The sequence below is a fragment of the Kocuria atrinae genome (assembly GCF_039531425.1).
Lineage (GTDB): Bacteria > Actinomycetota > Actinomycetes > Actinomycetales > Micrococcaceae > Kocuria > Kocuria atrinae.
Window position 1 is genome coordinate 210,408 of record NZ_BAAAQA010000002.1, and the last position, 50,269, is coordinate 260,676.

General features: G+C 63.8%; 42 protein-coding genes and 3 tRNA genes. 32 read left to right on the forward strand and 13 right to left on the reverse strand.

Translation table 11 applies throughout. From position 1 onward, the window contains the following. Window positions 1-72: 72 nt before the first annotated feature. The 4 genes from ABD283_RS01580 to aceE all read right to left on the reverse strand — a co-directional run bounded on the left by ABD283_RS01580 (window position 73) and on the right by aceE (window position 6,310). Window positions 73-1,140 carry a beta-ketoacyl-ACP synthase III gene (locus tag ABD283_RS01580; protein ID WP_344223307.1) on the reverse strand — a complete coding sequence of 356 codons (1,068 nt, stop codon included), beginning with the start codon at window positions 1,138-1,140 and terminating at the stop codon, window positions 73-75. A 63-nt stretch (window positions 1,141-1,203) separates the two neighbouring features. Continuing rightward, on the reverse strand, window positions 1,204-2,115 hold the full coding sequence (locus ABD283_RS01585) for an ACP S-malonyltransferase (RefSeq protein ID WP_344223369.1): 912 nt from the start codon (window positions 2,113-2,115) through the stop codon (window positions 1,204-1,206). A 90-nt stretch (window positions 2,116-2,205) separates the two neighbouring features. After that, a complete protein-coding gene (locus ABD283_RS01590; protein ID WP_344223309.1) occupies window positions 2,206-3,441 on the reverse strand; it encodes a PucR family transcriptional regulator in 1,236 nt (411 codons plus the stop codon). A 130-nt stretch (window positions 3,442-3,571) separates the two neighbouring features. Beyond that, the gene (aceE, locus tag ABD283_RS01595; protein ID WP_344223310.1) at window positions 3,572-6,310 is read right to left on the reverse strand and encodes a pyruvate dehydrogenase (acetyl-transferring), homodimeric type; all 2,739 of its coding nucleotides are present in this window, start codon (window positions 6,308-6,310) and stop codon (window positions 3,572-3,574) included. A 333-nt stretch (window positions 6,311-6,643) separates the two neighbouring features. Here aceE and ABD283_RS01600 point away from each other — a divergent pair, with 333 nt between their 5' ends. From ABD283_RS01600 to ABD283_RS01610, 3 genes are read left to right on the forward strand one after another with little or no spacing between them, the layout of a single operon-like run. Beyond that, complete coding sequence (locus ABD283_RS01600; protein ID WP_344223311.1) at window positions 6,644-7,060, forward strand: DUF3052 domain-containing protein; 417 nt, start codon at window positions 6,644-6,646, stop codon at window positions 7,058-7,060. Between the two features lie 43 nt (window positions 7,061-7,103). Further along, a complete protein-coding gene (locus ABD283_RS01605; RefSeq protein WP_344223313.1) occupies window positions 7,104-7,565 on the forward strand; it encodes a peroxiredoxin in 462 nt (153 codons plus the stop codon). Beyond that, window positions 7,565-8,479: a Sir2 family NAD-dependent protein deacetylase gene (locus ABD283_RS01610; protein ID WP_344223314.1), complete on the forward strand. Its 915-nt coding sequence runs from the start codon at window positions 7,565-7,567 to the stop codon at window positions 8,477-8,479. Before ABD283_RS01605 ends, ABD283_RS01610 begins: the two co-directional genes overlap by 1 nt. Window positions 8,480-8,571: 92 nt before the next feature. Here ABD283_RS01610 and ppgK read toward each other — a convergent pair whose 3' ends face one another. Both ppgK and map read right to left on the reverse strand, forming a co-directional pair. Continuing rightward, window positions 8,572-9,411 carry a polyphosphate--glucose phosphotransferase gene (gene ppgK, locus ABD283_RS01615; RefSeq protein ID WP_344223315.1) on the reverse strand — a complete coding sequence of 280 codons (840 nt, stop codon included), beginning with the start codon at window positions 9,409-9,411 and terminating at the stop codon, window positions 8,572-8,574. Between the two features lie 72 nt (window positions 9,412-9,483). Beyond that, window positions 9,484-10,380: a type I methionyl aminopeptidase gene (gene map / locus ABD283_RS01620; RefSeq protein WP_344223316.1), complete on the reverse strand. Its 897-nt coding sequence runs from the start codon at window positions 10,378-10,380 to the stop codon at window positions 9,484-9,486. Between the two features lie 189 nt (window positions 10,381-10,569). Between map and ABD283_RS01625 the strand changes: the two genes are divergently transcribed. After that, the gene (locus ABD283_RS01625) at window positions 10,570-10,746 is read left to right on the forward strand and encodes an SPOR domain-containing protein (RefSeq protein ID WP_344223317.1); all 177 of its coding nucleotides are present in this window, start codon (window positions 10,570-10,572) and stop codon (window positions 10,744-10,746) included. Between the two features lie 69 nt (window positions 10,747-10,815). On the opposite strand, the gene panB is transcribed toward ABD283_RS01625, so the two are convergent. Further along, window positions 10,816-11,670 carry a 3-methyl-2-oxobutanoate hydroxymethyltransferase gene (gene panB / locus ABD283_RS01630; RefSeq protein WP_344223318.1) on the reverse strand — a complete coding sequence of 285 codons (855 nt, stop codon included), beginning with the start codon at window positions 11,668-11,670 and terminating at the stop codon, window positions 10,816-10,818. Between the two features lie 166 nt (window positions 11,671-11,836). Here panB and glnA point away from each other — a divergent pair, with 166 nt between their 5' ends. Next, window positions 11,837-13,180: a type I glutamate--ammonia ligase gene (glnA, locus tag ABD283_RS01635; protein WP_344223319.1), complete on the forward strand. Its 1,344-nt coding sequence runs from the start codon at window positions 11,837-11,839 to the stop codon at window positions 13,178-13,180. A gap of 11 nt (window positions 13,181-13,191) precedes the next feature. Next, on the forward strand, window positions 13,192-16,263 hold the full coding sequence (locus ABD283_RS01640) for a bifunctional [glutamine synthetase] adenylyltransferase/[glutamine synthetase]-adenylyl-L-tyrosine phosphorylase (protein WP_344223370.1): 3,072 nt from the start codon (window positions 13,192-13,194) through the stop codon (window positions 16,261-16,263). Between the two features lie 152 nt (window positions 16,264-16,415). Here ABD283_RS01640 and ABD283_RS01645 read toward each other — a convergent pair. Next, window positions 16,416-16,491, reverse strand: a tRNA-Arg gene (locus tag ABD283_RS01645). 298 nt (window positions 16,492-16,789) lie between these two features. Here ABD283_RS01645 and ABD283_RS01650 point away from each other — a divergent pair. Both ABD283_RS01650 and ettA read left to right on the forward strand, forming a co-directional pair. Continuing rightward, window positions 16,790-17,401: a single-stranded DNA-binding protein gene (locus ABD283_RS01650; RefSeq protein WP_344223320.1), complete on the forward strand. Its 612-nt coding sequence runs from the start codon at window positions 16,790-16,792 to the stop codon at window positions 17,399-17,401. 147 nt (window positions 17,402-17,548) lie between these two features. Beyond that, window positions 17,549-19,231 carry an energy-dependent translational throttle protein EttA gene (ettA, locus tag ABD283_RS01655; protein ID WP_344223321.1) on the forward strand — a complete coding sequence of 561 codons (1,683 nt, stop codon included), beginning with the start codon at window positions 17,549-17,551 and terminating at the stop codon, window positions 19,229-19,231. 81 nt (window positions 19,232-19,312) lie between these two features. Here the strand turns inward: ettA and ABD283_RS01660 are convergent, their stop codons facing one another. Continuing rightward, window positions 19,313-20,209, reverse strand: coding sequence for an acyl-CoA thioesterase (locus ABD283_RS01660; protein WP_344223322.1), 897 nt, complete (start codon window positions 20,207-20,209; stop codon window positions 19,313-19,315). 71 nt (window positions 20,210-20,280) lie between these two features. On the opposite strand from ABD283_RS01660, the gene ABD283_RS01665 reads away from it, so the two are divergent. Both ABD283_RS01665 and ABD283_RS01670 read left to right on the forward strand, forming a co-directional pair. Continuing rightward, a complete protein-coding gene (locus ABD283_RS01665) occupies window positions 20,281-20,721 on the forward strand; it encodes an acyl-CoA thioesterase (protein WP_344223323.1) in 441 nt (146 codons plus the stop codon). Beyond that, complete coding sequence (locus tag ABD283_RS01670) at window positions 20,718-21,431, forward strand: DUF8185 domain-containing protein (RefSeq protein ID WP_344223324.1); 714 nt, start codon at window positions 20,718-20,720, stop codon at window positions 21,429-21,431. The genes ABD283_RS01665 and ABD283_RS01670 overlap by 4 nt, the downstream gene beginning before the upstream one ends. Before the next feature lie 83 nt (window positions 21,432-21,514). Here the strand turns inward: ABD283_RS01670 and ABD283_RS01675 are convergent, their stop codons facing one another. Further along, window positions 21,515-21,925 (reverse strand): globin, encoded by a 411-nt coding sequence (locus ABD283_RS01675; RefSeq protein WP_344223371.1) that lies wholly within the window; start codon window positions 21,923-21,925, stop codon window positions 21,515-21,517. Window positions 21,926-22,047: 122 nt separating this feature from the next. Beyond that, window positions 22,048-24,621 carry an aminopeptidase N gene (gene pepN / locus ABD283_RS01680; RefSeq protein WP_344223326.1) on the reverse strand — a complete coding sequence of 858 codons (2,574 nt, stop codon included), beginning with the start codon at window positions 24,619-24,621 and terminating at the stop codon, window positions 22,048-22,050. Between the two features lie 226 nt (window positions 24,622-24,847). On the opposite strand from pepN, the gene ABD283_RS01685 reads away from it, so the two are divergent. Both ABD283_RS01685 and ABD283_RS01690 read left to right on the forward strand, forming a co-directional pair. Further along, a complete protein-coding gene (locus ABD283_RS01685; RefSeq protein ID WP_344223327.1) occupies window positions 24,848-25,360 on the forward strand; it encodes a ribose-5-phosphate isomerase in 513 nt (170 codons plus the stop codon). 2 nt (window positions 25,361-25,362) lie between these two features. Further along, a complete protein-coding gene (locus ABD283_RS01690) occupies window positions 25,363-26,286 on the forward strand; it encodes an Fpg/Nei family DNA glycosylase (RefSeq protein ID WP_344223328.1) in 924 nt (307 codons plus the stop codon). Window positions 26,287-26,526: 240 nt separating this feature from the next. Here ABD283_RS01690 and ABD283_RS01695 read toward each other — a convergent pair. Further along, window positions 26,527-26,597, reverse strand: a tRNA-Gly gene (locus ABD283_RS01695). 182 nt (window positions 26,598-26,779) lie between these two features. Between ABD283_RS01695 and ABD283_RS01700 the strand changes: the two genes are divergently transcribed. From ABD283_RS01700 to ABD283_RS01725, 6 genes are all read left to right on the forward strand, one after another. Further along, window positions 26,780-26,852 (forward strand) — tRNA-Pro (locus ABD283_RS01700). Between the two features lie 109 nt (window positions 26,853-26,961). Further along, window positions 26,962-28,311, forward strand: coding sequence for a trigger factor (gene tig, locus ABD283_RS01705; RefSeq protein ID WP_344223329.1), 1,350 nt, complete (start codon window positions 26,962-26,964; stop codon window positions 28,309-28,311). A gap of 290 nt (window positions 28,312-28,601) precedes the next feature. After that, the gene (locus ABD283_RS01710) at window positions 28,602-29,204 is read left to right on the forward strand and encodes an ATP-dependent Clp protease proteolytic subunit (RefSeq protein WP_344223372.1); all 603 of its coding nucleotides are present in this window, start codon (window positions 28,602-28,604) and stop codon (window positions 29,202-29,204) included. Between the two features lie 47 nt (window positions 29,205-29,251). Beyond that, a complete protein-coding gene (locus ABD283_RS01715; protein ID WP_344223330.1) occupies window positions 29,252-29,911 on the forward strand; it encodes an ATP-dependent Clp protease proteolytic subunit in 660 nt (219 codons plus the stop codon). Between the two features lie 148 nt (window positions 29,912-30,059). After that, the gene (gene clpX, locus ABD283_RS01720) at window positions 30,060-31,355 is read left to right on the forward strand and encodes an ATP-dependent Clp protease ATP-binding subunit ClpX (RefSeq protein ID WP_344223331.1); all 1,296 of its coding nucleotides are present in this window, start codon (window positions 30,060-30,062) and stop codon (window positions 31,353-31,355) included. Window positions 31,356-31,406: 51 nt separating this feature from the next. After that, complete coding sequence (locus ABD283_RS01725) at window positions 31,407-32,009, forward strand: mycothiol-dependent nitroreductase Rv2466c family protein (protein WP_344223332.1); 603 nt, start codon at window positions 31,407-31,409, stop codon at window positions 32,007-32,009. A 224-nt stretch (window positions 32,010-32,233) separates the two neighbouring features. On the opposite strand, the gene valS is transcribed toward ABD283_RS01725, so the two are convergent. Continuing rightward, window positions 32,234-34,885 (reverse strand): valine--tRNA ligase, encoded by a 2,652-nt coding sequence (gene valS, locus ABD283_RS01730; RefSeq protein WP_344223333.1) that lies wholly within the window; start codon window positions 34,883-34,885, stop codon window positions 32,234-32,236. A 50-nt stretch (window positions 34,886-34,935) separates the two neighbouring features. Here valS and ABD283_RS01735 point away from each other — a divergent pair, with 50 nt between their 5' ends. The 14 genes from ABD283_RS01735 (at window position 34,936) to ndk (ending at window position 50,230) form a co-directional block, all read left to right on the forward strand. Beyond that, entirely contained in the window at window positions 34,936-35,304 is a 369-nt protein-coding gene (locus ABD283_RS01735) for a DUF488 domain-containing protein (protein ID WP_344223334.1), read from the forward strand. 64 nt (window positions 35,305-35,368) lie between these two features. After that, window positions 35,369-36,169, forward strand: coding sequence for an SDR family oxidoreductase (locus ABD283_RS01740; protein ID WP_344223335.1), 801 nt, complete (start codon window positions 35,369-35,371; stop codon window positions 36,167-36,169). A 129-nt stretch (window positions 36,170-36,298) separates the two neighbouring features. Beyond that, window positions 36,299-37,369 carry an iron-siderophore ABC transporter substrate-binding protein gene (locus ABD283_RS01745; protein WP_344223336.1) on the forward strand — a complete coding sequence of 357 codons (1,071 nt, stop codon included), beginning with the start codon at window positions 36,299-36,301 and terminating at the stop codon, window positions 37,367-37,369. Between the two features lie 2 nt (window positions 37,370-37,371). Continuing rightward, a complete protein-coding gene (locus tag ABD283_RS01750) occupies window positions 37,372-38,433 on the forward strand; it encodes a FecCD family ABC transporter permease (protein WP_344223337.1) in 1,062 nt (353 codons plus the stop codon). Beyond that, window positions 38,430-39,497 (forward strand): FecCD family ABC transporter permease, encoded by a 1,068-nt coding sequence (locus ABD283_RS01755; RefSeq protein WP_344223338.1) that lies wholly within the window; start codon window positions 38,430-38,432, stop codon window positions 39,495-39,497. Before ABD283_RS01750 ends, ABD283_RS01755 begins: the two co-directional genes overlap by 4 nt. Continuing rightward, window positions 39,494-40,447, forward strand: coding sequence for an ABC transporter ATP-binding protein (locus ABD283_RS01760; RefSeq protein ID WP_344223339.1), 954 nt, complete (start codon window positions 39,494-39,496; stop codon window positions 40,445-40,447). Before ABD283_RS01755 ends, ABD283_RS01760 begins: the two co-directional genes overlap by 4 nt. Next, window positions 40,440-41,489, forward strand: a complete 1,050-nt coding sequence (locus tag ABD283_RS01765; protein ID WP_344223340.1) for a siderophore-interacting protein — start codon at window positions 40,440-40,442, stop codon at window positions 41,487-41,489. The genes ABD283_RS01760 and ABD283_RS01765 overlap by 8 nt, the downstream gene beginning before the upstream one ends. 59 nt (window positions 41,490-41,548) lie before the next feature. Next, window positions 41,549-43,006, forward strand: coding sequence for a sensor histidine kinase (locus tag ABD283_RS01770; protein ID WP_344223341.1), 1,458 nt, complete (start codon window positions 41,549-41,551; stop codon window positions 43,004-43,006). Between the two features lies 1 nt (window position 43,007). Next, complete coding sequence (locus ABD283_RS01775) at window positions 43,008-43,703, forward strand: response regulator transcription factor (protein ID WP_344223342.1); 696 nt, start codon at window positions 43,008-43,010, stop codon at window positions 43,701-43,703. An 86-nt stretch (window positions 43,704-43,789) separates the two neighbouring features. Then, window positions 43,790-44,296: a hypothetical protein gene (locus ABD283_RS01780; RefSeq protein ID WP_344223343.1), complete on the forward strand. Its 507-nt coding sequence runs from the start codon at window positions 43,790-43,792 to the stop codon at window positions 44,294-44,296. Between the two features lie 287 nt (window positions 44,297-44,583). Beyond that, a complete protein-coding gene (gene ileS, locus ABD283_RS01785) occupies window positions 44,584-47,892 on the forward strand; it encodes an isoleucine--tRNA ligase (RefSeq protein ID WP_344223344.1) in 3,309 nt (1,102 codons plus the stop codon). After that, complete coding sequence (locus ABD283_RS01790) at window positions 47,892-49,262, forward strand: bifunctional folylpolyglutamate synthase/dihydrofolate synthase (RefSeq protein ID WP_344223345.1); 1,371 nt, start codon at window positions 47,892-47,894, stop codon at window positions 49,260-49,262. Before ileS ends, ABD283_RS01790 begins: the two co-directional genes overlap by 1 nt. Before the next feature lie 30 nt (window positions 49,263-49,292). Then, a complete protein-coding gene (locus tag ABD283_RS01795; protein WP_344223346.1) occupies window positions 49,293-49,742 on the forward strand; it encodes a DUF4233 domain-containing protein in 450 nt (149 codons plus the stop codon). 74 nt (window positions 49,743-49,816) lie between these two features. Next, complete coding sequence (ndk, locus tag ABD283_RS01800; RefSeq protein ID WP_344223348.1) at window positions 49,817-50,230, forward strand: nucleoside-diphosphate kinase; 414 nt, start codon at window positions 49,817-49,819, stop codon at window positions 50,228-50,230. The last annotated feature ends 39 nt before the right edge of the window (window positions 50,231-50,269 follow it).

A 50,269-nucleotide genomic window follows, 5' to 3' on the forward strand; every position in this document is an offset into this window, starting at 1 on the left:
GTGCCGAAACTTCCGGAACGATCCGAGAACATAAGGTGTGCGGTCTTACCCTACGACACCTGACTGGCGGGTTCAGGGCAGTAACACCACTTGCGCGCCGTAAACCAACCCTGCTCCGAAACCGATCTGCAGCGAGGGTTTTCCGGACAGTTCCGGGTGTTCCGCGAGCAGGCGATGAGTGGCCAACGGGATGGACGCGGCGGAGGTGTTGCCCGCGTCTGCAATGTCACGCGCGATGATGACCGACTCGGGCAGTTTGAGCACCTTGGCCATCTGATCGATGATGCGCATGTTGGCCTGGTGGGGCACGAAAGCGGCCAATTCCTCCGGAGCCAGACCGGCGGCGTCGAGCGCTTCCTGGGCGACACGTGCGCCTTCCCAGGAAGCCCAACGGAATACGGTCTGACCGTCCTGGCGCAGCGTGGGCCACATGGTGGCATCTGGGCGCATCTCGCCGGTCTCGGGGTCGGCGAGGTCCTTGGAGAATGAGCGTTCGCCGCCCTGCTCCACCGTCAGGATGTCCGTGAGCGGGTGGGTCATGCGAATCGCATCCCACTTGGAACCGTCCGAGCCCCAGACTGAGGGGCCAATGCCGGGCTCGTCCGAAGGACCGATCACCGCAGCGCCGGCGCCGTCGCCGAGCAAGAAGGAAATTGAACGCTCACCGTTGTCGATGACATCGGAGAGTTTCTCAGCGCCGATCACCAGAACGTTGGTGGCCGCACCGGAGCGCACCAGTGCATCCGCCTGGGCAATGCCGTAGCAGTAGCCGGCGCAGGCAGCGGAGACGTCGTAGGCGGCCGCCGGTGTCGCACCGATGCGGTCGGCAAGCTTGGCCGCCAGAGAAGGCGTCATGTACGGGAAAGTGACGGTCGAGACGATAATCGTGCTCAACTGCTCGCCGGTCAGCCCGGCGTTCTCCAACGCTTCACGAGCGGCGTGCTCGGCCATCTCCAACACAGAGACGTCCTTGGGCGCGCGTTTGCGGGTGTGAATGCCGGTGCGCTTGACGATCCACTCGTCCGAGGACTCGATCCACTGACACACGTCGTCATTGGTGACCGTCACGGAAGGACGGTAGGCACCCATCCCCAAGATCTTGGAATGGGCGTTCGGGATGTTCTGCTTAATGGTCGCCACGAGAGGCTGACTCCTTACCTGGTGCGAATCCGTTGCGTGCTGCGCGAAGGCGAGGCACCGTTGTTAGCTCAGAATACTCCGGACCGCATCCAGATCCGCGGGCTCGTTCACCGCGCTTGCCTGGGCAGCTTTCAACCCGCGCTTGGCCAAGCCGGCCAAAGTGCCCGCCGGCGGCAGCTCGATGAGCCGATCCACATCCAACTCGGCCATGGTGTCCATGCAGGCATCCCACCGAACGGGACGGCACACCTGCTCCACCAGAGATTCGACCACCGCGGTTCCGGAAGTAATGACCGAACCGTCGAAATTGGTCAGAAGCTTGTGTTCGGGATCCTGCGGGGATAACTGCGGTGCCAATTCACGCAGGGGATCCAAAGCGGGGGCCATGTGCTCGGTGTGGAACGCTCCGGCGACCTTGAGCGGAATCACCTTGGCACGGGCAGGGGGGTTCTCCTTGAGCACCTCCAGCTGCTCGAGGGTGCCCGCGGCCACCACCTGGCCGCCTCCGTTGGCATTGGCGGGGGAGGTGCCAGCGGCTGCGATGGCTGCGGCGACGTCGTCGGCCTTGCCGCCCAGGACCGCGGCCATGCCCGTGGGGGTTGCCGCGGCGGCCTTGGCCATTTCCGTGGCGCGAACGCGCACGAAACGCATGGCGTCGGCTTCGCTGAGCACGCCGGAGAGGGCTGCCGCGGTGATCTCGCCGACGGAATGACCCGCGAACACGATGTCGTCGCGGCTCTTCCACGAGTCAGCCAGCAAACGCCCGGCCACAAGGCCAGCGGCGACAATCAGGGGCTGCGCGATGGCTGTGTCCTTGATCGTTTCCTCATCGGCCTCGGTGCCGTAATGGGCAAGATCGAGCCCGGCGGCCTCGGACAACTGCGCCACATGCTCTGGCACACCGTCCACGGTCAGCCATTCGCGGAGGAAACCTGGTTTCTGGGAGCCCTGACCCGGGCAAACTACGGCTATCACCATCCCATTCCACCAAATCGTGAGCGGATCGGGGGTGTCCTGGGCCACCAAGTGGAGTGTGAGGCTTTGTGCGACTCCTACAAACCCACGTTATTGGGGCGAGTTCAAGCGTCCCGCAACCATCGCGCAGTGCAGTACGAAAGCGTCCCTGGGGATCAGCGGATCCCACCCCGTAATGTCGCAGACCCTGCGGAGCCGGTAGCGCACGGTGTTGGCGTGAACGAATAGTTCGCGGGAGGTCGCCTCGAGCGAATTGCCCACGCTGAAATACGTGCTGAGCGTGTCCACCAGACCGGTCGAGGAGTTGGAGAGCGGGGCCCACACGGCATCGACCATGGCGGTCAGCGCAAGCGGATCACCCGACATGGCGCGTTCGGGCCACAAATCTTCCGAATCGACCGGTCTCGGGGCCTGAGGCCACGCCGACGTCGTTCGGAACCCTGCCGAGGCACGGTCGGCCGAGTACTTGGCGTCAAATACTGTGTCGACAGCGGGGCCATACACCACGGGACCGTCGCCGAACACGGACGCGAGCTTGGTCAGGGCACGGCGAGGATCATTGACGCCACCCAGAACAAGCACCAGCCGGTCGGTCTGGATCGACACGAGACACTCGGTGGCGTATCTGGTGGCGGAGCGGCGGATCTTGTCCACGCTGCCAGGGCCGGTGGTTGCCGGTGCGGTTCCCACCATGACCGTGACTTGACCCTGATCCGTCCACCCGAGAGCTGCCACGCGTGAGCGAATGGAATCCGAACGGTCACCTCGGAGGATCCCGTCCACCACCAAGGATTCGAGTCGGGCGTCCCACGAACCCCGATTCTCGGCGGCCTTCGCGTAGACATCGGCAGCGGCGAACGCCACTTCACGGGAGAACCGCAGCACCGCTTCGCGCAGCGCACTTTCATCGCTGGATTGCGCGAGTTCCGGGACTTTTTCCTCCACCACGTCCACCACGATGCGCAGCACCTGTAACGCGTTCTGCAAAGAGATGGAACGCGTGAGTTCCGTGGGCGCTTGCTTGAATACTTCGGTGAGCACCCAGACCGGTTCCTGGGGGTCCTCGTACCACCGCACGAAGGATGAGATTCCGCGCTGCGCCAGCAACCCGAGCTCGGAGCGCTCGTCGGCCCGCAACTGGGAGAACCACGGCAGAGAGGTGCTCAACCGCTGCACCGCCACGGTGGATACCTGGCCGAGATTCGCCTTGAGATTGTCGAGCGTGCGCGGGTGGGGGCTTCCGGCTGGTCGATTACGCAGTGGCCACGTCACTCGGCGTGAGGAGCGCTGTTTTGCGGACGAAGTGCCTTTGGAATCGGAAGCCATGGAACGAGGTTAGTGCATCGAAAACGCCGATGCCCGTCCACGAAAAACGTGAACGGGCATCGGCGTTCATCCGTTGGTTGCGGTCACCTGGAAAGTAGCTCCGGTGACTCTCACCTCACGGTTGGTGGGATCAGGCGTCTCCGCCGGCATTACCGGACGTTCCGGCGTTGGGGTCGAGCAGGTCGTACTTGTCGATCGCCTGCGCCGGGGCGGACCAGTCCACCTCGCCACGCTTGGCCAGCATCTCCAGGGTGCGCACCACCATGGAGTGGGCATCAATCTTGAAGAAGCGACGTGCGCCGGCGCGGGTGTCCGAGAATCCGAACCCGTCCGCACCCAGCGACGCCCAGTCGTTGGGCACGTACTGACGGATCATGTCCGGCAGGTCTGACGTGAAGTCGCTCGTGGCCACCACCGGGCCGGTGGCACCGGCCAAAGCCTGTGCCACATACGGGGTGCGGGCACCCTCGTTCGGGTTCAGGAAAGCTTCTTCCTCGGCAGCCTGAGCGTCACGCCGCAGGTTGATCCACGAGGTCACCGACCACACGTCGGCCGAAACACCCCAGTCCTCCGCGAGGATCTTCTGCGCTTCGATGGCCCACGGGACGCCCACGCCGGAGGCGAGCAACTGGGCGCGGGGGCCCTCGTTCTCGGCCGGCTTGAGCAAGTAGATGCCCTTGATGATGCCCTCGACGTCCACATTCTCCGGCTCTGCCGGCTGGTGGATAGGCTCGTTGTACACCGTGAGGTAGTACATGACGTTGTGGTCCTCGTCACCCGTGCCGTACATCTGCTCGATACCGCGCTTCACGATGTGCGCGATCTCGTAGCCGTAGGCGGGGTCGTAATGGATCACGGCGGGGTTGGTGGCCGCGAGCATCGGGGAGTGACCGTCCATGTGCTGCAGACCCTCGCCGGTCAGCGTAGTGCGGCCTGCGGTGGCGCCAATGACGAAACCGCGTGCCAGCTGGTCCGCTGCCGCCCAGAAGATGTCACCGGTGCGCTGGAACCCGAACATCGAGTAGAAGATGTAGACCGGGATCATGGCCTCACCGTGGGTGGCGTAGGAGGTGCCGGCCGCGATGAACGCGGCCGTGGCGCCGTCCTCGTTGATGCCCGGGTGCAGCAGGACGCCCTGCTCGGACTCCTTGTACGCGAGCATCAGTTCGCGGTCCACGGAGAGGTAGTTCTGCCCGTTGGGGTTGTAGATCTTGGCGGTCGGGAAGAACGAATCCATGCCAAAGGTTCGGGCCTCGTCGGGGACGATCGGCACGATGCGCTGACCGAAGTCCTTCTCCCGCATCAGGTCCTTCAAGATGCGCACGAAGGCCATGGTGGTCGCGGCCAGCTGCTTGCCGGAGCCCTTCTTCGCGGACTTGAACGCCTTGTCCGTGGGGAGGGTGATCTCCTTCTGCTCGTGCGGGCGGTCCGGGGTGAAGCCGCCCAGTTCCTTACGCCGCTCGAGCATGTACTTGATCTCCGGCGAATCGGCACCCGGGTGGTAGTACGGTGCGCCGTACAGGTCCTTTTCGAGCTCTTCATCGCTGATCGGGATACGCATGCGGTCGCGGAAGACCTTCAGGTCGTCCAGGGTCAGCTTCTTCATCTGGTGCGTGGCGTTACGAGCCTCGAAGTGGGAACCCAGGCCATAGCCCTTAATGGCCTGGGCGAGGATCACCGTGGGCTGACCCTTGTGCTCGAGCGCAGCCTTGTATGCGGCATACACCTTGTTGTAGTCGTGCGCGCCGCGTTTGAGGTTCCAGATCTCGTCGTCACTGAGGTCGGCAACGAGTTCCTTGGTGGCCGGTGACTTGCCGAAGAAGTGGTCGCGCACGAATCCGCCGGACTCAGCCTTATAGGTCTGGTAGTCGCCGTCCAGCGTCTCGTTCATGATGCGGACCAGGTCGCCGGTCTTGTCCTTCTCGAGCAAGTCATCCCACTCGCGACCCCACACGACCTTGATGACATTCCAACCCGCGCCACGGAAGAACGCTTCGAGTTCCTGGATGATCTTGCCGTTACCGCGAACGGGTCCGTCCAGGCGCTGCAGGTTGCAGTTGATCACGAACGTCAGGTTGTCCAACTTGTCGTTTGCGGCCAGCTGCAGGAGCCCACGGCTCTCGGGCTCGTCCATTTCTCCGTCACCGAGGAAGGCCCACACGTGCTGGTCGGAGGTGTCCTTGATACCGCGGTTGTGCAGGTATCGATTGAACTGTGCCTGATAGATGGCGTTCATCGGGCCGATGCCCATGGACACCGTGGGGAACTGCCAGAAACCGGGCATGCATCGCGGGTGGGGGTACGAGGGCAGGCCTTCGGGTGCCTTGGTCTTCTCCTGGCGGAACCCATCCAGCTGTTCCTCGGTGAGACGGCCTTCCAAGTAGGCACGTGCGTAGTTACCGGGGGAGGAGTGACCCTGCCAGTAAATCTGGTCGCCGCCGCCCGGGTGTTCGGGGCCGCGGAAGAAGTGGTTCAGGCCCACTTCGTAGAGCGTGGCCACGCCGGCGTAGGAAGAAATGTGGCCACCCACGCCGATTTCGGGACGCTGCGCGCGGTGCACCATGACCGCCGCGTTCCAACGGATGAAGGCGCGGTAGCGGCGCTCGATCTCCTCGTCGCCGGGGAATTCCGGTTCCTGGTCGACCGGGATGGTGTTCACGTAATCCGAGGTGGTCACCATGGGCACACCCACGGAGTGCGCGCCGGCGTACTGCAGCATGGCCCGCATGATGTACTGCGCCCGTTCGGTTCCCTGGGTTTCAATCAGCCCTTTGAAGGACTCGATCCACTCCTGGGTCTCCTCGGAATTGGCGTCCTCCAGGTTATTCGTGAGGCCGCTGAGAATGTGGTGGTTGCTGGATGAAGACACTTCAACCTCTCTATCTTCGGCTCCGTGGATCGGGGTTGGCCCGGCGAGGAGCGTCAATCGGCGCCCCGGTGGGACGTACCGCTTTGCTATATATCGTCTCATAAACGGCCAGTGGTCATACCGCTCCACGGTGGTTCCGCCGGTCACATCGGAGTCGTCACAAGAATTAGAATCAACTGTTTCCAGCCCGCAGAGCTTGAACGAGAGTTGAATCCGGTGTTGTCTTGTATCGCACCGTTTCTATGTTTGGCCCGGCACCCGCTGGCCAAGGCATCCATCAGTGCATCGGCACTGTGGGCGGTAGCACGTCTACATCAAGAAGGAGTATATACGGTGAGCGAGGCAAAGGCCCCCGACGAGTCCGCGGTGGACCAGCTCAATTTGAAGGACGGAGACTACGTCCAGGAGTTCGGTTACGACGACGACGTCGACGCTCAGTTGCGGGACCAGATCGAGGCCACCATTGGCTCGGAGCTGTTCGATGACGAGGCACAAGAAGTCGTGGACGCTGTCATCCTGTGGTGGCGCGAGGGCGACGGTGACTTGGTGGACGAACTCGTTGACGTCCAGGCCACCCTCGATGAGGGCGGTGTGGTCTGGTTGTTGACTCCCAAGTCCGGCCGTGACGGTCACGTTTCTCCGGCAGACGTCCAGGACGCCGCTCCGACAGCAGGACTGCACGTCACCACCACCGCTCGAGTTTCCCCCGATTGGTCCGTCACCCGGTTGGCGCCCAAGCGCAATTTCTGACCTCGTGCCGGAACATCAACCACTTACGCCAGGAGTTGCTCCTATGACCTCCGTCGGGTCTCCCGCGCCGGATTTCACCCTGCCCAATCAGCACGGTGAAGCCGTGACGCTGTCGCAATTCCAGGGCAGCCCCGTGGTCCTCATCTTCTTCCCGTTCGCCTTCTCGCCCGTGTGTACGAGTGAACTGTGCTACTTGCAGGATCACCCCGAGGTGTTCGAGAAGAGCAACGCCAAGGTGCTGGGCATTTCCACGGACAGCTATTTCACACTGGATGCGTTCGCGCGCCAGGAATCCTACGATTTCGAATTGCTGTCCGATTTCTGGCCGCACGGTGAAGTGAGCCGTCGCTATGGCGTGCTCGCGGAGGATGGGGGCTACGCCAACCGCCACACCGTAGTGCTGGATTCGCGGGGCACGGTGGTGGACTACTTCGAGTCGGACGTCATGGAACCCCGGCAGCTGGAACGCTTCGAACAGGCACTGGCCAAGCTCGAGCAGTACTGATGCCGGTCCGGGTGATCCGCGCCGGATACGGTGCGCCCGTTGACGCGGCACTTTTTCCGGATCCGAACGCGCTCGACGCCGCCGCTGGGCTTCCCGCGGCGGCTTCCGCCTTGAAGGGGCGGCAATTGGCCGTCCTCACGGGCGCGGGCGTCAGCACCGATTCGGGTATTCCCGACTACCGCGGCCCGGAGGCCAAACCGCGAACACCCATGACCTATCAGGAGTTCATGGGGTCGGAGCGGATGCGGCGTCACTATTGGGCGCGTAATCAGTTCGGTTGGCATTTCGTGGCTAACGCGGAACCATCCGCCGCCCACGCAGCGCTGGCCGTTCTGGAGCGCCGGGGCATTGTGCGGGGCATCATCACGCAGAACATCGACCGGCTGCACCAGAAGGCCGGGAGCATTGATGTCCTGGACCTGCACGGAACCCATCAGAGAGTCATCTGCACCCGCTGCCGCACCAGCATTCCGCGTCATGTCGTCTCCGACCGCTTGGATGCGCTCAACCCCGGCTTCTACGACGACGTCGCCACGCGCCACGACATCGAGTACGCACCGGACGCGGACGCGACCATTGAGCACACCGAACACTTCGAAGTCCTGGACTGCCCAGTGTGTGGTGGGATCCTCAAGCCTGACGTGGTGTTCTTCGGAGAGAACGCGCCACCGGAACGCGTGCGCTATGCCAAATACATCGTTGACCGAGCTGAGGCCCTTCTGGTGGCCGGAACGTCACTGACCATAAATTCCGGCAAGCGATACGTGCGGCGCGCGGCGAATAATGGGATTCCGGTGGTGATCGTCAATCACGGCGTCACGGGCTCGGATCACCTGGCTGCGGTGAAGATCGACGCCAGCGCGGGGGATTTCCTGCGATCGCTGACAGATGAACTGCTGAGTGATCTTGATTGAACCCGCATGGATACATAAACTAGGACATGAAGATCCCGTTGGGAATGCGGAGGGGAAGCCGCGGTCCCAACGGGATTCTTTACGTTCTGCAGTTACTTTTTCTTGTCCGGATCGATCATCGTCTTGGCAACCTGGGACTCGCGGCTCTGCTGAGCCCACAGTGCGGCGCCCACGATGCCGGCGTTATTGCGCAATTTGGCGATCTCCACGGGCGTCTTCAGCTCCAGATACGGCACGAACTTCTCCGAGTTCTTGGACACGCCACCGCCAATGATGAACAGGGACGGGGAGAACAGGAATTCCACGTGCGAGAAGTAGCGCTGCAGACGCTTCTTGGCCCACTTCTTCCACGGCAGGTCCTCACGTTCGCGCGCGGCTGCCGAGGCCTTGGTTTCGGCATCGTGGCCGTCGATCTCCAGGTGACCCAGCTCAGCGTTGGGAACTAATTGGCCGTTGAGGATCATGGCGGATCCGATTCCGGTGCCCAGGGTGATGACCATGACCAGACCGGTCTTGTCGCGGCCGGCACCGTAATAGGCTTCGGCGAGCCCGGCGCCGTCGGCGTCGTTGAGGGCTTCGACCTCGCGCCCGAGAGTCTCGGTCATGAGAGCATCCACGTCCGTGCCGATCCACGACTTGTCCACGTTCGCGGCGGAGAGCGCCACGCCGTCCTTGATGATGGCGGGAAACACGATGCCCACGTGTGAGTCCGGGGCCGGAGCGCCCGGGCGGGACTGCAGTTCGGCAACGATCTGCTTGACCACGTCTGCCACGGCCTCGGGGGTCGCCGGTTTGGGGGTGGGGATCCGGAACCGCTCTCCCACGAGTTCCCCGGTACTGAGATCGACGATCCCACCCTTGGTGCCGGTACCGCCGATGTCGATACCGATACCCAGTGTTGACGGGGCCTGCGATGCGTTGGTGGGGCTCATGAACGGTCCTCTCGGTTCACGGTGAAACCAGGTGGGCAGGGGCATGTTCCACGCCCCAGGTGTGCGGTCAGTTTACCGCAGGGTGAGGACGTCCACGCCGTCCTCGGTCACGACCATGGTGTGCTCGAACTGAGCGGTGCGGCGCTTGTCAGAGGTGGTGATGGTCCAGTCGTCGTCCCACTGGTCCCACGCGATCGAGCCCAGGGTCAGCATGGGTTCGATCGTGAAGATCATGCCCGGCCGCATCTCCGTGTTGTAGGAGGGGGCGGCGTCGTAATGGGGGATGATCAGACCCGAGTGGAACTCGCGGCCCACGCCGTGGCCGGTGAAGTCGCGGACCACGCCGTAGTTGAAGCGCTTGGCGTACTTCTCGATGACCCTCCCGATCACGTTGATCTCCCGCCCCGGGCGGACCGCCTTGATGGCGCGGTTGGTGGCCTCGCGGGTGCGCTCGACCAGCAGGCGGGAGTCTTCGTCCACGTTGCCCACCAGGAAGGTCGCGTTGGTGTCACCGTGCATACCGTTCTTGTACGCGGTGACGTCCAGGTTCACAATGTCCCCGTCCTCGAGCACGGTGGAATCCGGGATGCCGTGGCAGATGACCTCGTTGATGGAGGTGCAGATGGACTTGCGGAATCCGCGGTAGTCCAAGCACGAGGGGTAAGCACCGTGATCGCACATGTACTCGTGTGCAATGCGGTCCAGCTCATCGGTGGTCACACCGGGCTGAGCGGCGGCACCGGCCAGTTCAAGAGCGCGAGCCGCAATGCGACCGGCCTCGCGTACCAGCTCGATTTCCTCCGCGGTGTACATGTTCGAGTCGTTGCCTTCATTGGCATCCGCGCGGCCCACGTATTCGGGGCGGGTGATCGATGCGGGAACCGTGCGGGAAGGTCCGATAATTCCCGGTTTGAGGTCCCCGACGGGAGCGGTGGATCCGGGAGCTGGGGCCAGGTTGTGCGATGTCACGGTGGGTCGTTGCCTCCAACGGGTTGAAACGATGCGCAGGTGCAGGTCCCTATGCCAGCACTGCGCGGGTCTTGGCACTAGCCTAATCCTTAGACGCTCGGAGCAGAGCCGAGCAGCAGTCCAGGGGCTTCACGCTCCGTGGACTGAACCGTCGAAGGGCGCGTAGCGCCGTGAGAGTGAGGCAATGACATGGCTGAGTACTGGTACAACCTGTACACCAAGCAAGTGGAAGAGGGTCCCAAGGACGACTACCGCCAGCTCATGGGTCCGTACGCAACTCGTGAAGAGGCCTCGCGCGCGCTCAAGACTGCGGCGGAGAACACCAAACGCTGGGACGACGAGGACGCTGCCTACAGGGGTGACTGAACCTGTCTCATGCGAAGGGCCCGGATCTTCCGTCCGGGCCCTTCGCATATCTGATCGCGGGTGGTGGATTCAGCCGCGGAAGCTGTGCTCTTCGGCCGGGAACTGCCCCGATTTCACGTCGGACACATAGCTGCCCACTGCGTCACCAATAGTTTCGGACAGCTGCGCGTACTGCTTGACGAACCGGGGCATCCGCCCGGTTCGCAGACCCAACATGTCTTGCCACACAAGCACCTGACCGGTGGTGACGTTGCCAGCACCGATTCCTACGGTGGGAATCGAGAGAATCTCCTCGACCTCCTCGGCGGCATCCGCGGAGACCATTTCCAGGACCACGGCGAAGGCCCCGGCTGCCTGCACAGCCTGGGCATCGGCAACCAGTTTGGCGGCGGCGTCGCCCTTGCCCTGGACCCGGTAGCCGCCCAGCGCGTGCTCTGACTGCGGGGTGAACCCCACGTGCCCCATCACGGGGATGCCCGCGCGCACCACGGCGGCAACGTGGTCGGCCAGCTCCTCGCCGGCCTCGAGTTTGACGGCATGGGCGCCGGTTTCCTTCATGACGCGCACCGCGGAACGCACGGCCTGTTCGGGGGATTCCTCGTAGCTGCCGAACGGCAGGTCCACGACCACCAGGGCACGTTGTGCCGAGCGGGCCACCGCTGCGGCCAGGGGAATCATGTGGTCGAGGGTGACCGGGATGGTGGTTCCGTAACCCAACACGTTGTTTCCGGCGGAGTCGCCCACGAGCAAGACGTCCACGCCGGCGCCGTCGAAAATAGCGGCCGTCAAGGAGTCGTAGCTGGTGAGCATGGCGAATTTCTCACCCTGCGCCTTGGCTCGCTGCAAATGCACCGTGCGCACGCGGGTCACGTCGCTGAGCGAGGGGGTCTTGGCGGCCTGGTCTGACTGGGGCGTAGCGGTCATTTCTCCAGGGTACCGCCGACGACGCCGCGCTTGCGGGGATCCCGCTCGTCGCGTCTGCGTGTGGGGACCTGCCGTTAGAGTTGGGGTAGCGGCTCACCTGTGACGGAGACGTCACCGGGTCGCGAGCACAACCGAAACACGGACGAGACACACGAGGTGGCCCCACATGGATCGGCAGCAAGAATTCGTTTTGCGAACCATTGAGGATCGTGACGTGCGATTCGTGCGTCTGTGGTTCACGGATGTCGTGGGAACGCTCAAGTCCGTAGCTCTGGCGCCCGCAGAGGTCGAATCCGCTTTCGACGAGGGACTCGGCTTCGACGGTTCATCCATCGAAGGGCTCTCGCGCGTCTATGAATCGGACATGCTGCTCCAGCCGGACCCCTCCACGTTCCAGCTGCTGCCGTGGCGCGGCGACGACGAGCCCACGTCCCGCATGTTCTGCGACCTCAAGACACCGGACGGCGAGCCGTCCGCTTCCGATCCGCGAGGAGTGCTCCGCAGGGTTCTGAACAAGGCCGCGGACATGGGATTCACGTGCTACACCGCGCCCGAGATCGAGTTCTACCTGCTGCGGTCCTCGGAGCTGGACCCCCAGACCGGTGAGCCCACTCCCGTGGATTACGAGGGCTACTTCGATCACGTCCCGGGCGGCGTGGTTCAGGACTTCCGCCGCACCGCCGTGAGCATGCTCGAGGCCGTGGGAATCTCCGTCGAGTTCTCCCACCACGAGGCGGGCCCGGGCCAGAATGAGATCGACCTGCGCTACGCGGACGCGCTGCAGACGGCGGACAACATCATGACGTTCCGAACCATTGTCAAAGAAGTGGCGCTGTCGCAGGGGATTTATGCGACGTTCATGCCCAAGCCGTTTTCCCGCCAGCCTGGGTCGGGCATGCACACCCATTTCTCGTTGTTCGAAGGTGACACCAACGCGTTCTACGAGGCGGGTTCGGAATTCAGGTTGTCCAAGACCGGCCGACACTTCATCGCCGGCCTGCTGAGGCACGCACCCGAGTTCACGTCCGTGACCAATCAGTTCGTGAACTCGTACAAGCGGCTCTGGGCCGGCGACGAAGCGCCGTCCTACATGTCCTGGGGTCACAACAACCGCTCCGCACTGGTGCGGGTGCCGCTGTACAAGCCGGACAAGGTGCAGTCCTCACGCATCGAGTACCGGGGTATCGACTCGGCCACCAACCCGTACCTCTCCTATGCGGCCCTGTTGGGAGCGGGCCTCAAGGGCGTTGAGAACGAATACGAGCTGCCGCCGGTCGAGATGGACGATGTCTTCGCAATGTCCAGCGCCGAACGCCGTGCAGTGGGGCACCAGCCGCTCCCCACAAGCCTGCACGAGGCCATTCGCCAGACCGAGGAATCGGAGTTCATGGCGGAGTTGCTCGGCGAACAGGTCTTCGACTCCTTCCTGAGGAACAAGCGCCGCGATTGGGACAACTACCGGGTGGAAGTCAGCCCCTATGAGCTGCGCACCAATCTGGGGATCCTGTAGGCGTGGGGGATATGGGGACCACGGGAGGTACTGCCAAGGAGCGCGCGGAAAAGATTTCCGGAAAGCGGCTGATCTCCATCGGATTCGCGGATGTCACCAATGCCAGGCGCTGGCTGGGGTTCCGTGAGCTCGATGATGTCGATCTTGAGTTGCTGCTCGACGGTCTGTCCCACGCGGCATCCCCGGACGCAGCGTTGCAGTTGATCGTGCGTTTGATCGAACATCATCCGAAGATCACAGACCGGGTCAATGGCGATCCTCAGAAGTCAGAAACTATGTTTCGATTGTTGGGTGCCTCCGAAGCCCTCGGTGAATTCTTGCTGCGGGCCCCTGAGAATCTGGATCTGCTGGACATCGAACCCCAGGACAAACCCGGTCACGACAACGCGGACGTTTTCCGTGACGCTCTGCTCGAATCAGTCGGGGCAGACCCCGCATCGGAGATTCCTACCGCCACCGTGACCGGCGCGGACGCCTACAAGGCGCTGCGGGTTGCTTACCGGCGGGGCATCACCAAGGTGGCCATCCGCGACGTCGGCGCCCTGGACCCCGTCGAATACATGCCGTCGGTGGGCCGTCAACTCGCCGATCTGGCCGGGGCCGCGGTGGAAGCCGGGCTGGCCGTGGCACGTGCCGAGGCCAACGAACAATGGGATCAGGCGCTCGTGAATCAGGTGCGTTTGGCCGTGATCGGGATGGGCAAATGTGGCGCCCGCGAGCTGAACTATATTTCCGACGTTGACGTCGTGTACGTCGTCGACGTCAAGGCCGCGGACCAGGGTGAAGTGCCGGACGAGCAGCTGGCCACCGAGATTGCCACGAACTTGGCCACCGGGATGGCCCACGCCATCATGACGTCCGGTACGGAGCCGGCACTGTGGGAAGTGGATGCCAACTTGAGGCCGGAGGGCAAGGACGGCCCACTCGTCCGCACTCTGGATTCCCACGTGCGTTATTACAAGCGGTGGGCAAAATCGTGGGAGTTCCAGGCGCTGCTCAAGGCACGTGCGATCGCCGGTGACAAGGAACTGGGCGAGCGCTACGAGGAGGCCATCGCTCCGTTCGTGTGGTCTTCGGCGGAGCGCGAAGGATTCGTGGAATCAGTCCAGGCCATGCGGCGTAGGGTCACGGATAATATTCCCGAAGCGGATCGGGACCGCCAGATCAAACTGGGCCCGGGTGGGCTGCGCGATGTCGAGTTCACGGTGCAGTTGCTGCAGCTCGTGCACGGACGCAGTGACGAAACGGTGCGTACCAAGGCCACCACTGATTCGCTGGTCGCCCTGGCCGCGGGCGGGTACACCTCGCGCAGTGACGGCGAAGAGTTCCACCGTAATTATCGGTGGCTGCGTTTGCTCGAGCACCGCATCCAATTGTTCCGAATGCGCCGCACCCACCTCATGCCTCGCGACGAGCGAGAGTTGTCCGTGGTGGCACGTTCCGTGGCTGGCGCGGGGGAGACCCGTCACCCCACGGGCAAGGCGCTCACGGAGGACTGGACCAAGATCAAGCGCACCGTGCGCACCATGCACGAGCGGATCTTCTACCGTCCGATGTTGGCTGCACTGGCCAATGCGCCCACGGATACGACGCTCACCACAGAATCTGCGCTCGACCGGCTGGCGGCACTGGGCTATCAGGACACCAAGGCGGCCATGCGGCACATCGAGACGCTGTCGCGCGGGGTGAGCCGGCGAGCGGAAATTCTGCGCACTCTGCTTCCGGTGCTGTTGGACTGGATCGCCCAGGGCGTGGACCCGGATGCCGGTCTACTCAACTTCCGGAAGATCTCCGAGGCCATGGGCAGCACCCCGTGGTTTCTGCGGTTGCTACGGGACTCGAACGCGGCGGCCGAGCGATTGTGCCAGATCCTGTCCAGCTCCCGGTATGTTTCGGACCTGCTGGAGACCTCCCCCCAGGCCATCGCCTGGCTGGGCGATGATCCACAGCTCCGCCCGCGCGCCCTGGATGAACTGGCCAAGGAAATGCGCACCCAGCTGCAACGGCACCCCGAGCCGGAAGAAGCCATCCGTGCGATCCGCCAGATACGACGCCGCGAGCAGCTACGGATCGCGCTCGCCGACACGAGCGGGTTGGCTTCGGTCGAATCGGTCGTGACAGGGCTGTCCAACGTGGACCAGGCCACGGTGATGGGGGCTCTGTACATTGCCCAGCGAGAATTCTGCGACGGTGATGACAACGAGGCGCTGGCGGACGTCATGGTCGTGGCCATGGGGCGGCAGGGTGGTCGGGAAATCGGTTACGGATCTGACGCGGACGTGATGTACGCCTTCGAGCCGCGTGACGGAGCCGAGGCCAGCGACGCACGCTCCCAGGCCGAGAAGATCTTCGCGCGCATGGTGCAACTGCTCAAGATGCCGTGCAAGCCGCCCATCATTGCGGAGCGCACGCTGGAGATCGACAACGATCTGAGGCCGGAAGGCAAGCAAGGTCCCATGGCCCGTTCGGTGGAATCCTTCGCGCAGTACTACGACCGCTGGGGCCAGACCTGGGAGTTCCAAGCGCTCACTCGTGCTCGACACATGGCTGGCAACGAGGACGTGGCCACGGCTCTGGTTCGGGTGTTCGATCGCTATCGGTATCCCGCCGATTTCAGTGATCGTCAGCTCATTGACGTGCGCCGAATGAAGGCGCGCGTGGAGAGCGAACGGATGCCGCGCGGTGCCGATCCCAACCGCCAGCTGAAACTTGGCCGCGGTGGACTCTCGGATGTGGAATGGCTGGTGCAGTTGCTGCAACTGCAGCACGGTCACGAGGCCGAGGGTTTGCGCACCACGTCCACCCTGGCTGCACTGGAAGCTGCGGTCGAGGCCGATCTGCTGGCACCCCAGGACGCCCAAGTACTCAAGAGCGCGTGGACTCTGGCAACGGCCATTCGAAACGGCAACGTGTTGCGCTCGGGCCGGTCCTCCGACTCCGTGCCCTCGCGCCGCGTGGACCTGGAAGCCGTGGCCCGGTGGATCGGCTACGAACCAGGTTCGGCGTCACAGCTGGAAGAGGATTACCTGCGGATCACCCGGCAATCGCGCACCGTGTTCGAGCGGGTGTTCTACGGACACTAGGAGTTGCAGTAAGTAGCTGGGCACCTAAGCAACGTAGGTATAACGCACGCTGGGGCCGTTAGGACCGACTGCAGCGACTGAGGGGCCGTTGGAACCCTTTTCCCGAGTGGGAGGGGTTCCAACGGCCCCTCAGATGTAACCGCAGGATTTTTTGGTGCCCCGAGAGGGAATCGAACCCCCGACCAAGAGATTAGAAGGCTCCTGCTCTATCCACTGAGCTACCGAGGCGGAGCGCATGAAGCGCCAATACAGTGTAGCAACGGTTGAGCAGGTGCCTCACGTCTGAGGACCGCGCGGGTCATGTCGGGGTGTGACCGGGAACTGGCCCGGAGCCTCGGCCACGGCGCTGTCACTGCACAGGCGCTGGCCAAGAGCTCCACCGTGTCACTCATCCACATCTGGCGGATGTGCTGGATCGAGTGTCCGTGACGAGGGGCACGGTTGAGGCACCCCTGGATTTCGGGGCACCGGTTCCGTCCTCGCCGTTTCATGAGTTGCGGGGATGGCTCACACGAAGGAGCATCCCATGCCCGAGCACATCACCCTCCGAGGATTCGTTGGCAAAGATCCCGAATCCCACCTGTTTGACGACGGCACCGTTGCCGCGCGCTTCCGTCTCGCCACCACCACGCGTCGTTTCGACGCGGACAAGAACACCTGGGTGGATATCAGCACCAATTGGTATTCCGTACGGTGCTTCCGTGGATTGGCCATGCACGTGATGAACAGCGTGCGCTGCGGACAGCCGGTCATCGTGACCGGCAAGCTTCAAATCCAGGAGTGGATGTCTGACAACGGCCCGCGCACCACGGTTCAAGTGGATGCCACGGCCATCGGCCACGACCTCAACTTCGGCACGGCCAACTTCTCCCGGACGGGCGGGCAAGGACAGCGTCCGCTCAATGCTCAGGGTGGCAGTGAGGAATCCGCAGAGCCAGCGGAAAGCGGGAACAAGATCGGCGGTCTGCAGGAGCACGAGCGACTGGACGAGCACGGTCACGGGGAGATCATCGCATCTGATCCCGATGACACGTTCACCCCGTTGAGCCACCTGACCCGGGGAATGGACGTGAACGAGAACGCCGATGAGGATTCAGAGTCCGGGGATCGCACTCCCGTGGGGGTGGGCAGCGACTGAGAACCCATCGATCACAATGTCCCACCGCGCGTTACCGGGGTCCCTGTGTGACCCCGGTAACGCAACCGAGCGGCGTCGGCGGGGGAGCTGCGTGCTGGGAGCTGAACATGGCTCGAAGAGGCACGTGGGCGCGGTAGCCTGGAGGGTATGGCGGAATTCATTTACACCATGTCCAAAGCCCGCAAGAAAGTGGGCGACAAAGTCATTCTGGACGATGTCACCATGTCGTTCTACCCCGGCGCCAAGATCGGCGTTGTGGGTCCTAACGGTGCCGGTAAGTCGACCATCCTGAAGATCATGGCTGGCATCGACCAGCCCTCCAACGGCGAGGCCCGGCTGAGCCCCGGTTACTCCGTGGGCATCCTGCTGCAGGAACCGCCGTTGAACGAAGAGAAGACCGTTCTGGGCAACGTCGAAGAAGGCGTTGGCGAGATCAAGGGCAAGCTCGATCGCTTCAACGAGATCTCCGCCGAAATGGCCGAGCCCGATGCGGACTTCGACGCGCTCATGGAAGAAATGGGCAAGCTCCAGGAAGAGATCGACGCCGCGAACGCGTGGGACCTCGACTCCCAGCTCGAGCAGGCCATGGATGCGCTGCGTTGCCCGCCGCCCGAGACGGACGTCAAGGTTCTCTCCGGTGGTGAGCGTCGTCGTGTCGCGCTGTGCAAGCTGCTGCTGCAGAAGCCCGATCTGTTGCTCCTCGATGAGCCCACTAACCACCTGGACGCCGAGTCCGTGCTGTGGCTCGAGCAGCACCTGGCCGCCTACCACGGCGCTGTTCTGGCCGTGACTCACGACCGGTACTTCCTCGACCACGTGGCCGAGTGGATCTGTGAGGTCGACCGCGGCCGCCTGTACCCCTACGAGGGCAACTACTCCACCTACCTGGATACCAAGGCCAAGCGCATGGAGGTCCAGGGCAAGAAGGACGCCAAGCAGGCAAAGCGTCTCAAGGAAGAACTCGATTGGGTTCGTTCCAACGCCAAAGGCCGTCAGTCCAAGTCGAAGGCGCGTCTGGCTCGCTATGAGGAAATGGCGTCGGAAGCCGAGAAGACCCGCAAGTTGGACTTCGAGGAAATCCAGATTCCCCCGGGCCCTCGCCTGGGCAACCTGGTCATCGAGGCCGACAAGTTGCAGAAGGGCTTCGGCGACCGTTCGCTCATCAAGGATCTGTCCTTCTCGCTGCCCCGTAACGGCATCGTGGGTGTGATCGGTCCTAACGGTGTGGGTAAGTCCACGCTGTTCAAGACCATCGTGGGTCTCGAACCGCTCGACGGCGGCGAACTCAAGATCGGCGATTCGGTCAAGATCTCCTACGTGGACCAGAACCGCGCGAACTTGGACCCGGAAAAGACCCTGTGGGAGGTCGTCTCCGAGGGTCTGGACTACATCAACGTGGGCAAGGTCGAAATGCCGTCCCGCGCGTACGTCTCCGCCTTCGGTTTCAAGGGACCGGATCAGCAGAAGAAGGCTGGTGTGCTCTCCGGTGGTGAGCGCAACCGTCTCAACCTGGCACTGACCCTCAAGCAGGGTGGCAACTTGTTGCTGCTGGATGAGCCCACTAACGATCTGGACGTTGAAACTCTCGGTTCGCTGGAGAACGCCCTGCTGGAATTCCCCGGCTGCGCCGTGGTGGTCTCTCACGATCGTTGGTTCCTGGACCGCGTGGCCACCCACATCCTCGCCTGGGAAGGCACCGAGGAGAACCCGGACAACTGGTACTGGTTCGAGGGCAACTTCGAAGCCTACGAGGAGAACAAGGTGGAGCGTCTCGGCGCCGAGGCCGCACGCCCCCGTCGCCTCACCCACCGTCGTCTCACCCGCGACTAAGGGCAAACACGAGTTCGACGATGCCGCCCCGGGACCTTTCGCACGAAAGGTCCCGGGGCGGCGTCGTGGTTTATGTGGTCGCTAGTCCGACTGGAACTCGGGCAGGCGCATCATGCCCTCCTGAGCGGTCGTGGCGATCAATGTGCCGTCCTGAGTGAACATTCGACCGACACCCAAACCGCGCGCCGAGGATGCGCTGGGGGAGGCCTGGACGTAGAGGATCCACTCGTCCGCGCGGGCGTCGCGGTGCCACCACATGGCGTGATCCAGGGATGCCACGTTGAGGCCTGGTTCGACCCAGGATTTGCCGTGGCGTCGCAGCACGGGCTCGAGCATCGTGTAGTCGGAGGCATAGGCCAGGGCCGCACGATGGATGAGAGGGTCGTCGGGCAACGGGGCCAGGGCCTTGATCCACACGGCGTTGTACGCCTCATTGGTGCCGCGCCACGGAAGGAAGAGCGGTTCGGTCACGTAGCGCATGTCGAAGGGCCGCTCGAACGCGGTGGCTCGCGCTTCCGGAAGATCAATACTGCCCAGCAGGTCGCGCAGCGTGGGGAGGGACTCGGGATCCGGCACGTTCTCCGGCATTTCGTCCTGGTGGTCCAACCCGTCCGCCCTGGACTGGAAGGAAGCGATCATCGACAGAATGGTTTTGCCGTCCTGATAGGCGTGGATGCGCCGTGCAGAAAACGAACGCCCGTCGCGAACGCGCTCGACCCCGAAAGTGATGGAGAAATTCACGTCACCGGGGCGCAAGAAGTAGGCGTGCAACGAATGGATGGCCCGTTCCTCCGGCACCGTACGCATCGCCGCCATGGCGGCTTGGGCCAGCACCTGCCCGCCGTACACCCGGTTACGCATGCTCGTGATCGTCTGACCGACGAAAATATCCTCGAGGGTTCTGGCCCCTCCACCGTCGGCCAGGTCCAGCATCTGGAGCAGGGCTTTCACGGGTTCCTTCTGGGGATCAACACTCATGAACTCCACTCTAGTGCTGGGCCGGATGTGATCTGATGGGGGACATGACTTCCGTAAGCATCCCCATTCAAATGCGATTCTCAGACATGGACGCCTACGGTCACATCAACAACGTGATCATGGTCCGCTTCTTCGAGGACGCCCGCGTGCGCCTGACTTCTTCCCCCATCAAGGCGGACGCGGACCACGGCATCCCGGAGGACACCACGTTCCGCGAATCCATCGGTGACACCCGCACCGTGGTGGTCCACCAGAACATCGACTACAAGGAACAGCTGTTCTACCGACACGAACCCGTGTACGTGCGCACCTGGATCTCCCGGGTGGGCGGATCCTCCTTCACGATTTCCTACCGCTTGCAAGAAGAGGACGGCTCATCTGTTTACGCGGAGGGGGAATCCGTGATGGTCTTGATGGACCCGGACACGGGCAAGAGTCAAAAACTGTCGGACGATCACAAGGCACTCTTGGATGCTCTGGCAGACGAGGTCAAGGAGCTCGACGAACGATGACACACCCTGGGGGCGCACAGACCCCCGGCATTTCACTGGCCGGTCCCGAGGAAGCCTCTGACCTGGCCACGCTGCTCAGCCGCGCCCGCAGCCTCGACGCGAACGCGGCCGTACGACTGCAGGGATTCGGCCATGCTCTGGCAACCTGGGTCCCGGTGATCTACCCAACGAACATCTTGGATCCCTCACCCGTGGTGCTCGGGTTGCGGGCGGTGTCCCTGGCTCATCCCACGGACATTGATCTCACGGTCCCGGCGTCAGCCATTCTCGACCGGCTGGCGCGGTTTTCATTGTCCGATCCCGCGCTCAAGAGCGAACCGGTTCACATCAGTGCGCCGCCGCAGGAAGTTGCAGCGCCGTGGGCCGGGATGGTGGCCCCGCGCGGAGGCTGGACCAAGCGCGGCGTCGTTTCCGCACATCACGTGCGCGATGTCGCCCGCGCCGGTGTCCAGAAAGTCGCGGACGCCGTTCCCACCGATTCCGGGGCCGCCATTGTGTCCAAGGTGCGCTCGGAGATCTGGGGTGCCAGTTCCGGATGGGGACCCATGGAAGTCCCTGATATCCCGGACGGTGCGGCCTTCGGACTGGACGTGCTCGGTTTCATCCCGCCCTCGGAATTCGAGGTTGCCGTGGCGGCCGAACAATCCGGGCAGTGGCTGAGGCTCTCGACAGAGGCCGGTCACGTGGTGGTCAAGAACGGCCAACGCTAAAGAGCTTCTCGGACAAGACGGCAGGGCCGGTGCGTGCACCAGCCCTGCCGTCTTGTTGTTCTGCGTAGCTCGACCAGCGCCGGTCAGCCCGGCCGGTTCACCATGGCGTGAGCCGCACGGTCGAAGTAATCCCACATAATGCCGTCGTGCAGCGGGGACAGCTCCAGGGTGTCCATGGCGGCGCGCATGTGCTTGAGCCATGTTTCGCGCGCCCACGTGTCCACGGGGAACGGCGCGTGTCGCATGCGCAGCCGCGGATGCCCGCGTTCCTCCGAATAGGTGGTGGGCCCGCCCCAGTACTGCTCCAAGAACATCCGCAGGCGGCGTTCGGCCGGCCCCAGATCCTCTTCGGGATACATGGCCTTGAAATCCTCATCCTGGGCCACGCGCTGATAGAACTCCCGGGTGAGCTTGGTGAACGTCTCGTGTCCGCCCACCTGCGCGTAGAACGAATCCGACGACGCCGCTTCGGCCGCCTCTCGTGCGTCACCCACTTGCTGCGGGGGCTGCGTCACGGACTGGGCCGCGGAACGGGAACCCACGGCGCCCAAAGTGAACGTGCGGCGCCCTTCGGGCGGCCCGGCCTGGGGGTTGAGGGGAGGTTGTTGGGAATCACTCATGCGGACGGGGTCTCCTTTGCTGCGGCTGCATCGACCGACTGGGCCGCCACGGCTCGGCGGATGGCATCCTGACGCTCCAATACGATCCGGCGTAGCCCGTTGTGCTCGGAACCCAGCCGGTCCAGGAACCGCTGAGCGTCGTCGACGGTTGCCTGCGCTGCCAGTCGCGGGAACAGACCGGCCGCAATCTGCTGGGACAGCTCATGCGTGCGGGTGGTCCACACGTCGGTGACCGCCTCGAAGTACTTGTCCGCGTACGGGGTTACGAGTTCCTGGTCATGGGCGCGGAAGAATCCCGCGATAGCGGCCTGCTGTTGCGAATTGGGCAGCGAGCCGTCCACCACGATCTGTTGCCACGCGGCAGCCTTGGCCTCGGGCGTGGGAATCGCGGCGCGGGCCGTGGCCGCCGCAATGGCACCGGTTTCCGTGTTGTCCTTGGCCAGGGCGGCGTCGATGTCCGATTCGTTGCGTCGACCTGCGGCGATGAGGGCGATCAGCACCACCCAGCGGGTGTCGGTGTCCATCTCCACACCGGTGGGGATGTTCTCGCCGCGATCGAAGGCATCGAGCTGATCGAACTGCTCGGAGGTCACCGCACGGCGGGCAAAGGCACGGAAGAACTGCCACTGGTGATCCGATCCCGGGGCGGAAGCTTCCACCAACTTCCAGATCGACGCTGCGGAGTCGGCGCGGATCTCGTCCGCGTCCTCCGGCGCCAGGTAGTAATCGAGCACAGTGTCCAACTGCCGTAACTGAACCTGGACCGCGGTGGAATCCGTCTCTCGGCCGATGTTGGCCAGAACCAACTGGACGTACTCGCGGGCCGGGGAAACACCGTCGTGCACGGAATCCCAAGCGGCACCCCACACGAGCGACCTGGGCAGGGACTCTTCGAAATCAGCCAGGTGATTCGAGGCCGTGTCCTGAGAGCACTCGTCCAGGCGGATCTTGGCATAGGCCAGGTCATCGTCATTGAGCAGCACCAGGTCCGGGCGCTCACGGCCCACGAGCTCGGGCACCTCGGTGCGTTCGCCGTCCACGTCCAGTTCGACGCGGTGCGTGCGAACCAGACTGTTGGCGGCGTCGTCGTGATCGTAGAATCCAACGGCCAAGCGATGCGGGCGCAGTGTCGGGTGGCCCTCCTGACCGATCTGCTCTATCGCGAACGAGGTGATCACACCGTCCTGGTCCGCCTCAACGTGCGGGATCAGGGTGTTGACCCCGGCCGTCTCGAGCCAGTGCTCGGTCCAGTCGGTGAGGTCGCGACCGCTTGCGGCCTCGAGCTCGACCATGAGATCCGAGAGTTCGGTATTGGCCCACGCGTGCTTGCCGAAGTACGCGTTGAGGCCGGCCATGAACTCTTCCTGGCCGACCCAGGCGACCAGCTGCTTGAGCACGGACGCGCCCTTGGCGTAGGTGATGCCGTCGAAGTTGACCAGCACGTCCTCGAGATCGCGGATCTCGGCCTTGATGGGGTGCGTGGTGGGCAGCTGATCCTGTTCGTAACCCCAGGACTTCTCGCCGGCCACGAACGTGGTCCACGCGTTGGTGTATTTGGTGTTCTGGGCGCACGCGAGCGTGGACATGTATTCCGCAAAGGACTCGTTGAGCCACAGGTCGTTCCACCAGCGCATGGTCACCAGATCGCCGAACCACATGTGGGCCAGCTCGTGCAATACGGTGATGGCGCGGCGTTCCACGCGGGCCTGGGACGGCTTGGAACGGAAGATGTACTGCTCCACGAAGGTCACTGCGCCGGCGTTCTCCATGGCACCGGCGTTGAACTGCGGGACGAACAGCTGATCGTACTTCTCGAACGGGTAGGGAACTCCGAACTGCGATTCGAAGAACTCGAAGCCCTGCTTGGTGACTCCGAACATTTCGTCAGCGTCAACGTATTCAGACAGCGACTTGCGTGAGTACAGACCCAAATCGATGGTGCGGCCGTCCGAGGATGTCAGCGAATCAGTGATGGACACGTACGGTCCGGCAATCAATGCTGTGATGTAGCAGGACATCACGGGAGTGGGGGAGAACGTCCAGCGGGCCACGCCCTCGCTCACCGCTACCGGCTCCGGGGTGGGCTGATTTGAGACCACGGCCCAGTGATCCGGGGCGGTCACGTCAAAACGGAAGTTGGCCTTCAAGTCGGGCTGCTCGAACACCGGGAACATTCGGCGGGCATCGGCGACCTCGAACTGGGTGTAGAGGTACACCTCGTTGTCCACCGGGTCCACAAAGCGGTGCAGACCTTCGCCGGTGTTCATGTAGAACATGCGGGATTCCACGATCAGTTCGTTGGTTTCCGCGAGATCGGGGAGTTGGATGCGCACGCCGTCGCTGACCTCCGCCGGGTCCAGCTGTTTCCCATTGACGGTCACCGATTCCACTGATGCGGTGATCGCGTCAATGAACGTGTTCGCACCGGGCGTGGCCGTGAAACGAACCGTGGTGCGCGCCGCAAAAGTCTCCGGATTATCCGTGAGATCCAGGACCACATCATAGGAATCGACCGATACAGTCTCCGCCCGTTGGACGGCTTCCTCTCGGGTCAAATTGATTCCGGGCACGTGAGTGATCCTCTCCTCGACAGCTGGGGGCGTGCGCGCCCTAAGCGCGCGAGCATCTAGCCATTATGGCAGTCTGCGGCCAGGATCACACGGCGCGGGCTGTGATCCCTCTGATCAGGGCGATTTCCGGGGCCCACGGTACGGTGGTGAGTGTCAGATTGCCCTCGGCGGATACCCGGGAGAACACCCGCCCGGTACCGCACCTGATCCAGGAGAAACCCCGCTCATGCGCGTGCACATCGCCACCGACCACGCAGGTCTCGAACTGTCCCACTACTTCATCGATCAGTTGTCCGCCGCCGGCTACGACATGGTGGACCACGGCCCCGAAGAGTACGACGCCGCCGACGACTACCCGGCTTTCTGCATCCACGCTGCTCGGGCTGTGAAGCAAGACCGTGACCAGGGCCTGGATTCCCTGGGCATCGTGCTCGGCGGGTCGGGCAACGGTGAGCAGATGGCCGCCAATAAGGTGCAGGGCATCCGCGCCGCACTGGCCTGGAACCTCGACACGGCCAGACTCGCTCGCGACCACAACAATGCGCAGGTCGTAGCGATCGGCGGTCGTCAGCACTCCAAGGAAGAAGCCCTGGAGATCGTTAAGGCGTTCCTCGCCGAAGAATTCACGGCCGAAGAGCGCCACGAGCGCCGCATCGCGCAGCTGGGCGAGTACGAGACCACCGGTGACGTCAAGGGCAAGCTCGACCAGGTCACCGCACGCCCCATCGCCCAGAACTGACCGTGCCTGAAGGTCATTCCGTTCATCGATTGGCACGCCAGCTCGATGATGTCTTTGCGGGACAGTCCCTGCGGGTCTCCAGCCCGCAGGGACGTTTCGCGCCGGGCGCGGCTCAGCTGGACGGCCGCACCCTCACCGGAGCCCGCGCACATGGCAAGCAGCTCTTCATGAGCTTCACTGCCCCGTCCGACGCCGCTGACGTTCTGATCCTGCGCTCACACCTCGGTATTTACGGCGCGTGGAGTTTCGCCGGCGACGAGACGTTCCAAGCGGCGTCGTCCATCGGCGCGCCGCGCAAGGTGGGGGAGCAGGAAGCCGGGTCCTCTGAGGAGACCGCTGTCGAGTACGACGACGCCGGGTTGGTCGTTCCCGCTGCTCCCGTGGGTGCGGTGCGGGCGCGGCTGGTGGGGGAGCACGGGTGGGCCGACCTGCGAGGCCCGGCGTTGTGCACCGTGGAAACTCCCGAGGAAGCTGCGGTCGCCGAGTCCAAGTTGGGTCCGGACCCGCTGGACCCCGATGCGGACCCCGAGCCGTTCATCACCAAGGCCGGGAAGAGCAAACGCCCGATCGCCGTGTTGCTCATGGAGCAGAACGTGGTGGCGGGGATCGGCAACATCTTCCGCGCGGAGTCCCTGTTCCGCCGCGGGGTTGATCCATTCCTACCCGGAACGTCACTGAGCCGCGAAGACCTCGTGGGGCTGTGGGAGGAAAACGTGGCACTCATGAACATTGGCGTACGGGTGGGGCGCATCATCACCACGGACCCCGTGGACCGCCCCGGTGTTCCCGATCACGAAGCTTGGCCCCACCACGGCAACTACGTGTATCACCGTCACGGCCAGCCCTGTCTGCACTGCGGCACCACGGTTTTACGACAGGACCTCAACGGCCGCGCGCTCTACTGGTGCCCGGAGTGCCAGAAGTAGGGGGCCCACGTTCTGTGCGCCGGTGGAACCCACGGGCGCACCTCATGTCTCGTTGGAACCCTTCCTGGCCCCGCCAAGGGGTCCAACGACGCCTCACATGTAGGCCGTGGTTCGAGCGCCACCTCAGAAGCGGAGTCTGGCTGGAGATGGGCCGCCCAATGTGGAGAGGTCCGAGGCCAGGGGGGGAAACAGCACAGCGGCCCCGCACTGAATCAGTGCGGGGCCGCTGTGAGTATCTCGAGGGGGTGACGGGAATCGAACCCGCGTAGCCAGTTTGGAAGACTGGGGCTCTACCATTGAGCTACACCCCCGGGGACACCGAAAGATTACACGAGGGGTCGGGCGCTCGCCAATTCAGCCCCATTTCACCGCTGCCGAGGGCGGAATTTCAGTTCAGAGGCCCATGACACGTTAGACTTGCACGATGTTGGTGTGTCCAGGGTCTATTTTTGTGCCCGCGGGTAGCCAATAACCATCGGAAATACACCGGCAACGGGGTGTAGCGCAGTGGCTAGCGCGCCTGCTTTGGGAGCAGGAGATCGCAGGTTCGAGTCCTGTCACCCCGACGTCTGAGCGCTCATCCGCCATGCAGTGGCAGGGAGCGCTCGTTGACCGACCGGGCCAAACCTTGGCCCGTGAGAACTGTTCATCCACGACCCCAGGAGTACAACGGAAGTGAAGAGCGCCGTCGAGAAACTCAACCCCACCGAGGCGAAGATCACCGTTGAGATCCCTTACGCCGATCTCAAGCCGTTTGTCGCAGAGACGTACAAGCAGCTGGCCGATCAGATTCAGATCCCCGGATTTCGCAAGGGTAAGGTCCCCTCGAAGCTCATCGACCAGCGCGTTGGCTTCGACTTCGTGATCGAAAATGCCCTAAACGAGGGCCTCAACGACTTCTACCAGCAGGCACTCGCCGAGAACGAGTTGACCCCGCTGTCCCAGCCGCAGGTCGAGGTTCTGGCCAAGCCGGAATCCGACAACCGCGAGGCTGACACCAAGGTCGAGATCAACGTGGCCATCCGCCCCGAGATCGAGCTGCCCGACTACAAGGGCCTCAAGGTCGAGGTCGAGGCACGTGAGGCCACGGCAGAGGACGAGCAGAAGGCACTGGACGAGCTACGCGTCCGTTTCGGCACCCTCAAGTCCGTTGACCGTCCCGCTGCCGAGGGCGACCACGTCACCCTGGACCTGCAGGCTCTGGTCGACGGTGAAGAAGTTGACGCAGCCAACGACCTCTCCTACGAGGTGGGCTCCGGAACCATGCTCGAGGGCATGGACGAGGCCGTGACCGGTCTGTCCGCAGATGAGGATGCGACCTTCGAAACCAAGCTGGCCGGCGGCGAGCACTCCGGTGCAGACGCCACCGTCAAGGTCAAGGTCACCGCGGTCAAGGAGCGCGAGCTGCCCGAGGCCGACGACGAGTTCGCTCAGCTGGCCTCCGAGTTCGACACCATTGACGAGCTCAAGGAAGACCTCAAGAAGCAGGCTTCCGAGTCCGCAGTGGTCGAACAGGGCATCGAGGCTCGTGACAAGGTTCTGGACAAGCTCGTGGAGCTCATCGAGGTTCCGGTTCCCGAGAAGGTCATCGAGGATCAGCTGACCCAGCACTTCGATTCGCCGGAGGCCCAGGCTTCCGCCGAGCCCGATCACGACACGGATGAGCACCGCGCCGAGGTTCGCGCCAACGCCGAGACCGCTTTCCGCAACGAGATCATCCTCGATGCAGTGGCCGAGGCCGAAGAAGTCGGCGTGGAGCAGTCCGAGCTGATCGACTACATCATCAACATGTCCCAGCAGTACGGCATGGACCCCAACCAGTTCGCACAGATGCTGGACGGCTCCGGCCAGGCCGGCATGATGGTGGGCGAGGTGCGCCGCCGTAAGGCTCTCGCCAAGGTCCTCGAGTACGCCACGGTCACCGATTCCAAGGGCAACGAGGTGGACCTGTCCGCCTTCGTCGGTTCCGACGATGAAGAGGCCGCTGCCGAAGAGGCAGAGACTGTCGAGACCGAAGCCAAGTAAGCATCCGTGAGCCCGCTTCACGCGGGCGCACAGTGGCTCACAACGACGCCGCAGGGAGCCTTCCACGCGAAGGTTGCCTGCGGTGTCGTCGTGTGTCCGGGACCATGCGCCAGCAGCGAACAATAGGGCTGTGCCCGCGAAACGGCGCGGGTACGGCACTACGCTGCTGAGACAGAAAGTGTTCATGGGTTGCTGTGCGCCCGGCGCGCGTAACCCCGCCCAGAAGAAAGAGGCATTCCATGACCTCCACTCCCATCCAGCCGTACGGTGCCGCACCGGTCACTCCGCGCATGGAGGACGGGGCGCCCAACGGTCAGGACGATTACGTCTACAACCGTTTGCTCAAGGAACGCATCATCTGGCTCGGCTCCGAGGTGCGTGACACCAACGCCAACCTGATCTGCTCGCAGATGCTGTTGCTTTCTGCCGAGGATCCCGAGGCGGACATCTTCCTGTACATCAACTCCCCGGGTGGCTCCGTCACCGCGGGCATGGCCATTTACGACACCATGCAGTTGATCCCCAACGACGTGGTGACCGTGGCCACCGGTCTGGCTGCTTCCATGGGGCAGTTCCTGCTGTCCTCGGGTACCAAGGGCAAGCGCTACGCGACCCCCAACGCCCGCATCCTCATGCACCAGCCCTCCGGCGGCATGGGTGGCACGGCATCCGACATCCGTGTGCAGGCCGAGCTCATCCTGTCCATGAAGAAGCGCCTGGCCGAGTTGACGGCCGAGCAGACCGGTCAGGATCTCGAGACCATCCTTCGCGACAATGACCGCGACAACTGGTTCGACGCCGAGCGTGCCTTGGAATACGGGTTCTTCGACCACATCGCTCAGTCCGCCGGCAACGTGACCGGTGGCGGCGGAACCATGCGGGACTCCAAGTAACCAGCCGTAGCTGTCACGAACCACTTCAAGAATTTCAGGACGGAACAATGAATTTGCCTCACGCCACTGCACCGCAGTTGCCCACCAGCCGCTACGTGATTCCGGACTTCGAAGAGCGCACACCCTACGGCTACCGCCGCCAGAACCCGTACACCAAGCTGTTCGAAGATCGCATCATCTTCCTGGGCGTCCAGGTGGACGACACCTCCGCTGACGACATCATGTCGCAGTTGCTGGTGCTCGAGTCCCAGGACCCGGACCGCGACATCACCATGTACATCAACTCCCCGGGCGGTTCGTTCACGGCCATGACGGCCATTTACGACACCATGCAGTACATCCGCCCCGAGATCCAGACCGTGTGCCTGGGTCAGGCTGCGTCCGCAGCGTCCGTGCTGCTGGCCGGTGGCACCCCGGGCAAGCGCCTGGCTCTGCCCAACGCCCGCGTGCTGATCCACCAGCCCGCCATGGAGGGCCAGGGCGGCGGTCAGGCCTCGGACATCGAGATCCAGGCCAACGAGATCATGCGCATGCGTAACTGGTTGGAAGAGACCATGGCGCTGCACACCAATAAGTCCGCTGATGAGATCAACCGCGATATCGAACGCGACAAGATCCTCACGGCCAAGGATGCGCTGGAGTACGGCATCATCGACCAGGTGCTGGAATCTCGTAAGATCAACAAGCCTGCCACCGTCACCCAGTAGGACGAGTAGGCTGAGCGGCGTCGCGGGAGAGTTTTTCTCCGGCGGCGCCGCTGCGCGTCACGTACAGGTGTCGAGCTTTGGTGCACCTTCCGCCCTCGCCTAAAGTGGTTCCGAGGGCAAACGTCTAGATGAACTGTGAGGATTGGCTATGGCGCGCATTGGGGAGAGCGTTGATCTGCTCAAATGCTCCTTCTGCGGTAAGAGCCAGAAGCAGGTGCGCAAGCTCATTGCCGGGCCTCGCGTGTACATCTGCGACGAGTGCATCGAACTGTGCAACGAGATCATTGAAGAGGAGCTCACCGAGGTCGAGGAAACCGACCAGATGGAGCTTCCACGCCCGCAGCAGATCCACGATCATCTACAGGAGTACGTGATCGGGCAGGACACCGCCAAGCGGGCTCTGTCCGTGGCCGTGTACAACCACTACAAGCGCATCCGCGCGGGGGTCTCCGGGCAGACTCTGTCGATTGCCGGTTCCGACGGCAACGAAGAAGATATCGAAGTGGCCAAGTCCAACATTTTGTTGGTGGGCCCCACCGGTTCCGGCAAGACCTATCTGGCGCAGTCCTTGGCTCGTAAACTGGACGTACCGTTCGCCGTGGCCGATGCCACATCCCTCACCGAGGCCGGATATGTAGGTGAAGACGTTGAAAATATTCTCCTCAAACTCATCCAAGCTGCCGATTTCGATATCAAGAAAGCGGAGCAGGGGATTATTTACATCGACGAAATCGACAAGATTTCGCGTAAATCTGAGAACCCCTCGATCACGCGGGACGTATCGGGTGAAGGGGTCCAGCAAGCGCTCCTGAAGATCCTGGAGGGAACCGTCGCCTCGGTTCCCCCGCAGGGCGGGCGTAAGCATCCCCAGCAGGAGTTCCTGCACATTGACACCACCAATGTGCTCTTCATCGTGGCGGGAGCATTCGCCGGTCTCGATGAGATCGTGCAACAGCGCACGGGCAAGAAGGGCATCGGTTTCGGGGCTGCCATCCGTGACACCTCCGAGGTCGATCTGACCGGTCAGGTGCGCCCGGAGGACCTGCTGAAATTCGGCCTGATCCCCGAGTTCATCGGTCGTTTGCCCGTTGTGACCACGCTGTCCAAATTGTCGGTGTCGGACATGGTCCGGATTCTCACCGAACCCAAGAACTCTTTGGTCAAGCAGTACCGCAAGCTCTTCCAACTCGATGGCGTGGAGCTCACCTTCGACCCGCAGGCCCTGGAGGCCATCGCCGAATTGGCGATCGAGCGGGGCACGGGCGCCCGCGGTTTGCGCGCGATCCTGGAAGACATCCTCATGCCGGTGATGTTCGATCTGCCCAGCCGTGACGATGTCGCTGCGGTGCTGGTCACCGCGGACTCCGTGACAAAGCTGAGCGACCCCGAGGTCTTTACGCACGAGATGATCGAAGCGGAGCGGCGTCGTCACAAGTCCGCGTGACGCACGAACATCTCCTGTAAACAACGCATTCGTCTGTTGAAAGGTAACCGTATGTCTGAGAAGCAGCACGTAGATTTCTGGTTCGATCCGTTGTGCCCGTGGGCGTGGATGACCTCCCGCTGGATGGAAGAAGTCACCAAGATCCGCGACGTCGAGGTCAACTGGCGCATTATTTCGCTGGGCATCCTCAACGAGAACAACCCGGACAACCACCACCAGGGCCACATTGAGTCCATGTGGATGGTGCGCGTGATCGAGGCAGCTGCTCAGAAGCACGGCGACGAGTACTACAAGAAGCTCTACGACGCCATGGGCACGCGTCGTCACCCGGGCGGCATGAAGGACGAGCTCGAGATCATCAAGGAATCCCTTGCCGAGGTCGGCCTGCCCGCAGAGCTGGCAGACGCCAAGGACTCCGAGAACTACGACGCCGCGATCCGCACATCCACCGAGGCGGCCCAGGCAGTGGCCGGCCAGGACATTGGCACCCCGTGCATCGCCGTGAACGGCGTGGGCTTCTTCGGCCCCGTGTTCACTCCGGCGCCCAAGGGCGAGGAAGCGGGCAAGGTCTGGGACGGCGCACTCGCGCTGGCCTCATACCCCGGTTTCTACGAGATCAAGCGCGGCCGTGAGAAGGGCCCGGACTTCAGCTGAGGTTCCCTCTGCGGGTGTGACAGCCGTGGACGCCGTGAAGGCCTGACGGCAGCGAGGATCACGGCCCCAGCAGTCGCGGCGGACAAATCAGTCTGCAATGGTGCACTTAGCCGGCCTGAAACCGCACTTTCACGGACCAGAATGTCGGCTGTCAATTCCATAGCTGAAATGACAGGGGCGGATGATCCTAAGAGGATCACCCGCCCTTGTCATGTGCCGTGTGGCTACGCTTCGGCAGCTGCCTCCAGCTGCACGTCGCTGACGGTCAGTTCTCCGTCAGCATCCGTGAGCGTGAGGTCCGCAGCGTTACCGGCGGCCTTGAGGTCGTCCAGGCCAGCACGCAGCTGCTCGAGCTGAGCGGCCGGCGCGGAGACGGTCGCGGAAGTGACCGCGGTGCGCTGCTTGACCTTGGCCTCGGACTTGGACTTACGCAGACCGGACAGGGCCTCACCCACCACGGTGAGCACTTCCGGATCGCCCTGCTGGGCCAGGCCGGCAAAACCGTCGGTCACGGGCCAGGAGGCACGGTGCACCGAACCGGAGCGCCACCAGGACCAGACTTCTTCGGTCGCAAACGGAATGAACGGTGCGAACAACCGCAGCATGGTGTCGAGCGTGGTGGCCAGAGCAGCGTGCACGGACGCCTGAGCCTCCGCGCCGCGCGAACCGTAAGCGCGGTCCTTGACCAGTTCCACGTAGTCGTCGGTGAAGGTCCAGAAGAAGGACTCGATCAACTGCAGGGCACGTGCGTACTCGTACTCCTGGAACGCAGCGGTTGCGCGGGTGACAACGTCGGACAGCTGAGCCAACAGGGCGCGGTCCAAGCCGTTGATGACCACGGAGTCGTCCGTGCCCGAGCCCAGGACGGAGGCCTCGGTGACACCCTGGGCCAATACGAACTTGGACGCGTTGAGCAACTTGATCGCCAAACGACGGCCGATCTTCATCTGACCCTCGTCGTAAGCGGTGTCTGCACCCAACCGGGCGGAGGCCGCCCAGTAACGGACCGCGTCCGATCCGTACTTGTCGAGCACGTCTGTGGGAACCACCACGTTGCCCTTGGACTTGGACATCTTCTTGCGGTCCGGGTCCAGGATCCAGCCGGACAGCGCCGTGTGCTTCCACGGCACGGTCTGAGCCAGGGTCTCGGCCCGCACCACGGTGGAGAACAGCCAGGTCCGTATGATGTCGTGGCCCTGGGGACGCAGATCCATGGGGAACGTGTTGGCGTGCAGCTTCTCGTCCACGGCCCAGCCGGTCGCGATCTGCGGGGTCAGCGAAGACGTCGCCCAGGTGTCCAGGACATCCGGATCAGCCATGAAACCGCCGGGCTGATCGCGCTGGTCCTCGGTGTAGCCGGGGGCCACATCCGCCGTGGGATCCACGGGCAGCTGATCCTCGGAGGGCAGCACGGGGTGGTCGTAGTCGGGCTCGCCGGACTCGTCCAGCGGGTACCAGACCGGGAACGGCACGCCGAAGAAGCGCTGGCGGGAAATCAACCAGTCACCGTTGAGGCCCTCGATCCAGTTCTCGTAGCGAGAACGCATGAACGTGGGGTGCCACGACATTTCTCGGCCGCGCTCGATGAGTGCTTCGCGGCGCTCAGCGTCGCGACCACCGTTGCGGATGTACCACTGGCGAGAGGTGACCACCTCGAGGGGCTTGTCACCCTTCTCGTAGAAGTTCACCGGGTGCATGATTTTCTTGGGCTCGCCCTCCAGATCACCGGAGGCCTCAAGCAGCTCCACCACGGCCTTCTGCGCGGAGAACACGGTCTTACCGGCGACCTGCGCGTAATTCTCGGCCGGGGCGCCGTCGGCGATCCATTCGGGCTGCTCCGCGAGGAAACGGCCGTCGCGGCCGATCAAGGCACGGGTGGGCAGATTCAGTTCGCGCCACCACGTGACGTCGGTGAGGTCACCGAACGTACAGATCATGGCGATACCCGAACCCTTGTCCGGCTTGGCGAGGGGGTGGGCCTTGACCTCGACCTCGACATCGAACAGGGGAGAGCGCACGGTGGTGCCGAACAGCGGTTGGTAACGCTCGTCGTCCGGGTGAGCGACGAGGGCTACGCACGCGGGCAGGAGTTCGGGGCGGGTGGTCTCGATGAAGACCTTCTCACCGTCCGGGCGGTGGAAGGACACACGGTGGTAGGCGCCTTCGCGTTCGCGGTCCTCGAGCTCGGCCTGCGCCACGGCGGTGCGGAAGGTGACGTCCCACATGGTGGGGGCCTCGGCCATGTACGCGTTACCGGCCTCGTAATCCTTCAGGAAGGCGAGCTGAGACACCTTGCGCGAATGCGCGTCGATGGTGCGGTAGGTGCGGTTCCAGTCAACGGACAGGCCCAGCGTGGAGAAGAGGTGCTCGAAGACCTTTTCATCCTCCACAGCGAGCTCTTCACACAGCTCGATGAAGTTCTGGCGGGACACCACATCCCAGTCTCGCTGGTTCTTGGCCGGCTTCTCCGGGGGACGATAACCCTCGATGTAGGGCTTGCCGGGCTCGCAACGCACACCGTAATAGTTCTGCACGCGGCGCTCGGTGGGCAGGCCGTTGTCATCCCAGCCCAGCGGGTAGAAGACGTTCTTGCCGCTCATCCGCTGGTAGCGGGCGATCACATCGGTCTGCGTGTAGGAGAACATGTGTCCCACGTGCAGGGAGCCGGAGGCCGTGGGAGGGGGAGTGTCGATGGAGTAGACGGACTCACGAGTGGTGTCCTCGTCGAACGCGTACGTGCCGTTCTCGCGCCACTGCGCGGAGTACTTGTCCTCCAGACCCTCCAGGGCCGGCTTGTCGGGAACGTTCACCGCGGTGGTGGACGCAGCGCTGTCACTGAAATTGGGCGTGTCTGTACCCTCAAGATTTTGTGCCATGTGCCCCAGTCTCTCATGCAAACCGGGCGCAACAGGCCTAGCGTGGAGTCATGGCACAGTTGCAGATCAAGCGCGTTCGCGAAGACAAGGCCCAGGACGACGGCGCTCGCATCCTGGTCGACAGATTGTGGCCTCGCGGGGTGAGCAAGGACCACGCCGCACTGGATCACTGGTTCAAGGAGCTCGCACCCACGGACGAGCTCCGCAAGTGGTTCGGTCATGACCCTGAGAAGTTCGAAGAGTTCTCTGACCGTTACCGACAGGATCTGGACGAGGACGCATCGGGCGAAGTGGCGGAACTCAAGCAGGTGTTACGGGACGTGGGCGCGGCGACTTTGCTCTATGACGCTAAGGATGAGCAGCACAACAACGCAGTGGTCCTCTTGGGCTGGCTGCGCGATCACCGCAGCGGATTCTGAAACGTCCTAATTCATTGGGACTGAGTATTTCTCCCGGATAAATCTACGGCGTAACGTGGGTGATATGACCCAGAACACACACACCGCGTATGCCAACCCCAAGCCCGTCGGAAACGGCAAAGTAGCCGTGGTCACCGGGGCCTCCACCGGAATCGGTGAGGCCACCGTGGAGCGACTCCGCAACAGCGGTTGGACCGTCTACGCGGTGGCGCGCCGCGCCGATCGCCTGGAGGATCTGGCCCAGCGAACCGGGGCGATTGCCGCACCGACTGACATCACCGAGGCCGACCAGGTGGACGCGCTGCGTGACAAGGTGCTTTCCGAACAGAAGACCGTGGATGCCGTGCTCAACATCTCCGGCGGTGCCCGCGGAACCGACAAGGTAGTGGACGCCAAGGATGAGGACTGGGACTGGATGTACCAGGTCAACGTCATGGGCACCATGCGCGTGACCCGAGCATTCTTGCCGACACTGCGCGAAAACGGTGAGGGTTCGGTGGTCAACTTGACATCACTGGCGGCGATGCGCGCCTATGAAGGTGGAGCCGGGTACAACGCGGCCAAGTATGCAGAGCGAGCCATGACCGAAGCCTTACGTCTCGAGGAAGCCGAGCACAACGTGCGCGTGGTGGAGATCGCACCGGGCCTGGTGCACACTCCCGAATTCGCGCTCATGCGCATGGGTGGTGACCAGGCAGCGGCGGACAAGGTGTACGCCGGTGTGGAGAAGCCGCTCACGGGAGCTGACGTCGCAGAGGTGCTGGCGTTCGCCGTGGAACTGCCGCACCACGTCAACATCGACACTTTGACACTCAAGCCCGTGGCCCAGGCTGCTCCGCACAAGATGATCCGTAAGGAATCCTGACACTCATCGAGTGTTGGGTGGGCCTCGCTGAAAAACTTTTCGGCGGGGCCCATCGTCGTCTTGTCAGATCCCGCTCGAATAAATTAGGTTAGCCTAACCTGATCTAATTGGACTGTTCGAGGAGCCACAGTGCCCGCATCTTCACACTCTGCCCACACGCCCCCCGTGACCCGACGCCGTTTGCTTGGCTCCGGTCTGGCGCTGGCCTCGCTTGTTGGCCTGGCCGCGTGTTCCACCGGTTCACGCGGTGGGGACGGCGAGAATACCGGGGGTCCAGCGGCGCAGTCGAGTGCCACCGACAGTTTCCCCGTGGAGGTCAAGCATGCCTTGGGTACCACGAAAGTGGACGCCGAGCCACAGCGCGTAGTGACCATTGGCGGAAGCAATAACCAGGACTTCGTAGCGGCGCTGGGTGTAGTGCCCGTGGGCGTGGCCAAGGTCGCCTGGGGCGGTAACGCCGCCGATTCGACCGACTGGTTCGACCAGGCCGTGGCCGACCTGGGTGGCGATAAGCCCCAGCAGTTCGATGAAGCCGACGGCACTAATTTCACGGCCGTGGCCGAACTGACTCCGGATCTGATCGTGGCCGTGAACTCGGGAATTACTCAGGAGGATTACGACCGCCTCTCCAAGATCGCGCCCGTGGTGGCCTATCCCACGGGCCCGTGGGTGAGTTCCTGGCAGGACCAACAGCGTGCCGTGGCCCAGGCATTGGGCCGTTCGCAGGCCGGTGATGACCTCGTCAAGGAGACCGAGGATCTGTTGTCCCAGCGCGGCGAGGACCTGGGCGAGGCTGCGGGCAAAACGTTCATTTATGGCGATACCACGCAGAAGCTCGGCTTTTACGGCCCCGGCGACTCCCGCACGCGCTTCTTCGAAGCTATCGGCCTGAAATTGGCGCCCGTGGTCAAGGACAACGTGTCCGAGGACGAGTTCTGGCGAGAGTGGCCGGAGGAGCGCGCGGACGAGCTCGAGAGCGACCTGTACATCAGCGTGGCCGAGGACCAGGCCGCGGCCGAGAAGTTCAAGAACGACCCCATGCTGCGGACCATCCCGGCGGTCTCCAAGGGCCACACGATCTTCACCACGAGCAAGCCGGACGTGGTCTCCACCCTGGCACCCTCTCCGCTGTCCCTGCCGCACGCGGTGGACGTGTATGTTCCGGCGGTTCGTGACGCACTGGGGTCGCAGTCCTCGTGAGTGTGAGTGCTACCCGGACTGGCCCGGCACCCCGCGCGGCCACGGTTCGGTCGCCACGGGTGGCGTGGCCGGTCCTGGTCGGCTGTCTACTGGTCGCGTTTGCCGTCTCCGTGGCCGTGGGTACTCGCCAGGTGGACCTGGCCGTGACGTGGTCCGTGCTGCCACATGCGGTGACGGGGGACACGCAATCGGTCACCGGGATTCCCGCGCTCGACGCCGCGGTGGTCGAGTCCCGCGTGTGGCGCACCGTCGCCGGGGTACTCACGGGAGCGGCTCTGGCGGTGGCCGGTGCGCTCCTGCAGGGGGCCACACGTAATCCGCTGGGTGATCCCGGAATTCTGGGCCTGACCGCGGGCGCCGCGTGCGCCGTGGTGATGGGCGCCGTCTTGGGCGGGTTGATCTCGCCCGGCTCTCAGCTGTGGTTGGCGGCTCTGGGCTCTGGCGTGGCCATGCTGCTCGTCTACGGGCTGGCAGCGGCCGCCAAAGGTGGCGCCAGACCCGTGACCCTTGCACTGACCGGTGCCGCGATCTCCGCGGGGCTGGGGGCGCTCACGAGCGCCATGGTGCTCAGCGACCAGGCGACCTTCAACTCTTTCCGCACGTGGCAGGTGGGTGACCTCTCCCGGCCCGACGGCACGTTTCTCTTGCTGGCCGCTCCGATCATCGTGATCGGACTGCTGATTGCGTGGCCGCTCGGCGGTTCCCTGGACACCCTCAGCCTGGGGGACGCGCTGGGCCGCGGCCTGGGTGCCCACCCCACATTGATTCGTCTCCTGGCCGGTGTGGCCGTGGTGCTGCTCGCGGGCACCGCCACCGCTTTGGCGGGCCCGCTCGTGTTCTGCGGATTGCTCGTGCCCCATGCCGTGCGGGCCTTCGTGGGGGTGTCCTACCGCCGCGTGATCCCGGCGTGCATGTTGGCCGGTCCCGTGGTGGTGTTGCTCGCGGACACGGTGGCCCGCGTCGCGCTTCCGGACCGTGAACTTCAGGTGGGTATCGCTCTGGTGATCATCGGTGCTCCCGCGCTGGTGGCCATCGTCCGGCGGAGGGGAGTGGTGACCGCGTGAGCCAGACACTGACGAACCGCCCCGTAGAAGCACACGCCCTGCCAACCACGGTCGACGCCGTCCACAACGGACGACGCCGCGCCCACCGCAAACTGCGCAGGGTCACCCTGGTCCTGTGCCTGGCATTACTGATCTGCTCATTTGCCCGCGTTGCCCTGGGTAAATACGTGGTGGCCTTCCCGGACCTGATCTCCGTGCTCGCCGGCACCTATGACGGCCCCGCGACCTACATCGTGTGGGACGTGACCCTGCCGCGCACGGTGCTCGGGATTCTCACGGGGATCTGCTTCGGACTGGGCGGCCATCTCTTCCAACGGGTTCTTCGCAATCCGCTGGCGTCCCCGGACATTATGGGCGTGTCTTTCGGGGCGGGCCTGGCAGCGGTTGTTGCCATCACCGTGGGTGGACTGTCCGGCGCGGCAGTGACGGTCAGTTCCTTGGCCGGGGCTTTCCTACTGATGGCCGCGGTGATCCTGGCGGCCGGCGGTACCCGGGCGAACATCGGGCGTCTTGTGCTCACCGGTGTTGCCGCCGGGTCGTTGACCACTGCGGGGATCAACGGGGTGCTCACACGCTCCGATATCTACGCCGCCCAAGAGGCCCTGCAATGGCTGACCGGTTCGCTCAACTCGGCGCGCTGGACCGACATAGCGCTCGTGGGAATCTCGCTCATTGTCCTGCTGCCCCTGTGCGCCCTGTTAGCGCCCTCGGTCGATGCCATGAGCACCGGTGACCAACTGGCCTCCGGGCTGGGCGTTCGAGTGCTCCCGGTACGGCTCACCGCGCTTGCGCTCGCCGTGGTGTTCGTTGCGGTGGCCGCGTCAGTGGTGGGCCCGGTTGCCTTCGTCGCGTTCATGGCCGCGCCGATTTCCCGGGGACTCACCGGCGGTGCGGGGTTGGCCCACCACGCGGCCCTCGTGGGCGCACTACTCATGGTCGTCTCCGACTACATTGCCGCCGAGGCGCTCCCCGGGATCTCTCTGCCGGTGGGCGTGGTCACCGCGGCTGCAGGCGCCCCCGTCCTGTTGTGGCTACTGATCGGTCGAGGAAAGGCTGACGCATGAAACTCTCCGAGCGCGCGTTGATCGACGCGCAGGATCCGACCGGAAGGACATCCTTGCCGACGCCGCCCGCCCCGCACCCTGCCCAGGGCGCGTCCGCACCCGGGGCCTCATCGCTGCAAGTTCGGCATCTGACGGCCGACTACGGCGCGGGGCCCGTGTTGAGCGAGATCTCCCTGGATATCCCACGTGGTGCCATCACCGTGCTCGTCGGAGCCAATGGCTGCGGCAAATCCACGCTGCTCAAGACCATTGCCCGCCAACTCAAGCCCAGTCACGGCGAGGTCCTGTTGGACGGTGAGGACACCGGAACGTGGTCGCGAACGCAGTTCGCTCGACGCGTGGGGTTCCTGCCGCAGGATCCCGTGGCACCCGAGGGAGTCACCGTGCTGGACCTGATTTCCCGAGGGCGCCATCCGCATCGAGGTGCGTTCGGACGGTGGCGTCCCAGCGATGATCAGGCCGTGGCGGAGGCTGTGGAACTGACCGGTCTGGAGAGCTATCTGGACCGCCAGGTCACGGAGCTTTCGGGCGGACAACGGCAACGGGTGTGGATCGCGCTGGCGCTGGCGCAGCAGACGGACGTGCTGCTCCTGGACGAGCCCACCACGTACTTGGACATCTCCCACCAGGTGGAAGTCCTGGACATCCTGGCGGACCTGCAGAGGCAACGCGGGATCACCCTGGTCATGGTCCTGCACGAATTGAACATGGCTGCCAGGTACGCGGACCGAATGGTGGCCATCAAGGATGGAACGGTCCTGGCCTCCGGTACCGCCGAGGACGTCATGACCGACCACACCGTCAGTGGGGTCTTCGGGATGGCGGCACGGGTCCTGCATGATCCGGAGTCCGACGCCCGACTGGTGGTTCCGATGCGAACTCGCCGCGCGGCGTCGTCGATATTGGGAAGCCACGCACCGAACGCTATCGAGAAAGGTCTGCATGACTGACATCCAAGCGGTGATGACCCGCGTGACCCGTACCGAGATGGTGGGGGAGCACCTGGTACGGGTGAGCGTGGCCGGCGCGGAGCTCTGGAATCTGCCGTGGGGCCCGGCCGGCCCCGGTCCCCGGGCGGATGCGTACTTCAAGGTGTTGATCCCTGCACCGGGGTGCGAGCACGTTGCTGTGGACACCTCCGATATGAGTCACTGGCGGCAAGAGTTCTTGTCCCGGCCCGAGTCCGAGCGCGGCTGGATCCGCACCTATACTCTGCGCGACGCGCGCGTGTTGACCGGTGGGTTCCGTGACCCCACCGAGCACGTTCCCGAGATGGACATCGACGTGGTGGTGCACGAGGACGAAGACCACGGCGGACTGGGCCCCGGTGCCAAGTGGGGGTCTGAACTGTCTCCCGGGGACACGGTCCAGCTGATGGTGCCCTCAGCGTCAGGTACGTGGTGGGCCGGCTGGGATGAACAGCGCGCTCTGAACAATCAGGTGGTCGTCGCCGGCGACGAAACGGCGCTACCCGCGGCAGCGGCGATCGTCGACTGCGTGGATCGGTCCGTGTCGCTGAGAGCTGGCACTGCGGATAAGTCCGGCGCCCCACAATCACTGCACGTGGCCGTGGAAGTTCCCACCGAGGGTGACGCAACTCTCTCGGCCGGGCCTGCGGTGCTGTCCCGGGGCGTGGAACGCGACGGCGAAATTCATCTGACGCTCGAGAGCGGCACCGAACTGACATGGACCTGGCTCACCCGTGGCACCACCTCCGAACGCAACGAGCGTCTGGAGTCCTGGTTGCGGCAAGAATTGGAGGGCCATGTGGTGACGGCGCGCCACGCGGCGTCGTCATGTGAGGAAGGCGAGGAAGAGAGCGGTGACTTCGTGTGGGCCACCGCGGATGCCGCCGGACAAGGTCCGTACTGGTTCCTGGCCGCGGAATCATCGGCCGTGAAATCGTTGCGACGCATGTGTGTCTCACACGGGGTTCGGAAAACTGACATATCGTTCATGGGATATTGGAAACGGGGACGCGCCACGGAGTAACCGCTGCCCGGCGGGTGTGATGCGCGCTGCCCTCGGCATCGACGCATCGGAAGGTGACAGTGAACGGCCCACTCAGCAAGGACCTGTCTGCGCGGTCCGTGCGTGTTCGCATCCTGTCCACGATGCTCGCGTTCATGGCCGGCGGGCTGCTGATCGCGGGATTCGTCAGCTATTACGTGCAATTTTCAGTTCTGGAAGACCGAGTCAACGCGGAATTGTTGCAGGAAGTCGACGAGTTCCAGCGGATTGCCGAGCTCCGGCAGGTCGAGGTGGGGGAGGACGAAAGCACCGAGGATCTGATGCACGCCGCAATTCAGACCGCGGTTCCCGGTGAACACGAGGCGTTCCTCGCATTCCTCGACGACAGGCCGCAGTTCAAGCCCCAGGGACAGGCTTTCGAACTGGGCCACCCGGAGACGGTCGAGCAGATCCTTTCCGCGCATCAACCCGGGCAGACCATCTTCACCGACCTGTCGGTCGACGGCGAGGCGGTACCGGCCGCAATTGCCTCCGTGGACCTGTACAGCGACGAAACCCCCGGAATCTTCGTGGCGGCCAATAAGATCCAGAGTCAGCGCGATCAGATCTGGACCTCGGCCATTACCTACACCGTGGTCAGCCTGGCCACGCTGCTGGCCTCCGCCCTGGTCGGTCTGGTCGTGACGGGCAAGCTCATGCGTCCCATTGGTGACCTGCGCGATGCCACGCGGGAAATCACCATTTACGACCTCGAACGCCGCGTTCCCGACCCGGGCACCCGGGACGACGTCGCCGCACTCGCCCAGAACTTCAACCGCATGCTCGAGCGCATCCAAGAGGGTTACGCGCATCAGCGACAATTCATGTCTGATGTCTCCCACGAGCTGCGCACGCCGTTGACCATTGTTCGAGGCACGCTGGAAACCACCGACCCCGAGGACCCCGCGGACGTGGCCGAAGGGCACGAAATTGCCCTGGATGAACTGGACCGTATGAACAGCCTGGTGACTGACCTGTCCACCCTGGCCAAGACCGGGCGACCGGACTTCGTGAAGTTCAAGGACGTCAATATGGCGGAGTTCGCCCGAACTGCGTTCTCCCGGATCGAGCACCTGGGACCGCGCGAGTGGCTGCTTGATTCCGGCACAGACGTGGTGGCCCGGGCGGATGAGGATCGACTGACGCAGGCGGTCGTGCAGTTGGCGGCCAACGCGGTGCGTTACAGCGAACCGAATACGAAGATCGAGCTGAAAGTTCAGCACATGACCTTGTCCGGCCAGTCAATGATCATGGTGGGGGTCCGCGACGAAGGCATCGGAATTGCCGGGGCGGACCAGGCACGGATCTTCGAACGTTTCGCCCGCGTCTCCGAGAGCGGGGGCGAATCGGGCTCGGGTCTGGGACTGGCCATCGTTAAGGCCATTGCCGAGGCCCACGGTGGGTCCGTGAGCCTCACTTCCAGGCCCGGCCACGGTTCCACGTTCACCATCATATTCCCGCAGGACAACACCCACGTGATCGATCCCAAGGAGCGCTGACATGCGAATTCTGATTGCCGAGGACGAACCCCGGATTTCTCGTTTCGTGGCCCGCGGTCTCAAGGCTCACGGTTACACGCCCACCGTGGTGGAGGACGGCATCACGGCGCTGGACTACGCAAGCAGCGGGGAGTTCGATCTGTTGGTCCTGGACGTGGGGTTGCCTCGCATGGACGGTTTCGCCGTGTTGCGGGCACTGCGGGACATGGGAACGGACATCCTCGTGCTCATGTGCACCGCCCGGGATTCGGTCGAGGACACCGTGCACGGGCTCGAGGGCGGGGCTGATGATTACCTGGCCAAACCCTTCCGCTTCGAGGAGTTACTCGCACGCATCAAACTGCGCGCTCGTGAACGCAACGGCGGTACCGCCACCCAGCCCACCCAGGAGATTCGCGAATTCGGGGACCTCTCCTTGAACCTCCGCACCCGGGTTGCCACGGTGGGTACCGGTGCGCAGAAGCGTGAGGTGGAATTGTCCAGCCGCGAATACGCGCTGCTCTCGCTGTTCCTCGAACACCCCAACCAGGTGCTGACCCAGGAGATCATCCTGTCCCGGGTGTGGGGATACGACTACGACGGCGCGTCCAACGTGGTGGTGGTCTACCTGCGGTACCTCCGTAAGAAAATAGGGGCGGACCGGTTCGTGACCGTTCGAGGAGCGGGTTACAAGCTCGTGGATCCCCAGGAGTCATAGTCTCAAAAGACCCAAAAGAGCCGATTATGAGAGTTTCCTCATATCCGGTTCACGGTGGTTTCATCGTCTCGCATCAGACTTGAAGCATGAAAACGCTTCGGAACGCGGTAATCCTGACGGCACTCGGCGCAACGGCCACGGCCATCGTCATCATGCCCATGGACTCCAACGAGGCCACACCCGTTCCCGGCGTTGTGGTCACCCCGCAGTCCGACCCCAGCTCCTCGCCCACTAACGGCGCGAGCAAGAGCGCCAAGCCGTCCGCTTCGCCCTCCGACACAGCTACACCGGAGGCTTCCAAGAAGGCCGACCAGTCCGCCGAGAAGAAGAAGGCGGAGGACAAGAAGGCCGATGACCAGAAGAAGAGCGACGACGCGCCCGCGCCGGCCGAGCCCGCCCAGGCTCCGGCTCCCGCAGCCCCCGCCCCGGCCGAGCGCCCGGCCGCCCCGGCACCTCCGCCGGCTCCAGCAGCACCTGCCCCCGCACCGGTTCCGCAAGCACCCGTGTCCGTTCCCCAGGCACCCGCCCTGAGCAGCGTGTGCGAGTGGGATGACGACGAGTGGGAGTGCGACGACGACTGGGATGACGACTGAGTCCCCCGTGGGGTTAGAATGGCGCGGTGCACTCTATGCGCACACGGACTGTGAACCGGCCATCACCGGGGAGTCTTCGGAAGAACGGATTGGCCCCCAGGGGCAGTCTCAGTAGAACCGAACGGGTGGGCCCGTGACAGCCTACGAATGAGCGACTCGCGGCGTCGTCGTTCCGAACGAGGAACGTCACGGTGCGAGTAAGCGAGGTGGTACCGCGCCACCGGCGTACTCCGTACGCCCTAGCGTCCTCGCATCCTGAATTTACTGACGTCTCAGGATGGAGCACCGTGACTGATTCACCCGTTTACCCCAAGGTAAGCACCGACCCCAACGCCCAGGGCGTCCCGTCCGCCCCGCGTTTCCCGCAGGTCGAGGAGCGAGTTCTCGACTACTGGAAGAACGACGATACTTTCCAGGCCAGCATCGACCAGCGCGAACGGGGCCAGGACGGTTCCAACGAATTCGTCTTCTACGACGGCCCTCCCTTTGCCAACGGCCTGCCCCACTACGGGCACCTGCTCACCGGCTACGTCAAGGACCTCGTGGCCCGCTACCAGACCCAGCAGGGTCGCCGCGTGGAGCGCCGCTTCGGATGGGACACCCACGGGCTGCCGGCCGAGCTCGAGGCCATGAAGCAGCTGGGCATGACCGACAAGCACGAAATCGAGACGATGGGCATCGACAAGTTCAACGATGCCTGCCGCGCTTCCGTCATGAAATACGCCACCGAGTGGCAGGACTACGTGACCCGCCAGGCTCGCTGGGTCGATTTCGACAACGATTACAAGACGCTCAATGTCGAGTACATGGAATCGGTCATGGCCGCGTTCAAGTCCCTCAACGACAAGAACTTGATCTACTCCGGCTACCGCGTGCTGCCGTACTGCTGGAAGGACGAGACGCCCCTGTCCAACCATGAGCTGCGCATGGACGACGACGTCTACAAGGACCGTCAGGACACCACGGTCACCGTGGGCTTCGAGATCCTCGACGACACCTCGTGGGCCGCCCAGCCCGACGTTGTGTCCCAGCTGGCCGGAGCGCAGGCTCTGGCCTGGACCACCACGCCCTGGACCCTGCCCACCAACGAGGCGCTCGCCGTGGGCCCGGACATCGACTACGTGTTGGTCAACGGCGGGGGAGAGCTGGCCGAGCGCCGCTACCTGATTGCCTCCGACCTGCTGGCCGGCTACGCCAAGGACCTGGGTTTCGCAGACGAGGAGGATCCCGACGCGGCCGCCCACGATGCCGTCACCGCGCACTTCACCGGCGCCCAGCTGGAAGGCGTGCGTTACCGGCCGCTGTGGGATTACTTCACGGATGCCGAACGCTTTGGCACCGGCACCGCGTGGCAGATCCTCGTTGCCGATTACGTCACCACCACTGACGGCACCGGTCTGGTCCACCAGTCCCCGGCCTACGGTGAGGACGACCAGAACGTGTGTGCCCGCTATGACATCCCGGTGGTGCTCTCCGTGGACGAGGCCGGCGTGTTCTACGACTTCTTCAAGGACGAGTCCCTGGCTTCCGGGGCGCCCCTGGCCGGGATCGCCGGACACAACGTGTTCGACAAAGAAGTGGCCCGCACCGTGATCCGTGACCTGCGTGCCCAGGACGTTCTGGTGCGTGAGTCCAGCTACGTGCACTCCTATCCGCACTGCTGGCGTTGCCGTAACCCCTTGATCTACCGCGCGGTCTCCTCGTGGTTCGTGAAGGTCACGGACATCAAGGACCGCATGGTCGCACTCAATCAGGAGATCAACTGGATCCCGGACAACGTCAAGGACGGTCAGTTCGGTAAGTGGCTCGAGAACGCCCGCGACTGGTCGATTTCCCGCAACCGTTATTGGGGTTCACCCATCCCGGTGTGGGAGTCCAGCGACCCCAATTACCCGCGCCGCGACGTCTATGGCTCGTTGGCCGAGATCGAACGGGACTTCGGCACTCTGCCGCGCAACGCGGAAGGTCAGGTGGACCTACACCGTCCGTGGATCGACGACCTCACTCGCCCCAACCCGGATGACCCCACCGGTAAGTCGGTGATGCGCCGCGTGCCGGAGATCTTGGACGTCTGGTTCGACTCCGGGTCCATGCCCTACGCACAGGTGCATTACCCCATGGAGAACCGTGACTGGTTCGAGACCCACAACCCGGCCGATTTCATCGTGGAGTACATCGGTCAGACCCGCGGTTGGTTCTACCTGCTGCACGTGCTGGCCACGGCTCTGTTCGACCGCCCGGCCTTCCGTAACGTGATCTCCCACGGCATCGTCCTGGGCTCGGACGGCCAGAAGATGTCCAAGTCCCTGCGCAACTATCCGGACGTCAACGAGGTCTTCGATCGAGACGGTGCGGACGCCATGCGCTGGTTCTTGATGTCCTCGCCCATCCTGCGCGGCGGCAACTTGGTCGTGACCGAGCAGGGCATCCGCGAGGGCGTGCGTCAGATGATGCTGCCACTGTGGAACGTTTACCACTTCTTCGGCCTGTACACGAACGCCGCCAACGGCGGCTCCGGGTACGAGGCACAGTTGCGCTACACCGCCGAGAACGTGATGGACCGCTACATTCTGGCTGAGACCGGGCGTCTGGTGTCCGAGACCAAACAGCAGTTCGACGACTACGACATCTGGTCGGCCGCCGAGAGCCTGCGCTCCTACATGGACTCGCTCACCAACTGGTACGTGCGCCGTTCACGCGAGCGGTTCTTCGACGAGGACACCCAGGCCTTCGACGTGCTCTACACGTGCCTGGAGACCGTGTGCCGCGTTGCCGCACCCCTGTTGCCCCTGGTCACCGAGGAGATCTGGCGCGGACTGACCGGCGGTCGTTCGGTGCACCTGACGGACTGGCCGGATGCCTCCCAGTTCCCGCAGGACGAGGACCTGATGACGCTCATGAACCGCACGCGCGCTATCTGCTCGTCCGGTTCCGCGCTGCGCAAGGCCCATAATCTGCGCGTGCGCCAGCCGCTGGCCGGTCTCACCGTGGCGGTTCCCGAGGGCCAGCGGCTCGCGGGAACGTTCGAGTCGATCATTGCCGACGAGCTGAACCTCAAGGGCGTGACCCTGCTGGATTCCTCGGAGGTCTCACCCGCGGACTTCGGGATCTCACAACAGCTCAAGGTCAACGCTCGGGCCGCCGGACCGCGTCTGGGCAAGCAGGTCCAGCAGGTCATCAAGGCGGCCAAGTCCGGCGACTGGTCGGTATCCGAGGACGGCGCCGTAAGCGCGGGTGACATCGCTTTGGAGTCCGGCGAGTACGAACTGGCCACGGTCGTCGACGACGCCGCAGAGACCGCCGCGCGCGCCGTCACCGTCCTGCCCGAGGGCGGCTTCCTGGTACTCGACACCGAGCTGACCGACGAGTTGCGTGCCGAGGGTGCCGCTCGCGACATGATCCGCGCCATCCAGCAGGAGCGGAAGAACGCTGATCTGAATGTCTCGGACCGGATCCACACGACCATCCATGGGGATGCGGAAACGTGTGCGGCGATCGAGGCAAATCGCGACCTCGTGGCGGGGGAGACCCTGAGCCGTGAACTGGAGGTCATTGTTACGGACGAGTCCTCGGTGACCGTGAAGGTGGTGAACTGATGAGTGACGCGTGGAACGTTTCGCCTCCTCACACAGTGGAAGAGGTGTACGCAGAACTACTCGACCGTGCGCCGGAGAACCAGATGGCACCGCGCCTGGATGCGGTCCAACGCGCCGTTGACATCCTCGGTAATCCTGAGAAGAGTGCGCCGGTCATCCACATCACCGGGACCAACGGCAAGACCTCGACCGCGCGCATGGTCGAATCCTTACTGCTGGCTCACGACCTCCGGGTGGGTCGCTACACGAGCCCGCACTTGGAAAGGGTCACCGAACGCATCAGCCTGGGCGGGAAACCCGTGGCGGATGAGACGTTCGTGCGGATCTACGGGGAGATCGCCCCGTACCTGCAGCTCGTGGATACCGAACTGGCAGAGCGCGAGGAATCCCGGCTCACCTTCTTCGAGGTGCTCACCATCTTGGCGTTCGCGGTCTTCGCGGACGAACCCGTTGACGTCATGGTCCTGGAAGTGGGGATCGGCGGCAGCTGGGACGCGACCAACGTGGCGGATGCCGCAGTGTCCATCGTGACGCCCGTGGACCTCGATCACACCGAGATGCTGGGCGACACGCTGCAGGACATCGCGCTGGAGAAGGCGGGGATCATCAAGTCGGGCGGCTTCCTGATTTCTGCAGCGCAGGACCCCGCGGTGGCCCAGATCCTGCTGGAACGCGCCCAGGAGGTTGGGGCGCAGTTCCGCTTCGAGGGTGTGGAGTTCGGTGTGCGCGGGCGCACCATTGCGGTGGGTGGGCAGATCATGGCCGTGCAGGGGCTGGCCGCCGAGTACATCGATCTCATGCTCCCGTTGTTCGGCGAGCACCAGGCAGAAAACGCTGCGCTGGCCATTGCCGCGGTTGAGGCACTGCTGGGCGGGGGAGACAGACCCCTCAACCAGGAGCTTCTGGTCACCGGTCTGGGCGCGGTGACGTCACCCGGTCGGCTTGAGCTGGCGCGCAAGGCACCCCCGGTGCTGCTGGACGCCGCTCACAATCCGCACGGGCTCAAGGCCTCGGCCCAGGCAGTGCGGGAATCCTTCACGTTCGCCAAGCTCAACCTGGTGGTAGGAATCCTGCGCGAGAAAGACGTCGAGACCATGTTGCGTGTGCTCGCCGAGGAATACAGTGAGTACGAACTGGAACTGTGGTGCAGCCACTCCCGGTCCCCGCGGGCGATTCCGCCGGAGGAACTGGCTGACATCGCCGCGGACATGGGCTTCGACGAGGACATGGTGCATGCTCAGGACCGTCTGGATGATGCGATCGCCTCGGCCGTGCAGGACGCCGCCGACCGCCAGGAGTTCGACGGCGCCATACTGATCACCGGTTCGATCACCGTGGTGGGTGAGGCCCGTGCGCTCCTCGGACTCTGATAATCACCGAGCCTCCGGGGAGGACCGAGCATGGCAAAAATGACCAAGGCCCAGCGTGAGTGGCGCCCGGGCCAGAAGAAACCCCGCCGCTCGATCAAAGCGATGTTTGCGGTGTCCGTTTTGTCGATCGAAGCATTCATCATCTTCTTCGCGACCCTGGCAGCATTCGGAATCCTCGCCCGGGACTGGGGAACCACCCAACAGTGGTTACTCGTGGGCGGAGGCGTGCTCCTCACGCTCGTGTTCCTGCTCGCGTGCGGCATGGTGCGCCGACCGGGCGGCTACGTGATCGGTTGGGTGCTGCAACTGGTGCTCATTGCCACGGGCTTCCTGCTCCCGGCCATGTTCGTCATCGGTGTGCTGTGCGCGCTCGCGTGGTGGTACGCCGTGGTCAAGGGCACCACCATCGACCGCGAGAACCGTGAGCGTGACCGGCTCCAGGAGCAATGGGAAGCCGAGCACCCGGGAGAACGTGCCTGAGTACCCGGGCCGCGGCCACCGGCCGGTAGGCTGGTCGCGGTACCTCTGACGAGAACGAAATCAAGGAGACGCAGATGACGGAACGCACCCTGGTGCTGGTAAAGCCCGACGGCGTGGAGCGCGGCCTGACCGGTCAGATCCTCGCTCGCATCGAGGCCAAGGGCTACAAGATCGTGGACCTCAAGCTCGTGCAGGCCACGCGTGACATCCTCGAAAAGCACTACGAGGAGCACCAGGGCAAGCCCTTCTTCGAGCCGCTGGTCGAGTTCATGGGATCCGGTCCCGTGGTTGCAGCCGTGGTCGAGGGCAACCGCGTGATCGAGGGCTTCCGCAGCCTGGCTGGTTCCACGGAACCGACCACCGCCCCTCCGGGCACCATTCGTGGCGACCTGGGCCGTGACTGGGGCGAGAAGGTTCAGAAAAACCTGGTTCACGGTTCCGATTCACCCGAGTCGGCAGAGCGTGAGATCGGCATCTGGTTCGCTTGATTCGCTGAAACCTGCTGAACAACGACGGCGGGGTGAGAC

What these genes read in the sequence shown, in the direction of transcription:
- ABD283_RS01650 (WP_344223320.1), top strand. Translation starts at nt 16,790, where the DNA reads ATGCCCGAGCACATCACCCTCCGAGGATTCGTTGGCAAAGATCCCGAA.
- ABD283_RS01660 (WP_344223322.1), bottom strand. Translation starts at nt 20,209, where the DNA reads ATGAGTGTTGATCCCCAGAAGGAACCCGTGAAAGCCCTGCTCCAGATG.
- ABD283_RS01685 (WP_344223327.1), top strand. Translation starts at nt 24,848, where the DNA reads ATGCGCGTGCACATCGCCACCGACCACGCAGGTCTCGAACTGTCCCAC.
- ABD283_RS01740 (WP_344223335.1), top strand. Translation starts at nt 35,369, where the DNA reads ATGACCCAGAACACACACACCGCGTATGCCAACCCCAAGCCCGTCGGA.
- glnA (WP_344223319.1), top strand. Translation starts at nt 11,837, where the DNA reads ATGGATCGGCAGCAAGAATTCGTTTTGCGAACCATTGAGGATCGTGAC.
- ABD283_RS01790 (WP_344223345.1), top strand. Translation starts at nt 47,892, where the DNA reads ATGAGTGACGCGTGGAACGTTTCGCCTCCTCACACAGTGGAAGAGGTG.
- ABD283_RS01735 (WP_344223334.1), top strand. Translation starts at nt 34,936, where the DNA reads ATGGCACAGTTGCAGATCAAGCGCGTTCGCGAAGACAAGGCCCAGGAC.
- ettA (WP_344223321.1), top strand. Translation starts at nt 17,549, where the DNA reads ATGGCGGAATTCATTTACACCATGTCCAAAGCCCGCAAGAAAGTGGGC.
- ABD283_RS01610 (WP_344223314.1), top strand. Translation starts at nt 7,565, where the DNA reads ATGCCGGTCCGGGTGATCCGCGCCGGATACGGTGCGCCCGTTGACGCG.
- ABD283_RS01725 (WP_344223332.1), top strand. Translation starts at nt 31,407, where the DNA reads ATGTCTGAGAAGCAGCACGTAGATTTCTGGTTCGATCCGTTGTGCCCG.
- ABD283_RS01625 (WP_344223317.1), top strand. Translation starts at nt 10,570, where the DNA reads ATGGCTGAGTACTGGTACAACCTGTACACCAAGCAAGTGGAAGAGGGT.
- ABD283_RS01605 (WP_344223313.1), top strand. Translation starts at nt 7,104, where the DNA reads ATGACCTCCGTCGGGTCTCCCGCGCCGGATTTCACCCTGCCCAATCAG.
- ABD283_RS01765 (WP_344223340.1), top strand. Translation starts at nt 40,440, where the DNA reads ATGACTGACATCCAAGCGGTGATGACCCGCGTGACCCGTACCGAGATG.
- ABD283_RS01795 (WP_344223346.1), top strand. Translation starts at nt 49,293, where the DNA reads ATGGCAAAAATGACCAAGGCCCAGCGTGAGTGGCGCCCGGGCCAGAAG.
- ABD283_RS01665 (WP_344223323.1), top strand. Translation starts at nt 20,281, where the DNA reads ATGCGATTCTCAGACATGGACGCCTACGGTCACATCAACAACGTGATC.
- valS (WP_344223333.1), bottom strand. Translation starts at nt 34,885, where the DNA reads ATGGCACAAAATCTTGAGGGTACAGACACGCCCAATTTCAGTGACAGC.
- panB (WP_344223318.1), bottom strand. Translation starts at nt 11,670, where the DNA reads ATGACCGCTACGCCCCAGTCAGACCAGGCCGCCAAGACCCCCTCGCTC.
- ABD283_RS01775 (WP_344223342.1), top strand. Translation starts at nt 43,008, where the DNA reads ATGCGAATTCTGATTGCCGAGGACGAACCCCGGATTTCTCGTTTCGTG.
- ABD283_RS01760 (WP_344223339.1), top strand. Translation starts at nt 39,494, where the DNA reads ATGAAACTCTCCGAGCGCGCGTTGATCGACGCGCAGGATCCGACCGGA.
- ABD283_RS01670 (WP_344223324.1), top strand. Translation starts at nt 20,718, where the DNA reads ATGACACACCCTGGGGGCGCACAGACCCCCGGCATTTCACTGGCCGGT.
- ABD283_RS01715 (WP_344223330.1), top strand. Translation starts at nt 29,252, where the DNA reads ATGAATTTGCCTCACGCCACTGCACCGCAGTTGCCCACCAGCCGCTAC.
- ABD283_RS01710 (WP_344223372.1), top strand. Translation starts at nt 28,602, where the DNA reads ATGGAGGACGGGGCGCCCAACGGTCAGGACGATTACGTCTACAACCGT.
- ppgK (WP_344223315.1), bottom strand. Translation starts at nt 9,411, where the DNA reads ATGAGCCCCACCAACGCATCGCAGGCCCCGTCAACACTGGGTATCGGT.
- ABD283_RS01780 (WP_344223343.1), top strand. Translation starts at nt 43,790, where the DNA reads ATGAAAACGCTTCGGAACGCGGTAATCCTGACGGCACTCGGCGCAACG.
- ndk (WP_344223348.1), top strand. Translation starts at nt 49,817, where the DNA reads ATGACGGAACGCACCCTGGTGCTGGTAAAGCCCGACGGCGTGGAGCGC.
- ABD283_RS01590 (WP_344223309.1), bottom strand. Translation starts at nt 3,441, where the DNA reads ATGGCTTCCGATTCCAAAGGCACTTCGTCCGCAAAACAGCGCTCCTCA.
- ABD283_RS01640 (WP_344223370.1), top strand. Translation starts at nt 13,192, where the DNA reads ATGGGGACCACGGGAGGTACTGCCAAGGAGCGCGCGGAAAAGATTTCC.
- clpX (WP_344223331.1), top strand. Translation starts at nt 30,060, where the DNA reads ATGGCGCGCATTGGGGAGAGCGTTGATCTGCTCAAATGCTCCTTCTGC.